Below are 57671 nucleotides of genomic sequence, written 5' to 3' on the forward strand. Positions count from 1 at the left end.
GCGCGGCTGCGGCACCTGGCCGGTATCGATGCCGCGCCCGAAGATGAAATCGCCGCTACCGGTCACCTCCGGGTCATAACCCGAATACCCGGTGAATGTGAACAGGTTCTGGGCCGTCACGTACACACGCAGGCTGGAAATAATGTCGCCTGTCGATGGTTTGATCTTCGCCCCCGGCACGGTATAACCGAGCGTCACATTGCGGAAGCGGGCATACGGGCCGTTTTCGACATACCACGACGAGTTGCGCAGGTTGGCGGCGGTACCGTAGTTCTGTCCGGCGCGGGCGATGTCGGTCATATCGCCCGGGTTTTGCCAGCGGTTTAGTACGGTGGTTTTGGTATTGAAAGGCAATGCGACGCCTTCGAGGTAGTACTTGGTACCGTTAATGATCTGCACGCCGGCCACGCCCTGCAAGGTGGCCATGAAATCGAAGTTCTTGTAATTCAGGTTGATATCCACGCCGTAGGTCAGCTTCGGGATAGGACTGCCAAGGAAAGTCTGGTCGGCGAAGGTAACCTGGCCGTCGCCGTCGATATCTTCGAAAATGCGGTCGCCGGGAAGCAGGCCCGCCTGGTACACCGCATTCGGATCGCCCGATTTCTGGCGCGCCAATGCATTGTATTTCTCGATATCGGCATTGTCGATCGCTACGTGGTCGTATTTATAACCGTAAAATGCGCCGATCGGCTGGCCCACTTCCGTGCGCGACATGGCGGGTACCGAGTAGAATGCGCCCGCGATAATGGGTACCGCGCCCTGCGTTCCCAGCGAAGTTACCTGGTTTTTGTTATAGGCCCCGTTCACATTGATGCTGTACCGCAGGTCTTTGGAAGTGCCGTTATAGCCCAATGTCAGCTCAAAACCCTTGTTAAACGCCGAGGCCGCATTGATCAGCTGGCTCGCCGATGCGCCGCTCACGCCCCCGTAGCCGGTCGAGAGGGCCACCGGTACTTCCACGAGCAGGTCTTTGTTTTTACGGTTATAATAGCCCGCGCTCACGCTGAAACGGTTATGAAAGAACGTCGCGTCCAGGCCGACGTCGATCGTCGAGGTTTCCTCCCATTTCAGATTCGGGGTGGATGGAATGGCCACGGTGGCACCGTTGACGAGGGTTTCGTTCGGGCCGAGCGGGTAAGTGACGCTGTTGCCGGAACCTGTCCAGACCGTCGACTGGTAGGAAAACCCGTTGATATTCGAATTACCGGTTTTTCCCCAGCTCGTACGCAGTTTCAGGTCGGAGATGAAGGGGATATTTTTCATGAACGCTTCGTCGGAAATGCGCCAGCCGAGGCCCGCCGACGGGAAATAGCCTACCCGGTTGTCTTTGGCAAAAAGTGACGTAGCATCGCGTCGGCCGGTGAGCGTCAGGATGTATTTTTCTTTGAAATTGTAGTTCACGCGGGCAAAATAGGAGATGAAGCGCGAGTTGGAATTGGCCGCGCCCGAACTGAAATTCACCGTTTTCGCCACGCCGATCTGGTGGATTTCGGTATTGGCGAAGTTGCTGCCGACGAGGTTTACCGAGCGCGACAAATGCCCGTCGCGGTAGGAGTTACCGGCCGTGATGGTAATGCCGTGGTCTTTGAATTGTTTGTTATAGGTAAAATAGTTTTCCAGAATATAACTCAGGTTATAGCCATACCCCTCCGAGATCTGGCTTTGGGTTACGAGCTGGTTACCGGCATAAGTGGGGTTATAGGAGTAGTTTTGGCTGAAATTGTAGGTCCCCCCGAACTGCGTGCGGAAGCGCAGCCCTTCGATAATGTCGAGCTCGCCGTACAATTGCAGGTAATTGTTCAGGTTGCGGTTCTTGGTGTCGTATAAATTGGGGATAATGAGCGGGTTCTGCGAGTCGTTGCCGTCTTTGGCGCTCGTGGCGATGCCGTAGCCGCCGAGCGTGTTGGTCGGGTCGAGCACCGAAATGTACGGCGGCATGCGGAGGCCATTGAGGATATTGGCCGTGTTGCCGTCCGACAGCTGGTAGCGGATATTGAGCTGCTGGCCCAGTTTAATGCGTTTGCCGATGTATTCTTCGAGATTGAAACGGAAGTTGGCGCGGGTAAAATCCAACGCCTGCACCTGGCTTTCCTGTTTGGTGTAACCGGTTGAAAAACTGTAAGTAACGTGTTCGGTGCCGCCGCCGATGTTAATGTGGTGCTCGGTCATTTTGGCGGTACGGAACATTTCCTTTTGCCAGTCGGTCTGCGTGATGTTGGCTTCCGGGGTAGCAAGGCGCGGCGGGAGGGGCTGGCCGTAATTGGTATACCATTCCTTCACGAGGTCGGTGTATTGCTGTGCATTGAGCATATCGAACTGCTTCCACGGCCGCGAAAGCCCGAAATAGCCATTGTAGGTCACCCGCGGTTTGCCGGTTTTGGGCAACCTCGTCGTCACCACCACCACGCCGTTAGCGCCCTGCGCACCGTAAATGGCCACGGAAGAAGCGTCTTTCAATACGCTGATGTACTCGATATCATAGGGGCTCAGCGAATTGAACATCGTGGCGTCGCTCTGGATACCGTCGATCACGTACAGGGGCGCGGCGCTCGTGAAGGAGCCCGTTCCGCGTACGACGATCTGCGCGCCGGCACCCGGTACCCCGCTGTTGTTCACCACCTGCACCCCCGCGATCTTGCCCTGCAAAAGCTGCGAACTGTTACTCACGCCCACGTCGCCGAAGTTTTTTCTGCTCAGCACGCCGACCGAACCCACCAGGTCCTTCCGCGATTGCTCGCCATACCCGATCACGACCAGCTCCTGCAATGCATTCACATTCTCGCTCATCACAATGTCGATCGTGGAGCGGTTGCCGACCACGACTTCCTGGCTGGCGAAGCCTACGAAGCTGAAAATCAATGCAGCACTCCCGTCTTCCACCATTACCTGGTAGTTCCCGGCAAAGTCGGTGGTGACGCCGCGGTTGGTACCTTTCACGACGATGCTCACACCCGGCAGGCCGTCGCCCTTGCCGTCGAGCACCCTGCCTTTGACCTGTAATGCCGCGAGCTGCGCCACCGTGACGGCAATGCCCGCCTCGGCCGGGGGAGGAGTGCCGGGGAGCGCCTCCTCCTGGGACATCGCATCCGTTTTCGGGGCTTCGAATGCTGTTTTCCTGTTCTGTTTTTTCAAAATGAGATAAGTGCTCTTGCCCGATTTTTTGAACGACAGGTGGCTGGGACTGAGCAGCGATTCGAGCTGCTTTTCGAATTTGACATTTCCCGATTCGGACGGGACGGCGATGGAAATGCCCTGTACGGTGGATTCTTCGAAAACAATGCTGACCTGGTACTTTTTGCCAAGTTCGATGAGGGCGTCTTTCAGCTTTTGGGTTTCGGCGCCGCTCTGCTTCGCCGGATGCAGCCGGGAGGCCTGCACGAACGCGACGTTCTGAGCAAAAGCACTCCGGCCCATCAGCAGCGCCATCAATACCAACCCTGATTTCGAGAGTAATTGATTGGACATAGGTTTAGGGAAGTTTAGGAATAGTCAGTTCAATATGGTCTTCTTTCTGTGTGATTTCGATTTCCATCAGGTCGGAGAGGATCAGCAACAGGTCGTCGGCCTGGGTAGCTTTGTAAATGCCGCCGATCCTGCGCTGGGCGAGTAACGTGTCGGGTATACGCACCCGCACATCGAATTGTTCCTCGATCTGCGCTGCGACGTCCGACAGCAGGGTGTTGTCGAAGTAAAAAGTCTGCTCTTTCCAGGCCGTGTAGGGCCGGGGGTCGGCCGGGGCGGTCATTTTAAATGCCCCGTCGCGGCCCGAAACGAAGAGGCTGCCCGGTTTCATGTACACCTGCTTGCCCTGGGGCAGTTGCAGCTTTACCTTGCCGTTTTTAAGAAAGACCCGCTTGCCGCGTGCCCGGGAGAATGCGACGAACTCGGTACCGAGCACTTCGATCTGGTAGTGATCGCCCATTTTGACGACGAAGCGGTCGTGACCGGCCGTATGCGTTACTTTGAATTCCGCTTCACCGTCCAGGATTACCTCGCGGGTAGAGCCCGAAAACCCGAAACGCGGCACGAGCAGGCTGGAATTGGCATTCAGCAGCACTTCGGTACCTTCGGAGAGCCGGTACGACACTGTGCGGCCCGGGGCCGATTCCAGCGACTTGTACAGGACCTGCTTTTGAAACGCAACTCCGAACACAATCGTGATCATCGCCGCAGCGGCCGTCCATAGCCAGGTATTTCGGCTCACGCGACCGACCGGCTCCCGGCCGATCGGCTGCACGGGTTCATCCCCGATGCCGCTCAGCATAGTTTGAAAATGCGCAAGGGCGTGGTCGGCGTCGGGTGCGAATTGCGGGTGCTCGCTTTCCCATTGGTCGAGGTAGCGATAGTATAATTCCTCGTTTTGAGGCTCGGCAAGCCATTCTTCGATCATTTTACGCTGGATCGAGGTGGTTTTGCCTTCGAAAAAATCGAACAGCAATGCTCGTATAACGGATTCCTTCATGAGTGTGGATTAACAGAAAAATAGCGTGAAGAACAGGACCCAGTGTGCCGAAAGCTCTTTTCGAATCCGGCTTAGCGCCCTGCTGACGAGTGCTTCCACCGCCTTGGCGCTGATATTCATTTCCTCCGCAACCTCGTCGTATTTTTTTCCTTCCACGCGTTTGAGCAGGTAGGCGCGGCGGCATTGTGCGGGCAGGTCGCGCACGATGAGCTCGATCCGCTGGTGCAGTTCGGTATATTGCAGGGCCTCGTCGGGGCTGGGGCTTTCGGAGGCGTGTACCGGCGCGTCGGCGGGAGCGATGAAGCGCATCTGCCATTTGAGGTAATTGTAAGCCCGGTGACGCACGGCCTTATAGAGGTAAGCCCGGTAGGACGTGCTCACATGCAGGAAAGTCTGGTTTTGCCAGAATGTCGTGAAGATCTCGGAAACAATATCCTCCGCCACCGCCCGCGAATGCACGAAGCGGATCGCGTGGTTGCAGAGATTTACATAATACCGCCGGAACAGCAGCTCGCAGCCCTTTTCGGGGTTGGCGCTGAACTGGCTCCTGAGCAGCCATTCATCGTCGGCGACCATGCCCGCCGGTACCGGCCCGTCGGCATGCTCCTGCCCGCGGCCGGGAGAATCTTCGTCAAAATCGTTGAGCGGAAATGCAGTCATCAGTCGGTGAAAAGGGGCTGGCTGTGAATTTACCTCCACCAGACAATTAAAGCCTACTTTTCCCTATGCTGCAAATGAAAAATTGTAAATCTTTTTTTGTGCGGAATAAAATATCGGAAAATATGGTGAATGCGGAATGGTTGATAATGGCGTCGCAAGCAGCGTGCCAGCGACGCCTAATGCCGCGTCACTCGCTCCGCAAGCTCCTTACCGGATCGAGCCGGGCCGCCCTCACACTCTGGAAACCGACCGTCAGCATGGCGATGGCGGTCATGAGGATGCCGGCGGCGGGGAACATCCACCAGGCAATCCGGATTTTGAATTCGAAATGTTCCAGCCAGACGTCCATGGCGTACCAGGCAATGGGGGAGGCGATCAGGAAGGCGATGACGACCAGTTTCAGGAAGTCTTTGGAAAGCAGGCCGATAATGCTCCCTACCGAAGCGCCCAGCACTTTCCGCACGCCGATTTCCTTGGTACGCTGCTCGGCGGTGAAGGTGGCGAGCCCGAAAAGCCCCATGCAGGCGATCAGTACCGCGAAAAACGTGGCGACTTCGATGAGCCGCGCCGTGCGTGTTTCCGACTGGTAAGCCTGCGCAAGCGTTTCGTCGAGAAAACTATATTCAAAAACCTGGTCGGGGAAGGCCGCTGTCCAGGCTTTTTCGATGTGGCTCAATGCGGTCTGCACCGATGCGGCCGTCGGGCGCTCGCTTTGGAGCTTGACGCCTAGCTGAAAATAGTTATCGGGCACAACCTGGATGACCGTCGGGTCTATTTTCTGGTGTAATGAGTTGACATTGAAGTTTTTCACTACGCCTGTAATCGTGGCAAACTGGTCGCCGTCGCCATAGTAAATGCGCTCGCCGACGGCCTGGGCAGGCTGGGTAATGCCGATGCGGCCGAGGAAGATTTCGTTGACCAGTATTTTAGAATGGGTCGTGTCGCTGTCTTTGAGCGGTTCGCCGGCGAGCAGGCGTATGCCGTAGGTGTCCAGGAAATGCGCGTCGCCCATTTTCATCTGCGTTTTCACCTGCACTACTTCCGGCCGCTGGCGGTACTCCATGGATTGCATCCAGTTGCTTTCGGCCGAGGCGCTGTTGAATGAATAACTGGCATCCTTCACCTGCGGCGAGCGGAGCACATTGTCGCGGAGGGCTTGCAGCTTTTCAGGCTTGTTATCGGGCAGGCCCACCGTGATAATGGCCGATTGGTTAAAGCCCAGGTCGGCGTGGCGGAAGAAATCGAGCTGGCGGTTGATGAGCATCGCGCAGCTGATCAGTACGAGCGACACCGTAAATTGCACCACCACCAGTCCCTGCCGCATCGAAAACCATTGACCTGCCTGTACGGCGACATTGTTTTTCAATGCCCATATCGGTGCCATACCCGACAGGCGCAGGGCCGGGTACACACCCGCCAGCAGCGTGGTGACGATCAGCAGAATGACGGAGAACAAAGCGGTTTCCGCCGTAAACAAATCGCTCGCCGTAAGCGGAATGGCCAATGCCGCCGCAAGCGACGGGAGTGCGAGTACACTGAGTATGAGTGCGCCCGCCGCTGCGAGCAGGGTTATAAGCCCGGCCTCCGTCAGAAACTGGTACACAAGCGACTGCCGGTTGCTGCCGATGGCTTTGCGAATGCCCACCTCCTTCGCCCGCTTGAATGCCTGGGCGGTGCTGAGGTTGATGAAATTAAAACAGGCGATCAGCAGAACGAGTGCGCCGATCAGCGAAAGCGTTTTCAGCAAGCTCACATTCGCGCTCCGGCCGCCGAGATTGCCGGAGTAATGGATAGTCGATAAATGGGCGAGTTTGAAGCGCTTGTGGTCGAGCGCTTCTTTACCCATATATTTTTTCACCACCCCCGCGAAACGCCCGATCAGCTGCTCGGGACGGGTTCCTTTTTTGAGCAACACAAATACCTGAAAATTGTCATTCCAGCCATTCCAGCGGTTCTGGTCATAGTCCGGGTTCACGTTTTTGAGGGTCGGGAACGACACGATCATATCAAACGGAAAGCTGCTGGTGGCGGGGTAATCCTCCACCACACCGGCTACGGTCAGGTCCTGCTTGTTGTCCAGGCGGATGTTTTTACCGGTCGCGTCGGTTGTGCCGAAGTATTTTTCCGCATACCGGCGCGTGAGCACGATCGTGTTGGGTTGTGTCAGCGCATCGGCGGGACTGCCGGAAATCCACTGGTAATCAAATGTTTTGAAAATACCGGCATCCGCGTAAACGTAAGATTCCCTGAACCGGTGTTCGCCGACGGCCATCGTACTGCCGCCGATTTTCAGGAGCGGCGCCACGGTTTCGGCCTCGGGCATATCCGTACGCAACGCGTTCGCCATGCCCGTGTACGTGCCGGGGTAGGTCTGGTTTTCCTTGATATTCTCTGTTTCGACGCGATAAATGCGGTCGATGTGCGACTGGTGCAGGTCATAGCTCGTCTCGTGGCGCACGGCAAGGAAGATCAGGATCGCGCACGACATCCCGACGGCCAGGCCGGATATATTGATCAGCGAATGTCCCTTGCTTTTAAAAAGGTTTCTGAATGCGATGGTGAAATGGTTCTGGATCATGGCGGGGGTCAGGGAATGGGGGTTAGGGTATGGGTTAGCCCTTTTACGGCGCGAGAAAGGACGTATCAATTTCAATGCATTCCAGATGTAACGCCGGTTTGCGCGGGCTTTACTACCTGTTTCCAGCCAGTATGCGTACATTTCGAGCAGGTCGCCGGCGAGTTCTTCGGCGGTTTCGGGGTCGCCCAGGAAGGTCAGCAGCCTGCCTGCCCATTTCGGCGGCTGCGGGTCGGGGGCAGAGGTGCGAGGTCCCATTTCAGTTGCCCATTAATTGTAAGGCATTCGGCGACAGCGCATTCCAGAGTTCCTCGCGCACCTGTTTCGCTTCCCGCAATGCTTTTCTTCCGAATGTAGTCACGGCGAAAAACCGTTTACGCCGTCCGCCGCGCTCGGCCGTGGCGCCGCCCATTTGGGAGGATAGGTACCCTTTTTCTTCGAGGCGCTGCAGCGTGGTATGCACCGTGCTGAACCCGACGCTCCGGCCGGTTTTCTTTTCCAGTTCCTGGGCCACCGACACCCCGTAGGCCTCTTCTTCGAGTACCGCCACGGTGAGCAGCACCAGTTCTTCAAATTCTCCTAAAAACGTTCGCTTCATGACATCGGGCTATTTCATACGATAATGCCGATCAAATGCCATGCCAAACCCGGAAAATGTGTCTCAGACTGTTGTTTTGATGTTTTTCAGGAAATGCAGGTCAATAAAAATGTCCGCTTCCGAACGCGCTGCGTGCCAAAGCGGACATGACTTGATGTTGGGGAAACGACTGAGCCGCTACTCGGCCACGACGACCTTGCCCGTATATTTTTCGCTCGCCGTTTCGATTTCAACGACATAAATGCCCGCCCGCACACCTTTCAGCCCAATTTGGTTGCCGGCTGGTTTTTCAAAGCTCTGCACCGTGGTACCGGCCCCGTTTTTCAACCGCACCAAAAGGATTTGCTGCGAAGCCGGCCATGCAATGCTGAATGCTCCGGCCGCGGGATTTGGGAACACTGCTACTGTATTTTCCTTGTCAAATGCGACGGAAACCACTTTGGAATAGGCGAATGTGCCATCGTTGTCCACCATTTTGAGGCGGTATAAATTGGTGCCCGCACGGGGATGGTCGTGGCTGAACTCGTACCGGTTGCCGGGTCCTTTGGCTGCTGTCACGCCGATCTGCTGCCATGATTTTCCGTTGGTACCGTGTTCTATTTCAAAACGTTCCGCATTGGTTTCTTCCGTGGTGGTCCAGCCGAGCAGGGCACGGTTTTCGTTTTTGTACGCCTCGAATTGCGCCACGGTAACCGGCAGCGCAGTGGGTATTCGCAGGGTCAGCAGCGGGTCGCCGAGAATGAGTTCGGCCTCATTGTAACCATTGAAATACCGGTAGGCGCTGCCGATCGGGTAGCCCTTCGCCAGAAATGTGTAAGCGCCCTCCGATTTGTACAGGCGTTCCAGGCCACTTTTGCCGGGTTCGGAGAACAGGCCGATGTTCTGCGAAAATGCATGCACATTCATCACATTCCCTTTTCCGAGGTACAGTCCCGCCAGGAACCCGGGCGCTTTGTAGCCGCCTACCGAGCAGGAATAGAGGTCGATGAGGCGGGTGTTCAGGCTGGGCAGGTTTTGAATGTCCAGCCCGTAGATGCCGAATGAATGGTACTGCGGCGCGCCGTGCAGGGTCAGGGTGAAGATTTCGTAGGAATTGCTGCTCAGCTTGGCAGTGAAGTCGTTTTTCCAAACCGCGTCGTCGCCCGAATAGTCGGGGTCTTTCGTCCGCCCGTACTGCAATGCTTCGCCGGAAAGCCAGTTGCCGCTGCCTACCGCGAGGTCGATAATGCCCTGTTCACCCACAAACCCGTCGGTAGCGAGTATTTTGGGCTCGAAAGTGAACTGTCTGAGCCGGAAATTGTGCAGCTTGTTGAAATAGCTAACGATATAGTCGATTTGCTGATCGGTGCTGTGCAGCACATCGGGCAGGACCATACCCATTGAAAGGGCCGCATTGGATTGCTGGAAAACCGGCTGGCGGGCGTCGTTGGGCCGCACCAGGCAAGGATCCTGGTACATCTGTTTTTTAAAGGCGTCGGTTACCGGGTCGTAATAATAGGTGGGGTAATAGGGATGCGCGTAGTAGGAGAACATTTCCCCGGAATAAATCCAGGCGGCCTGCTCGTTGGCGTCGAGCATTTCGGTAGTGGTTGTCATGGACGCATTGCCGCCGATGAAGAATAGGGTGGAGAGGTTGTCATTCCGGAACCGGTCCTGGATGTCTTGGTAAAGCCGGGCCCTGCTGGCATTGTTGAGTGGCACGTGGTAACGTTCGAAATTAACCAGCGGATTCGAGCGCCGGATATCGTTCTCGTACCGGTCGAGCTCGGCGTTGAGCCGGGCATTGCCTTCATATTCCTGGTTGATGACGAGCAGCACTTTTTCGGCTTTCGGAGTGGGGGCGGGGGCCGTGGTAAATGGTGCCAGGAGAGCGTCCGAGCCGCTGCACCAGTTGCCGTCCAGCCCGAACACGTAGCTGACAAACGAATAATCTTTTCCCGGAAGCAGCCCGCCCATCGTGAAATCCAGCGTGCGGGCCGGCTTGTTGATCATTTTCGCAGTCACATAGGCATGTGCAACCGACTCTTCGTTGCAGAAGGGCGATGCGCAGGCAGGCTTGATCATGAAGAAAAAATACGCAATGGCGTCGATAGGCGTGCCGGGGCCGAAAGTTAAATGAATGTCGATCGCGCTCTCGGGGCGAAGTGCATTCGGGGTAATGCTGCCATGAATGTCGTAAGCGGCCGTGCGCTTGCCCGCGCCCGTTTGAGGTGAGGCTTCTATGCCCAGTTCGCGCCCATTCCAGACGACCTTGTGTGTTCCCTGTGCACACAGGTGCTGCGTGGCGAGGGTAATCAATGCAAAAGCAAGGAGTTGCAGATGTTTTTTCATGACCGGGTTCAGTTTGAGGTTTATGTTGATACAGCCGGCGGCCACGGTAGTGTGGTTGTATCCGGCTTTCGGAATATAAGACCTCTGAACAGTACCCTGGCGTGGCGCTTGGCCGGAAAAAAATAGCAATGATTGGTTAAATAGCGATCATGCCGCACTCTGCCCCTGCGGTACAACGGGCGGGGCTAATGCTTTCAGTACAAGATGCGTCAGCTTCGCGGCTACGCAAACGGCTATCAGGAAGAACAATGCCCAGAAACACGTGTTGCCGAAAAGCAGCAAGTCGTCGATCAGACGGCTGGAACAGCTGATGAGCGTTACCATGAAAATAAAGCCGAAGTAACTGATCGTTTTTGGATTGAATTTTACAAAAACTTCGCGCATGTAGCCGACGATCAGTCCGATAATGAATGCGTACAGGAATCCTCCCCAAAGCCCGAAAAAGTGGTAGGCGAGGTAATTATAGCGGCCGTTGGCACCGGAAAGGCGGCTGTTGGAATAGAAGGCAAACACATCCACGCCGACCGGTTCCGGGGGAATGATCTCGAAGCCGAGGTTCTTCAGAATGGTGCCCCAGCCTGGGTAGAATGCATATTTGAGGAATGAGGTCTCCTGAATGCTGGCCATGACGTCGTCGTAATAGCCGAGCAGGAACACGTCACCGCTGGCCATGAACCGGAGTCCTACCTGCTGCAATGCACTTTCCGGCGATGCGCCCACGGAAACCATGACGACGATCACCGGGAATGACGCCAATGCGAGTATCAACGGCCAGGAGATCTTAACCTGCTTGATATGCCCGTGCAAACTGAGCGGATATGCGGTCAGGAAATACAGTGTAAAGAATACGACAATCGCCGATTTGGAACCACTCGTAGCCAGATCGACCAGCAATACGAAACAGATGAACAGCTCCATCGCATTGAGCCGCTGTTTCAGGAAAAGGATTTTGTAGTAGATCGTCAGTGTCACCAGCGTGCGGAACGACACGAGGAACGCCCGGATGATACCATGCCCGCCGTATGCCGAAACGTGGTTATTTTCCGTATCGAGCAATACGATACCGACTGTTTTGAGGTTGATGATTTCAATCACAAAATACCCCATACACATGATGAAGCAAAAAATATCGAACTCGGTAATGCCTTTTTCGGGTTCGAGGTTGCGTTCGACCTTGCCGCCGATCCGCAGGGCCGGGATTGTTTTGGAAAGGAACAGGCCGGCAATCAGCGCGATTTCCGTGCCGAGGAACGACCAGCCATACACCGGTTTCAGCGACTGGTCGGCGTACAGAAAGTACACGCAGAATGCGCTCCCGCTCAGGTTAAGGACGGTGAGGAACATCGGATCGAAAATGTTCCAGTATATTTTTCTGTACAAAAACAGGTACAGGCAAACGATAGCCGCGTAAATCAGGCCGTATTTGAGCCAGTTGTCGAGAATTGGTCCTACGAAAAATTCAGTTGCCACTTGTGCGTGCTTTGTAGTTGGGCAGGCAATGTTGCCATCGGGAAACTACAAATTTATCAATGTTTAAATGAAAACAGCATTTGAACGCTTTTGATTTGGTAAGCCAGCAGCTCGCGGGTCGACCGGAAAAAGTAATTTGAAACGACCGCGGTGAAGTATTGGGCTATCAATGTCGCGATAGCGGCGCCGATCGCGCCGTACACGGGGATGAGCACTACATTCAGCACGACGTTCAGCGCCAGGCCGATCACGGTTTTGTAAATATTGTATTTCTGCAAATTTTCTATCACCATGTACTGGCTTGCCGCCACGCCCATGAAAATCGGCAATAATGCCCATACGTGGACGATCAACACCTTTTCAGCACCGGCGTACTTTGCCCCGTAAAGCAATGCAATGATTTGCCCGGAAAAAATGCTGACGGGAATGGCAATGGCTAATGCGCCGCGCACCATCCATGCGAACAGTCCCAGCATTTTTCTGAGGTAGCCGGACAACGGATCGTCCTGTTTCGCTTTGACGAGCACCGAAAGGTAACTGCTCGATATGGCCATTGGAATGAAAATAAAAATATCTGTGACCCTCGTGGCGGAACTGAATATCCCGAGCTCTTTTTCGCCGGCGATATTGCCGATCATCAGCTGGTCGATCTTCATATACAGGATCACGGCCACATTGGAGACGATGAAAGGCCACCCCGCCCGCAGCAGCGAAACGATGCGCGATTTCCGGAAGCTCCAAGCGAAGATATTCTGCTCGCGCTGGTAGCTGATGATCAGAAAAACATAGGAAAGGATCATTTCAAATCCGATGGCGGCGGCAAACCATAGCATCGATTTTTCCGAGATCAGCAAATAGAGCTTGATACCCGCGCCGAGGAAATAGGCGATGTTTTTCGCAATCACGGTCCGCCGGCTTTGCAGGCGGGAGCGGAATTCCAGGTCTATGACGTCGAACGGTACGACGAGGAAGTTGGGCGACAGGAATGCGAAAAGATAATAGTAGTTCGTGGGCGCGCCGGATGTGTAAAGAAAAACCAGCGCTACCAGCACGCACAGGGGAATGAACAGCACCCGGGTAACGAATGCCGTTCCGAGTATCTGATTCTTTTCAGACGGCGTATCCAGTATTTCCTTCACCAGAAAACCGTCCATTCCGAGGTTGGCGATGGTGGTGATAATGCTGACGATCGCCAGGGTATAGTTGAGCTCGCCCCATTGCTGCGGGCCGAGGTAGCGGGCAATCCAGATGCCCACGACCAGCCCGATCGCCAGGCGGCTGAACTGATCGAGGGATAGCCAGATGATATTCAGGATAACGGGACTCTTGATTTTCAGCAACAGGTTTCTCATAGATGGCCGTTGGGGGAGTGCTCCGCGTTGCGTTGACATGGTTTCATTTTTTGGCGGCGCCGGGAAGTCTTCTTCTGACGGCATTGACTACTCTGGATTTCAGGGACCTTAGCATGCTTGCCTCTTCCAGTTGAAGGACGTAGTAATCCGCGTCGAGAATGGGTACAAAATAGGGTGGATGGCTGATTTCGCCAAGGGGTTCTACGGGAAGGTTGGCGAATTTGTTGGCTTTGTCGGTCGTGTGCGTCGCGCGTGTGTCGAAACCGATGTTGCTGATAAGGTTGACGTTCGGACAAATGCACAGGCTGTTGTTCCAGAAATTCAGAAAGAGGTACTGGTAGTCCCAGGTGTCGATGGCATTGTCCCTCACAAGTTTCAGCGTCCGGGTCAGCATGTCGGTCACTTTTTTGTTGTCGTAAACATAGCTGAAAAGGCCCTGTTCGACGAAGCCGTCCATCCGGGTGAGGTTTTCATCGTAATTTTCCCATACCCGGCGCCAGGAAGCCCAGCCCCAGATGTGGGTGAATTTGGAGAAGTAATAGGAAGCGTCGCCGAATTTGCGGCCCTGTGCCATGCGGGTGCCGGCAATATGCGCGACGCGGGTATCGTAACGGTATTTTTCGAGCAGGGTGTCGCAAAAGCGGAAGAAATCTTCGCCGGGCAGGCAGTCGTCTTCCAGGACAATGCCTTCGGGTTCGTTTTCGAAGAACCATTTGATGCCTCCGCTCATGCTCATTTTGCAGCCCAGGTTCTCGTTTCGGTACAGGTAATGCACCTCGCAGTCCCAGTCTATTTTGATCACCTTCCGGGTTTCCTCGCACAGCACATTTTCATTCTCGCGGTCGGGCCGGGGGCCGTCGGCTGCAATGTAAAGTTTGCCCGGTTTTCCCTCCCTGATTTTCTCGAAAACACGTTGCGTGGTATCGGGACGGTTGAAAATGTTGAGTAAAACCGGGGAAATAATTTTATACATGATTGTTTGTTACACTAAAAACAAAATCGGCCTGCTTTTCCTACAAGACCGGCAATTTACTAAGCGGGTACCGGACTACCGAATTTCGGAGTTCCTCTTCGATGAGCATATCAAGTACCTGATAAAAATTCAGATTATAGTCCCATCCCAGGTCGTTGGTGGCTTCGGAGTTATCCCCGTAAATATCTTCGATGTCGGTGAGGCGGTTGAGGTCTTCGTCGATAACGATCCGGCTGGTATCCACGCCCAGGTTGTTGAAAACGTGGCGGACGACATCCGCCAGCAGCACACTCGTACCCGAGCAAATGATGTAATCTTTCGCGACGGATTTCTGCAGCATCATCCACATGGCTTCCACGTACTTAGGGGAGTAGCCGAAGTCGCGCTTGACGTTCAGGTTGCCCAGTCGAAGCACCATATCGGGGTCGGTGGTCATTTTAATGGCTTCCACAATCACCTTTTTGACAAAGAAATTGGACGACCTCAGATAGGATTCATGGTTGAAAAGCACGCCGGTGCAGCACTGCAACTTATATGCCTCACGGTAATTGACGATCATCCAGAATGCCGACGCCTTGCTAATGGCGTACGGGCTGAGCGGGTGCATGGGGGAATTTACAGCGACGGGCAATTTGGCCACAGACCCGTACATTTCCGAGCTTGAAGCCTGATAGAAGCGGATCTTGTTGTCGTATAGCCGTATCGCTTCCAGGAAGTTCAGCACCGAAACGAAGTTGAACTTGATCGTCTCGATCGGATATTCGAACGAGAGCCCTACCGAGCTTTGCGCCGCCAGGTTGTAGATTTCGTCGGGTCGGTGTTTTGCCAGCAGGCGGAGTATGGAAGCTTGTTCCCACAGGTCACACAGTTCCAGCGTGACGTCGTTGTGGATTCCGAGGTATTCCAGGCCCGTCAGCTTGCGGTTGAGGTCCCTGACCACACCGATTACCTTGTAACCTTTTGATAGGAGAAGTTGAGCAAGATACGCGCCATCCTGGCCCGATATACCCGTAATGATTGCAACTTTCATAAAGCTGACTGATAGATGTCCAAGGTTTCACGCGCTACTTTCTGCCAGGAGAACCGGCCGGCTTGTGCCAGTCCCTTCTTGCGGTACTCTTCTCTCAAAGCCGGGTCGTAGTAAAACTTCTCACATTTCGCCAGGATATCCGATGGGTCTTCCGGATCTATATATAATGCACCATCCCCGCCAACTTCCGGTAATGAGCTCACATTGCTGAGGATCGTCGGGCAGCCACAGTTGAGCGCCTCGAGTGCCGGAATGCCAAAACCTTCATAAATACTCGGAAACACAAAAAAGGCTGCGTTTTTGTAAAGTGCCGCCAAACGATTGTCGTCGATCGGTACCTGCCTGAGCTGCTCCTTGACGCCGAGCGCGTTGATTTGCTGTAACTCGTGCTCATTGAATACCCCGCCGCCTGCACAGATCAGTTTCAGATTTTTCTCCCGTTTCAGCAGCGGCACAACCGCGTGGAGGAATATCTCGAAGTTTTTATAACCCAGCCGGTTGCCCACAAACAGAATATATTCCCCGTAACTATTTCCCTGCGATGCTGGTTCCGCCGTAAGCGAGTTGGCCAGGTGCGTTACCTGAATGCGCTCCTCGGGAATGCCGTAATAGTCGATAATATCCTTTTTGGTACTGTGCGAAATGGCAATAATGCGTGACGCTTTGTTGAGTAAAAGCTTCCTGTTTGCAATGACCTCATCCATATTGGTAAGAAGTGTTGGATAGCGGTCGGAAAATTTCTCGTGGATCAGATCGTAAAAAGTGACGACAAATGGTTTTTCGGGAAGTTTGGTTTTTAAAAAATAGGTATCGTAATAAGTAGGGTGAAAAATGTCGTATCCGCCCTTCTTGATTGTCTGTTCGGAAAATAGCCTGTTGAGATGCGCTTTCAATCTGCTTCGGCCTTTGAATTTGAATGGAAAAAAAGGGCGCGAATCATACATTTCTTTATCCCTTGTATATTCATTTTCGGAGAAATAAACGCTGGTACGGCACTCGTTGCCAAGGGAAACCAATCCCTTGGAAAGCTCATAAAAGTAGCGGGAAATACCGCCATAATTCTGATTAGTGTAAATCTGATGATCGAAAAGGATTTTCATTGCTATTAATGTAATTTCTGATAAAGTTGAAATCATCCGATAGCAGTGATTTCTGTGGGGTTGTTTTCACAATGACACGGGCGATCTTTGGATGGATGGAAAGCCGGAAAAATAACGGATTCAGCTTGCGCCGGGTAATCAGGTGCAGTGTGTGGCCGTCGGTGTAAAAGTTGCAATCCATACGTTTTGCGAGCGCTCGAAGCGATTCCGCAGAGTACAACGCGATGTGCTGGCCCGTTTCCGGTGTAAAGTACCACCAATCGTCCGGCGACGTCAGTTTCCTATCCGGCGCCAGTTCCGTCGAGAAGAATACCGAATCGGAGAATTGCAGCATTTTCTGCAATTCCTCGGCCGGATGTTCCAGGTGTTCGAAAAGTTCAAACGCCGTCAGGAGTTCGAATTTTCGTACGGGACTGTCGTCCAGGTCGAAGTGGTTGGCAAAGAGGTTTTCGCAATAACTGTCGAACCGGTAAAAGTTAAACCCATTGTCCCGCATCATCCGTACAAGCATTCCGTAGCCACCGCCATAATCCAGAAATGCACCTTTCCGGTCGAAAAAGCAATTGATCAGCGACGAGAGATATCTCGATATAGCGATATTTCTGCCCACAAGACCGATATCCAGTGAGGTAATGGCGGAACTGTACGCCTCCGGCAGCCAGTACGGGGTTTCCGTCTGAATGAAGTTACAGTTCCCGCACCGATAATAATCTATCGGATAGCGCTGTAAAATGGTTGTTTTGTTATTGAACAGGGTCGCGGATTCTCCTCCACAAATCTTACAAAACATGTTTCACAATAGAGTTAGGGGTATCTTTTATACCAAACAACCCTTCGCGCCGTGACCCAAAAACCATGTGCCCTGGACGTAACAAGTTAGTAAATAGAGAATTGGTTGAATGGATATCTGACGAGCCCATACCAATCATTTCTATTACCAATCATGATCAACGTTGCCGCGTTATCCGGATGTTAGAAATAAATGGCGGCAATATATATAGATTATGACAAATCGCGCAACGCCGGTTAATAATTTAAATGTCCGTTAACACGGCTTTTTATTGATTTTGGATAACTCATCTGACACCCTTACAATGTTTTGCAAACGGACGGATCGTCAAAATCAAAAGCCACTTGTAGTAATTATTTGGTGGGCACATTGCGTCATATGCTGTAAGCGCCGGAACGGGCGATTTTACCACCCGCGCGTGGGCCCGGTCCGGCCGGTATCCGGCAAAGGATCAGTCCTTTATTTTTGATGTTTACGGACCAAAAGCCGTCCTTTTTTCTACCGGAAACCGCTCGCGACCGTCCCCGGAACACCTGCCGTAAATCCGGTGCCGTAGTTTTTGGAATCGGCTCGCCATCCTGAAAAATCGACACCTTGTCGGGATTTCTGTACAGCGCTTTAACTCTTATATATATACGTTTAGTGCATGATTTTAAGGTTTTCGGTATAATTTCCACACAATTAGCCCGATTTATTAAATCTATTATAGAGCGAAATTCAAACTTCTACGGCGTTGTTTACAATTAATTTTACCTGATTTTTGAAGCGCAATATTTACAATCAAACCCGCCTTTAAGACAATTCATTTAAAAATGCATGAATGAAATCCATGCTGTTGGCTTACAGCTATTTTTGATTTCTTTTTAAACAAATACCGGAATGGAAATCAACACCTTTTATTGAAGCGCAATGCGTCCATCCCCCACTTGCAGCGCGCGGTCAAGCTTGTAAAAGGTTTGCCGCCCGTCGTTTTCAACATCTAGCAGCCCGAGATCATACGAGCCCGGCGCGAGGTCGTCGTGGCGGATCAATGTATTGAAACCCGGCTTGTAATAGGGACTGCCGGTGAAAAACCGCTTGCGCCCTTCGGTCTTAGGGTTCGCGCACATGAGATGAAAGCGGTTTCGCTCCTTATCGCGGAGCACAAGGAAGCGGTCGGCGAGGATGTGCTTCGGCTGCGGGGCACTCATGCTGGTCAGAAAAAAGAGGTTAAGGGTTTCACTGCCCCGCCGCTCAGGCCGGGCGACAGTCCACGTTTCGACCTCCATCTGGTAGTTGCCGGCAGCCGTCGCATTAGCCCGAAAGAGCGAGTCGAGCCGGGCCTGATGCGTTACCGCGGGCGGCAGGTGGAAGAAGCCTTTCTGGTAGGCGGGGGTCAGGTAAAAATCCGCATTCTTCAAAAGGCTCTTTTCAACCGAGTACATATCGCGGTTGGTGGGCCAGTTGTACAGGTCGGCGAGGTAAGTGGCTTTCTTGGTCGCCACCACGCCGGTAAAGCGGTAATGCGAGTAAGTCCAGTAGATCACGCTGAGTCCCGTTACGGCGATCAGCACGCTTTTCCGTTTAAAAAAGGCCGTATATTCCACGAGCAGAATGTAGAATATGACTGTCGACAGCGCGGCGTAAATCTGGAAACGGCTGGCAATGGTGCTTTCGGTCCAGGAGCGGAATACCGCCACCACCAGGCTCGTGATCACGATGAATGCGAAAAAGGTGAGCAGCTCTACCGTTCCGGGTCTGGTGAGGGCTTTTTTGTCAAAATAAATACGCGCCACCCGCACGACGAGGTAAGTCATGAATGCCAGGATCACAATGCCCCACACGACGGAAAACAGCTTGGGATTTTCCCAAAGCGACATTTCCGAACCGATAAACCCGAAAAAAGAGGAAAAAAACGACGCGGCGCTCTTGGGCAGGTTCACCGCCTGCCCCGATTCGTAATCCGCCAGGTACAGTACCAGGCAGATCACCGTGAACACGCAGGTTTTGATGGCGTTGCGGAAGTCTTTGAAACAGAGGAAATAAAATACAATAGCGGGAAAAGACAGGATACCGTTCCCGTGTGTGAACGTGGCGAGGAAGCAGCAGAGCATGGCGACGTAAAATGCGGCAGGCTTGCGGCTGGACACGAGTAAAATGGCCGTGACGGTGAATGCGGTCAGGAAAGAGTGCTGCATGCCGTTCAATGCCCAGCCCGACACGTCGTGAAACAACGGGTGGAAAAACAGGAACGGGGCCGGCAGGAAATAATACACCGGCAGCCGCATTTTACGGAACTGGATCCACACGAAACCGAATATGTAGATCACGTTGATCAGCACGAGGACAATGTAGAACCGGAAGTTCAAATGCCCCGTGAGCTTGTAGTTCAGCAGCGCAATGAGCCGCGGTACCACGGCCTTATGGTCGTTGAATGTCCGGAAGAGTTCCGTAACCAGTTCACCCAGAGATGTTTGTTTCTGCGTAATGGCATCGATGAACTGAATCAGCAAAAAATCGTCCTGAAATGGGAAATTGACTGAGAAAAAATAGTGATACAGGAAGTAGGCAAAAATAACCAGACCGATCACCGCAACCGACAGAATTCGTAAAATCATAGTTTCAAAACTAACAGATTCTGCCGGATATTGATGTAAATACTGCTAATCTTCCGATCAAACGTATTGTTGGCGCATTTGCCCCCCGGAAGCGACGGATTTGCACCGCTTCTTTGGGCATAGACTTTTCTAAACTTGTATGGTCAAGCAATACAGGCGAATACATTAATCTGAAAGATCATGAGGAGGATTATCACAAACGAATTTATGTCTTTGGATGGCGTTATCCAAGGTCCGGGAGGCCCGGAAGAGGACACTACCGGCGGCTTCGAACTCGGCGGCTGGTCGGCGACGCAATGGGACGATTCCATGCAGCAATTTCTCAACGAGGTGATGCAGCAGGATTACGACCTGCTGCTCGGGCGGTTTACGTACCACATTTGGGAGCCTTACTGGCCGAAACAAACAGGACCGATCGCGGAGAAATTTAACCGCATTAAAAAGTACGTCGCTACGCGGACGCTGCGAGAGGCACATTGGGAAGGCACCGTGCTGCTGAACGACAATGCGATCGAACAGGTCAAAGCATTGAAAGCCGGAGACGGTCCCGACCTGCAAATGTGGGGCAGCGCCGATTTCATCCAGTCGCTCCGAAGGTATGGGCTGATCGACCAGATGAACATCATGATTTTTCCGGTGGTGCTCGGCAGGGGTAAGCGGCTCTTTGCGGAAGGTACCGTGCCCGGCAACTTCAAAATGACGCGGCATATCGTATCGACTACGGGCGTGGTCATCGCTACCTACGAGCCGGATGGCGAAGTACCGATCGGGCGGGCAGGTGGAGGTTAATGCCGGATCACCGCTAAATAAGTAATTTTCACCGGGCGATAATCGCTGAATGGTTCTTCCTAACTTCATCGAGAATCCGTTTGACCTTCTTAACCGCCCATATCATGCAATGCCTGAGCTGTCTTTTGCTGCTTGCTGCGGGCCACGGAATGCTTTCGGCCGCTTCATGGCCGGAAGCAGGCTACCGGGTGAATGGCCGGTTTTACGCACAGTTGCCCGACACGCTGCAAATCCCCGCGCCGGTCAAAGAGCTTTCCCTGGAAATGCCCCTGCATGCCGGCCGCGGCGTCACCTACGCATTCAGGATGGCGCCGATCGATACGGGCTGGATACCTGTCACTTACCCTGCCATTCGTTATGAAACCCTGAAAAAGGGACTCTATTCGCTTCAATTCCGGGTTTTGGATGCGAGCGGGAAAGTGCTGGACACGCGCGTTTTCGTGATTCGTAAAGAGGCGGCTTTCTGGCATGCCTGGTGGTTCATCCCGCTGCTGACGGTGTATGTACTTGTGGTGGTGGGCGTGGGCATTTACATTTTCAGCCTCTACAATATCCGACAGAAACTCAAATTACAATACCTCCGGAACCAGATCGCATCGGACTTGCACGACGAGGTGGGTTCCAATCTCAACAGCATTGCACTGTTCGTGGAGCTGCTGCGCAAAAATGCCTCGCCGGAAACGTTACCCATTCTCGACCGGATCATCAGCAACTCGCGGGAGTCCGTCGAGCTCATGCAGGACACGGTATGGGCCATTAACCCGCGGAACGACTCCTTTCAGAAGCTGGTCGATAAAATGCATTCTTTCGTCACCCAGGCGCTTGCCGCACGCGGGATTGTGCTGGAATTTCAGTCGGATACCGACCTGGGCGACCTGACATTGAGCATGGAGCAACGCAAAAACATTTACCTGATATTCAAGGAAACGGTGAACAATGCCGTCAAGCACGCCGGGGCGACGCGGGTAATTGTCGGCCTCAAACGCCTTGATGACGCTTTCTTTATGAAAATAGAGGACGACGGAAAGGGTTTCGACACGACGCGGGAGTACGAAGGGAACGGCATTTTCAACCTTCGGAAGCGCGCGGAAGAGTCGGGGCTCGACTTGCTGGTGCATTCGCGGCCGGGCAATGGCACCCGTGTGGAGGTGCTTTGCCATCCCTAAAATTGGGGATTTTTCCTGCATTGAAATAACCTGAATTTTGGAACTACCACTCACCCCGCACCGCCGATGATTAAAGTACTGCTATTCGAAGACAACAAGAATTTCCGCGAGGGGCTGGTGCTGTACCTGTCGGCGACGGAAGATATCTGGCTGGCCGGCAGCTTCCCCGACGCCCGCGATGCGGTGCATTTTGTGAAAAAACACAAGCCCGACGTAGTGCTGATGGACATTCAGATGCCGAAGAAGTCGGGTATCGAGGCGCTCGTCGAAATACGGCAGGCGCAGCCGGGCGTTAAGGTGCTCATCCAGACGGTTTTCGAAGATGACGAGAAGATTTTCCAGGCGATATGCTCGGGGGCTTCGGGATATATCGTGAAAAGTCCGAACCCGGAGGTTTACGTGCAGGCCCTCCGCGAGGTGTATGCGGGCGGTGCGCATATGTCGCCGGCGATTTCGCGCAAGGTGCTCGCGATGTTCCAGCATCAGTTTGTGAAGTCGGAGCAGACATTTGTGGACCTGACCAACCGCGAACGGGAGATCCTCGGCTGGATGGTGAAAGGGCAGAGCTACAAGATGATCGCCGCCCAATGCGGGATTTCGTTCAGCACCGTAGCTACCCACGTGAACCATATTTATGAAAAGCTGCATGTGAACTCGGCACCGGAAGCGGTGGTGAAAGCATTGGAAATGAAATTGGTATAACTCTCCGTCACTAACCCGAAAATGCCCATGAGTAACGCTCCCGTTTTCCAGATCCTCGGTAAATCCTGCTGGGCGGCATCGCTCGAAATGTTTACCGACGGCCGGCTGTCGCAATGCGACCTGCTCGCGGCGGACCACGTTCTATACCAGCAAGGACCAGCCCCTGCGTTCTGCTCAGCCAGCTGGCGGGCCGATGACATGGGTGGTTACAGGGGGAGGACGGCAACATTTGGAGCCGTAAATGATCTGCTGGACCAGGCGGCAGGTGGGCCGATCCCATCGGATTCCACCAGGAGAAAGCCGTCTTTCGCCCTGCTGAGAGGGAATCTCGGGACATCGGCCATCACGCTCTATTCCTGGAAAACCGCCAGCGACCTGCATTATGTGGTGTTGAAAAAGGCTATCGAGCAGCGGCTTACGACTGCGGATGTGATCCAATGGATAAAAGTATGGGACCCATTTCCGGTGATGAAAGGCAGGGTTTATTATCTCAATATTGCGGAGTTTTCGCTTGACCGGTGGTTTAAAGGCATCATTTACCATGCATCCGCCCGTGTCGCGGACGCGGCGGATACGCCGGGGCTCACGGACAACGACGCAAGGCGCCTCGTCCAAAAATATATCGATGCCCTGCCGGCCAGGCTGGATGCCGATTTTCGGCAGGTAACGCGCATTGCGGCATCACATCAGATATTGAACTACGATTTCAATGTGACGAATACCAATGTGGAAATCCTGATCAACAGCCGGTACCGCTTTTTCAGCAATGTGCTCGTGTTGGACAAGAATATGAAAATGTATCTCACCGGCTCGGGCAGCGAGTACACCGCTTTTTTCCTGAACAATAACGGAACATATTACATTTCCGCCCTAGAAAACGGCCTGAGATACCTGCCCGTACTAGGTAATGATATGGCCAATGTGATCGACCTGGCAGCCGTGGAGGCGCCGAGAGCCGTGCGTGCTCAGGCGATGGGTAAGCTATACGTAAAAGATCCCGCCGGGCCCGATGAGTTGGAGAAGGAATTTATCAGTTATTTTGATAAAATACCCAAAACAGCGCTGATTTGCCGGTTTTACGACATTGGGCAGCAGTACATTTTCTTCCTGCGGGACGGCCGCGTACGGGTTTATGACCCATCCGGATCATTTGCCTACATCCTGCCCAAAGACGTTAAAAAACCGGTGCATTTGCCGCTGAGTGAGTTTATTAATGCATTAACCCGATTCTATCAGATCACAAACAAAAAGTAGACATGGAAGAAGACGAAATTGAACCGGCCATTGACCGTGTAGCACGATTTAACAGATTAAGAAGTGTTCAGAATGCGGAAAGACAATACCTCGGCTTTCGGTTTTCGATCGACGAACTGCTGCAACTTGTCAACCAGCTGACGGGCAAGCGCGCATTGCTCGTGGACGAGGATGATCTGCCCGGCGCCCGGCGGTCGCTGGAAGGCGCCGAGCTGAGGGTTGTAACGGGCGGGAAATCGGTGGGTAATCCCTACGCGCTCAGCGTATTGAAAGACTATCGCAATGAGCCGGGCACCGTCAATACGAATGAAGACGAAGACAGCGAGTTCAATAACACACATTATCCCATGGCCACGGGCATTGCATTCATCGTAGGGAAGGAGCGGCCCGCGATGGCGCTCACGGTGGATGATTTTCCGCTCGTAGGCAGGAACATCCCGGGCGGAAACCCCCATGAATTTTTTCCTGTATGGGATTTCATGACCGTTCAGGGCCAGTATGGTTACTCATTCTCCGACGGCGGCGGCGGCACGGGCTCCAAAACACCGCCTCCCGGCTCATAACGTATGCTGCGATGCTTTCTGAACTGTTTTTATACCGGTTTTCGGGCTGGCTGCTAACGGCAGTGTGGCTTTTCCTGTCCGTCCAGGCGTTGCGGAACCGCGGCGCCTGGACCGGGAAGTACCGTTATTTCCTCGTTTTCCTGCTTTCGATCGCCTTCATCGAGCTGGTAGCCGCCATTACGGCGCCGCTGCTGAGCAATAACCTTTTTCTGGATTACCCTTACATTACCATCGAGTTTGTCATGCTCGGGCTGTTCCTGGCGCGCATTATCGATATCGGGTTTATTTCAAAACTGGTGTACGGGGCTTCAATCGTCTTCGTGCTGTTCCAGATCGCGAATGCGTTCTGGCTGCAAGGGCTGGAAAGCTACAACAGCTACGGGGACTATGTCAACAATGCCTATTTGTTTATGCTCTCGGTGTGGGCGCTTACCGTGCTGTACCGGCAGAACCTGGGACGCAGCATCCTCGCCGTACGGGACTCCTGGTTCGTATTGGGCATCCTGAGCATTTATCTGCTGATCGCCGTCGTGGATTTTCTGTACGATATGGCATTGCCCTACCGGAACGACCATTTCCTGTATGTCGTACTCATTTCCGGTAATCTTGTCAAATCGGCCCTGCTGCTGCTCTACTACAAAGGAATCCGCATGATGCCGCGTACGTCATAATGTTTTTTCGAGTATCCTATTTCAATTTTTTGCATCTATTAGCACCCATGAACGCACGCTCCCCGGAGCGTGTTTTTTTATATCGACCATGCGTAATATCCATAAAATTGTCGATACCGCTTCACTGGCATTTGGGGGAAATTTGAAATGTCATCACACCCGGTGACTGTTCGTTCCATTCACCCAAATCCTATGCATTATGGCAAAGCAAAGTGAATTCGAAGCAGTGCAGGAAGCCTACTTTACAGGCATCCAACTGGTACAGCTGGCCAAGTTCAGCGATTCGAAAGAATCGGCCCAGTTATTGGCCAAACACGGTATGGCGCTTATTTCAAAGTCGCAGGGTACCATTCAGGACAAGTATTTCGATGAATACTGCGGCACGCGTCCGTGGCGCTGGCCGCGCAAGTGGCCGTTCCCCTGGCCGTTTCCATGGCCATGGTGGAGGTTTTTCGATCCCGGCTTCATCGATCCCGTACCCGATCCGCTCCACGAGGCATTGCTGAGCGACCTGCATCTGCTCGTCAGTATCGAGGATATGCGCACCACCTTGCACGGCAACGCCGCGCTGGAAGCGGTGAAAGGTATTTCGGAACAACTGCGGGGAGGTCTCCGGTAAATGCCCATGATCCTCGAAATCCATTTTCAGGAAGGGTTCTCACACGATGAGGTGCAACTGCTCGTTGACGGCGCCGTTGCCGACCAGGCCACCCTGACTACCAGGCTGCAAACCGGGCTGGCGGCCATCAGGAAGCTGACTGTGAGCCCCGGCGCGAAGGTGCACATTGTGCTGCCCGGCCACGGTATCAAAGAAACGGTCCCGGCCGACGGCGCCCATCGTTATGTCCAGGTCAACTTTGAAAATGGCAACCTTGTGACCACCCCTACGAACCAAATACCCGGTTACCTGTAACAGGCCGATTTGTTCCCGACAATTTATCGATTCTAAACACAATGATCATGGCCAAGAAAAACAACACGCCGGAAATGCCGGCGACAACCCCCGTCATGCCCGACGAGCAACATCCCGATTACCAGGCATATACATACGGCGACGACGATGCCGAAGCGGCAGCACAAGCCGGCGGCGCCGGACCGGGCATCCCGGGCGTGCCCCAGATACCGATTCCGATGGAGCCGTTTCCCGACCTGCCGTTTCCCAACCTTCCCAATCTCCCGCTGAAAATATGCTCGGCCGTGAGCGGGCGGTACAAATTGAGGAACGTGCTCCCGACAGGCCCTAACGGCCCGATAGGCGTGCCGATATTCAACCTGACGAGCATTACCGTGCGGGTGGATGTGGACCGGTTTTATCCGCAGAAACGTATATCCGTGCAAGTGAGCCGCGTATTGCCCCGGTCGACGGCGCACATCATTGCGGACGTCACTTCCGACAAATGTACAGGATTGAACCGCAGGAGAATTGAAGCGGTGATTTCTTACCGCGAGGGAAATAACGCACTAATTCCGGGGGAACGGCTGCTTTTTGAAGCCAGCCGGGGCCTTGGCGCGGGGTATTCCAATTATAAACTGACTGTTTTCGGTAGCGCCACGCCCACCAAAACCTATGTCCTGGATTTCGTAAGCCAGTATTTCGACGACGTCGAATTCGAGGTCGACAAAGTAGCCAATGCCGACGACCCGACGACGGAGTACCAGACGCACAGCCACCCCAACCACCCCGCCAGCCTGCCGAACGAGACCATTTCGTTTGAAACCGTCTACAAACGGGCGGGTTTCAATGCGACCATGTCGCCCAACCGCAGCGAAATACCCATTTCAGGCGCAGGCGCGAATGGAACGTGGAGCGACAGCGAAATGCACAATGCGATGGTAACCTACTGGTCGCGGTTCTCGAACCTGCCGCAATGGGCGCTGTGGGTACTGTTTGCCCGCCAGCACGACGAAGGTTACAGCCTCGGCGGCATCATGTTCGACGACATCGGCCCGAATCACCGCCAGGGGACCTCCATTTTTACGGAGAGTTTCATCAAAGACGTTACGCCGGGCGATACGAATCCCGACGCATGGCGGAAACGGATGGTATTCTGGACGGCAGTCCACGAAATGGGCCACGCATTTAACCTTGCGCATAGCTGGCAGAAAGCCATGTCGACCCCGGACGGCGGGCACCCGTGGCTGCCATTGGTAAACCAGCCCGAGGCGCGCAGCTTCATGAACTATCCGTTCTTTGTGAGCGGCAAGGAGCGGGCATTCTTTTCGAATTTCGAATTCCGCTTTACCAATGAAGAGCTGCTATTCATGCGCCACGCGCCGCGCCGGTTTGTGCAAATGGGTAATGAGAACTGGTTCAGCAACCACGGGTTCGAAGAGCCGAGACAGGACATGTTCTCGGGCCGTTTCAAACTCGAAGTGCGGCCTAACCGGGAGAACAATACCTATTCCTTCCTGGAACCGGTGAGCATCGAGCTCAAACTGACCAATACCAGCGGGTTACCATTGGCGCTGGACGAGCATTTGCTGCAAGACGGCGGGCATATCATCCTGTTTGTCCAGAAAGACAGTGGTACGGTTAAAAAATGGCAGCCGATGATTGTCCGCTGCCACGACGAGCACAAGAAAATGCTCGCAGACGGGGAATCCATTTACGGCACGCACATTGTGAGCGCTTCCACCTCCGGCTGGCTGATCGACGAGCCTGGTTTTTACAACATCCAGGCCGGCGTCGATATGGTGGACGAGGTGCTGCTGAGCAATGTGCTGCGGGTTTTCGTTGCGCCGTCGACGAACCCCGAAGAGAACAAGCTGGCACCGGATTATTTCACCGAGGACGTGAGCCGTGCCTTGGTATTCGACGGGGCGCCCGCGCTCTACAAGGCAATGGATACCTTGCAGGAGGTAACGGAAAGGCTCCCCGGCACGGCGGCATCGCTGCACGCCACCAAAGCCGTGGCTGCCCCGTTGCTGAAACCTTACAAGAAGCTCGAACAAAAAGACGGCTCGCTGGTGGTAGAAGCCAGCAAGCCGGACATCGATAAAGCGGCGCAGCTGCAAACCGCCGCGCTGATGAGCTCGCCCGACAAGGCCGCCGACACATTCGGGCACATCGATTATTTTAAATCCATGGAAAAGCTGGCCGACGCGTTGAACGACTCCGGCCAGAAAGCCGAGGCCAAAAAGGTCATGTCCAGCTCCATTGCCACGATGAAATCCCGCGATGTACTTAGCGAGGTGATCCAACAGGCTGAGAACAAGGCGAAGGCGCTTTGACGATAGCAATGGTCGCGGGCGGGCGGTGTTACCTTTTCACCACCCGCTCCGCCACCATTTCTCCATTCCCCAGCATTACCCGCACGATGTACAGCCCGGCAGGCAAGCCTTTGGCATCGATCGTGTTCCTGTTTTTAGCCTGGTGCACCACCACGCCGCCTGCGTTCACCACCTCTATTTCGCTTCCCTGCGGCATACCGCTGATCGTAATGAGGTCGTCCACAGGGTTGGGACTGATGGTAATCATCTGGTTGGACTGCATTTTTACGTAAATAACCCTTGAATAGGCAAATGCCGCGCTGCCATTTTCAGCCGCACGGTCCACCTGTTTCAAACGGTAATATACAATCCCCGCCAGCTGCGCGGGTGTATCTGTAAACGCATATTCCTTCATACCCCCGGTCTCGCGCACGGGTGCGGATACCCGCCCGACGGTGCGGAACGCCTTGCCGTCCGGCGACGATTCCAGTTCGAAATAGTCATGCCCCGTTTCCCAGGCCGTGGCCCAGCTTAATGCAACGCGGTTTTGTTCCGTCGGCTCGGCGCTGAACCGCACGAGCTGCACAGGCAGGCCGGAAGCGACGGTCGCGACGCCCGGTACGCGGTTGGCGCTCGGGCATTCCAGCCGGTGGCAGGCGGCGTAAAAGGTCGTCGATTCGTTCAAAACAGGTGTAACGAAGCTATTGCCGACTGTCAGGTAATTACCGTTCACCGGGGCGTCGTACCAAAGGATTACCCCGATACAATGAGAGGCCGTAAGCGTGGCCGTGGTGCCTTTCGGGATCGTTTGCCCGACGACGAACGGATCGAGGCCCTTGCTGTTGATCAGCCCCGGCCGCAGGAGCTCGATGGCGCTGCGCATGCGTGCGCGCTGGTCGCTGGTAAACTGCGTCTGGCAGGTCTCTCCATTATAACCCATGTAATTTTTCAACACCGTGCCGAAAGGCTGATTGCCATTGCAGGGATTGAGCGGGTTAGTCTCCGAATAGCAAACGTAATTGGAAAGCTTGTTGACGGGCTCCGTATCGCAAATGCCGTCCCCGTCCTCGGCGCAATTGTTATTGACCGGGCATTCGAGCATATCGAGGTCGCCCATGCCGATGCCCCGCGCGAAGGTGTGCCACAGGTTCATGCCATGTCCCAGTTCGTGCGGTAACACTTTGGAATTGAAATAGGCGGACATGGTCATCGTGCCGTCGGTGGCAGAGTAGCCGCCCGTCGGGAAATGCGCAAACGCGGCAGCCTGGTCCATGTAGTTCACGACCCAGATGTTGTAATATTCGAGATTACTCCAATAGCTGAGCGGGTACACCTGATCATACGGCAGGCCGGGGCCGGTCGGTTCGGTGACGCCGAAGGTGGTATAGGCAGGGTTATTGGGGTAAATACGGTTGATACCGTTCGTAGGGCTGCAATCCGGGGCCCGTACGGCGAGTTGAAACTGGATCTTCGTGTCCACACCGTCGGATTCGGGCAGCTGGTTACGGAATGCTTTGTTCAATGCCGCAATGCCGTCGATCACCTGCTGGTCGGTGAGCAGGGAGCGGTCCTGCGGCTCGATGATGTGCACCACCACCGGAATGTTGTAGATAACGTCCTCCGCGGCCGTACGCTGCGCTTTGGCACTCGCCATGTAGGTTTTCAAACGTTTTTGTACGTCGTCGTAAATCTGTTTCCTGGATTTTGAGAGTAATAGCTTCTGATGTCGCTCAGAGGTCATGCACGTTGAGGGAACGGCTTTTTGTGCATGCGAAACGGTGGCGGGTAGCCATAGCGCGGCAATTAAAACAATGCAGCACGCCACGGCCGGAGAAATTCCGGTAAAATTTTTCATGGTACAGATGCTTAGGGTTCACTGGGCAATGCACTATGAAATAAATATAACTATATTAAAATGAAGTATAATTATTTCTGTCAAAACAAGACAGCCGGCTCGCGGGCCGGCTGTTTGCATGATTGGTTGGATCGTTTTTGAACTACGTCAATAACTTAAAACCCAGGGTTATTTGGCAGCAGATTCGGGTTCACGTCCGACTCCTGTCTCGGCACCGGGAAAAGCAGCTGCTTCTCGCTGAATGTGGCGCCGAAAACCGTTTTGTGGCCTACGAAATCGTCCCAGTTGCCCGTCACGTCGTTATGGACTTTCCGGGTACGGACCATGTCGAACCACATTTTGTTTTCAAAACAAAGCTCGAAATAGCGTTGCAGCCACACTTCCCGCTCGAACGCGGCCTGGTTCAGGCCCGAGACCGGGGCTAGTGTAGCACGTGCACGGATCGCATTCACGTATTCCACGGCCTTCGCATTCGGCGCGCCCTCCGCGCGGTTGGACGCCTCCGCGTACATCAGGTATACGTCCGCGAGTCGGTACAGCGTGAAATTGAGGTCTGATTTAATTGAATTCGTCACCGCATTCGCATCGAACCATTTGTAAATGTAGGTATTCTTGAATGTCACGGGCTGGCCGGTTTTGATGCTAGGGGCCGTTGTGTAGAAGAACTGCTTTTCCGCTACCCGCTTGTCGCCCGCCGGGAACGACTTGATGAACTGCGGTGTCGGGTACACCGATCCGTACTCGTCCGCATACTTCGAGATACCCGAATAGTTCGGGATCGTCAGCGGCGTAAGCGGGTTGGTGAGTGGTACGCTCGCCGCATATTGTACCTGGAAAATGAATTCTCCCAGGTTCTTGTTCGCCGGGTTGATCATATCCGTGTAGTTTTTGAACAGCGAATAGCCGCCTTTCTGGATCACATTCAGCGAGCGCTTGGCCGACTCCGCATAATACTGCTGGCCGCCGTTGATCGCCGCGCCCGCGTAAGTAAGGTACACGTCCGCGAGCAGCGATTCCACCGCCGACATCGATACCATCCCCGTCGTATTCGACCACGGCAGGGTGGAAGTTTCCGCCGCCAGCAGGTCGGGGATGATGATTTTGTCGTAAATGTCCTTCGCAGGCGTGCGCGGCACATTCAGGTCGAGGCTGGTAGGTGTGGCCGTCACGGCAGGCACCGCGCCATACATCCGCACGAGGTAGAAATAGTAGAGCGCGCGCAGGGTATGCACCTCGGCGAGCATATTGTTCTTCTGTTCGTCGGTAAGCCCCACGGCGCTGATGCCCGGAATGCTTTGCAGCGCCAGGTTACAGGCGCCCACGCCCAGGTACATTTGCTGCCACCACGTATCGAAATAGAACGAAGTATTGGTATAGCCCAGGTTCTGGTAATTTACAAAACCCGTCTGGCCGAGGTCGCTGTTGGCCTTGCCGGTCATGAATTCGAGCAAATTATAGGTATTGCCGCCGTACGACGACGGCTGCCCGGCCAGCAGGCCCTGCAAGTTCACGTACGCGGAATTGGCATAAGCGCGGGCCACCTTGCTGCTCGACGCCTCCGATTCAGGCGTGAGAAAGCCGGTAGGCGTTTCTTCGAGAAAATCGGAACAGCCGCCGATGGTCAGCAATGAAGCTGCCAGCAATATATTTTTCAGCACTTTCATATCTGTTGTGGTTGCGGTTTAAAAAGTAAGTGTCAGGCCCAGGTTCCACACGCGCGGGCGTGGGTTGGAGAAGAAATCCAGGTTTTGCGAGAATGCCGTATTGGCACCATAGCCCGAGTTGAAAGTATCCACTTCCGGATCGTAGCCGCTGTATTTCGTGATCACAAACAGGTTTTGAACACTCGCGTAAATGCGCAGCCGATCCATTTTCAGGCGGTCGAGCACGTCGTTGTCGAACGTATAGCCGAGCATGAAGTTTTGTCCGCGGATAAATGAGCCGTTTTCCACCCACCAGGTATCGAAGTGCGAATCCTGAGCGAATTTGTAGTTACGCACCTGTGAAATCATCGTATTCTGGTGGTCGGGCGTCCAGGCGTCGAGCACCGTAGCGAGGCTGTTGGCGATCGTCTGGCGGTCTTCTACCGAATGCTTGAAGGTCGCGGCGGTGTTCAGGCCTTCCACGAAGCGGATGTTGAACGAGAAATCGAAGCCCTTGTATTTCATGGTACTGTTGATGCTTCCCGTCCATTTCGGCGTCGTGCGGCCGATAATGCTGTAATAATTGCTGCCGTCGGCATTGTAGATGTACTTCCTGTCGCCTGGTTTCAGGTTATGCTCGGCGGCCAGGGCAGCCTCGTCGGAGCTGTAAGTGCCGATGCGCGTCATGCCGTACAGCGAGCCGATCGGTTCGCCCACGCGCAGGATGTTCGTTTGTCCCAAAAAGTTGGGCCCCGGGAAAATGTCGGCATTACCGCGGTTCAGTTTCAGGATCTTGTTCGCATTGGTAGCCAAAATGAAGTTCGTCGTCCACGAGAAGTTACGCGTTTCGATATTGGTGGTATTCAAGCTCACCTCGAAACCGGAGTTCCGCACCGAGCCGACATTCTGGTACACGTTCGCGTTCACTTCTCCGGCCGACCACGGAATGGGCGCTTGAAGCAGCAGGTCTTTCGTCACGCGGTTGTAATAATCCACCGTCAGGTCGATTTTCTGGCCAAGCCCCAGTTCCACGCCCGCATCGAACTGCAACGATTTCTCCCATTTCAGATTAGGGTTACCCAGGTAGCTCGGCAGCAATGTCGATTGCAAGGCACCGTTCAGCACCGTGCTCGTCGCGTTGGTCGTTCCCGGCTGGATCTGCGCAATGGATTGGTACTGACCGATTTCCTGGTTCCCGGAAAGCCCGTAGCTCGCCCGCAATTTCAGGTTGGTAATCGTTTTGCTGCCTTTCAGGAAGCCCTCTTCCGATACGCGCCAGGCGGCACCCACCGACGGGAAGAATGCGTATTTGTTGTTCTTGCCGAATTTCGACGAACCATCGTAACGGCCCGTTGCCGTGAAGAGGTATTTCTCGTCCAGGTTATAGGTCGCCCTGGCAAAATACGAGTTCATCGCCCATTTGTAATCCGACGACGTCGAAGAGCTCCTGACCGAACCCGAACCGAGTGTATGCCATTGGAAAATGTCGTCGATAAAGTTTTGTGTTTCAACAAAATCTGTTTCCTGGTTGTACTGCTGCCACGATGCCCCGAGCAATGCCGTAAACCGGTGGCGCTGGTTCACCGTCTTGTTCCAGGTCAAATAGTTTTCCGACTGCCAGTAGGTGTTCAGGTAGCCCCGGATGTTGGCCACACCACCCTGGTCGGCCGACATGTGCGCCAGGTTTTGGGAAGAAAAATAGTTGTTCTTCTGCGATTGCAGGTTGAACCCGAGGTCGGTCTTGAAATCGAGGTCCTTTGCGATGTGGAACAACAGATAGGTGTTTCCGAGCGATTGCAGCGTATTATTGATCGTGTACCGGTTGTTGGCGATGTTTACCGGGTTGGGGCCCCCTTCCAGCCCGGCAATGTCGTTGTTGCCGGCCCAGGTGCCGTCGGGGTATTTAACGGGCAGGATCGGCACTTCTTCCGACACCATGCGCGGCACATTAAGCCCACCGTTACCGTCCGATACCAGGCGCTGCCGGCTGCTGATGAGCGAAAGGCTTCCGCCGGTTTTCAGCCAGCGGTTAATGTCCGTATCCACGGTAAAGCGGAGGTTATAGCGTTTGAATGCCGACGTGGCCATCAGACCGTTCTGGTTGAGATAACCCAGCGAGAGGCTGAACAATGTTTTGTCGCTCCCGCCCTGGAAATTCAATTGATGGTTGTTGGAAAATGCAGGTTTGTATACCTCTTTTTCCCAGTTGGTATTGTAAAGCGGCTTGTCGTTCGCATCGAAAAGCAGCGGGAAATTGGTATGATTGAGCTGAGCGGGAGGCGTCCACACGCCGCCTGCCGGGTCGAATTTGGTACCGTTGGCGTAAGCCTCGTTGTAGACCTTGACGAATTGGTCGGAATTGAGTGTTTTCACATGGCGGTACAGCTCGCTCACGTTCACATTGCCGTCATAGGAAACTTTCATCCCGCCCACACGGCCGCGTTTGGTGGTGATCATGATCACGCCGTTGGCGCCGCGTGCGCCGTAAATGGCTGTCGACGAGGCGTCTTTGAGTACTTCCAGCGAGGCGATGTCGTTCGGGTTAATGGAGTTGCCATCCACGCCGATCACGCCGTCGACGACGTAGAGCGGGTCGATGTTGGAGTTGATGGAACCGATCCCGCGCACGCGCACCTTCGCGGCCGCACCCGGCGCATTGCTGTTCACGCTCACTTCCACACCTGCGATCTTGCCTTGCAGGGCCTGGGAAACATTCGGAACAGGCTTGTCCATGAGCTGCTCGCCCTTAATGGTCGCCACGGCGCCGGTCAGGTCCGATTTGCGGACGGTACCGTACCCGATCACGACCACTTCGTTGAGCGCCTTGGAATCGGACACCAGACCCACCTCGATGGCCGACTGGTTACCGACCGTGATTTCCTGGCTGGTAAAGCCTACAAAGCTGAATACCAGTACGCTGGATTCGTTGGGGACATTGATTTCGAAATTTCCGGAAGCGTCTGTCGAAGTACCGACGCCCGTTCCTTTAATGAGCACGTTAACGCCGGGCAGCGGGGAAGAATCTTTGGAGTCCAGCACCTTGCCGGTAATCTTCTTGTCGGCGGAAAAAGCGGGCGGGCCTGCAATCGAATGCAGCGAAAGGAGCAGGAGCAGCAGGTTTAGCAGGGCTATTTTTATCGTCCCGACCGGCATGGTAATGGCCGGCCTGGGCAGGCGGCATTGTACATCACTTTTCATACAGGGATTAGTTAGTGTTTATCAAGCGTTTTTAGTCAAAAAAAATGCGGCAGTCCGTAGGGCCGGACGGGGAGCGGATGGGATTCATAATGGATAATCAGGTTTAGTAATAATTCCGGTTTCAATCGATTTCGGGCATAGCAAAACCGTCACCTCTTGCCGTGCGGCAGGCGTTCTTAACGGTTTTTGTCAGGGTGAGGGGGGGATTGTAATATTTTTAAAAAATATAGTCCAAAAGAGGGCAGGGCACATTTAAACGCCGTTAAAATGGCCTTAAATTAGAATTAAAATGCAACGCGGCTGGACAAAACGGTGGTAACGGTGGCGGTGCCGGGAAGGCGGGAATGGCCTGAGCGACAGGCGATGCGCGCGGGGGCTTTAACAAAAAAGGTCCGGAGAGCGCTCTCCGGACCTGGCATTACAAATCTTGCTGGTTCAACTTAATTCCAGGCGTTGGCGATATCCTTCGCGACGTTCGGGTTATAGTTCTTTTCGACGTCGGGGATCGGGAACAGCACGTTTTTATCCTGGAATGGCTGCTTACCATCGCCGGGCTCGGCCGCGCGCTGCGCATTGATCGTCGCCTTCGCAATACCCCAGCGGATGAGGTCGAAATAGCGGGTTTGCTCGCCGCAGAGTTCCACCTGGCGTTCGCGCATGATGAGCTTCATCGCGTCGGCCTGGGCACCCAGGGCAGTGTATGCTACCGCGCCGGAGCGTTTGCGGACCTGGTTAATGAGCGCCAGCGGATCGGCGCCGGTTTTTCCTTGCTGGATCTGTGCTTCGGCGAGCATCAGCAGCACGTCGGCATATCGGATCACCTGGCCGTTGATCGAGCTCGCCGGGCCGCCGTAAGACGCTACCTCATTATAGTACTGGTATTTTTTCCAAACATAATACCCCTGCGGATCATCCGCCTTAAAGGGAAAGTCGATCGCTCCGCCGGTGCATTTCTGGCAGTATTGCGTATCGCCGCCGCTTTCCTTGTTACCGTAGAAGGTAAACTTCGCTCGCGGGTCCACGTAGGCCGCGCCCGTGGTAGGGTGCGCGTACTGGAACGATTTTACCGTGGTAGTAGGCACATACACATTGAACCAGTCCTTGAAACCGTATTCCTGGGCGCGGTCGGAGTGGGTAGCCTTGCCGCCCCAGGTTTCCTGTCCGCCGAAAACGTAATATTGATTACCGATGCCCCAGTCCGTCCATTTGGCATTCATGATCTGGAAAATGTTCTCCGGGCTGCTCTGGTTGGTGGAGCTGAACAGGTTTTCGTAAGACGGGTCGAGCGAGTAGGTGAAAGGCGCGCTGGTGAGCTGCGCGAGCGTGGTCTCGGCCTGCGCCCATTTCTTTTGGTACAGATACGATTTGCCCAGCAATGCCACGGCGGCGCCTTTGGTAGCCCGCCCGAGGCCCGTAGCCGCGTCGTAGGTCACGGGCAGGTCGGCGGCGGCCAGTTTCAGGTCATTTTCGACGTTGGCCCAGATGGCTTCCGCTGAGGCGCGGGAAGGGTAGTTGTTCGCCACGGTGCTGTCGTAGGCGGTGATGAGCGGGGCTTTGCCCCACAGGTTCACAATATTAAAATAGGCGTACGACCGCAGGAAGCGTGCTTCTGCAATATATTGCTTCGCCAGCTGCTGGTCGGCGGCCGACGCCGGGTTCCATACGCCGGCCCGGTCGATCACCACATTGGAGCGGAGAATAAGCCGGTAAAGGCTGTTCCAGAGCTGCCCGATCTGTGCCTGGCTCGTACCGAACGAGTAGTCGGCCAGCTGGGCCATGTCGCCCTGGAGGTTGGTCGTTTTTTTGGCTTCATATCCGAGCAGGTCGAAAATGAAGTAATACTCGCGTGACCAGAGGCCATTATGCAGCAGCGTGGCGTAGGTCGCGACCACCGCCTGGTTGAGCCCTTCGGCAGAGGTAAAATAAGTTTTGTAATCGTAGGCGCTCTGGCTTTCCAGTTCCAGTTTGGATTCGTCGCAGGATGCGAGCTGGAAAGCGGCGATGATGCCCGTCAGATAAAATATGATCTTTTTCATGTTCAATGCTCGATAAGATTTTCCCTTAACCATTAAAACCCAAGCTGTAAGCCGCAAAGCAATGTCCGGGGCTGGGGCAGCTGCTGGCGGTCGTCGATGCCGCGCGAGAAGATGTAGCTGCCGCCGTTCTGGGTGCTGACCTCGGGGTCGTAACCTTTGTATTTGGTGAAAGTAAGCAGGTTCTGTGCCGCAACGTACACGCGGATGTTGCTGAATACCTTGCCGTTACCGATTCCTGTGATGACGTTGTGCGGCAGGGTGTAGCCCAGTGTCAGGTTACGCACGCGCAGGTAGGCACCACTTTCGAGCCACCAGTCGGAGGGGCGCAGGTTGCCGTCGCCTGTCGCGCTCTGGCCGGCGCGGGGCAGTTCGGCCACGTCACCGGGCTTACGCCATCTTTTCAGGATTTCCGTGGACGCATTATGCCCGGTAGATTCATTGTCGGTCACAAATTTGAATGCATTCAGAATCTTCAAACCCGCTACGCCGGACATGACCACGTTCAGATCGAAGCCTTTGTAATTCGCGCCCGCACTGAAACCGTACACGATTTTCGGGATCGGGTTGCCGAGGATTTTCTGGTCAAGGGCTGTTACCTTCCCGTCGCCGTCGAGGTCTTTGAAAATGAAATCCCCCGGCAACAGGCCGGCCTGGTATTTGGTGGCGGCATCGCCTGCCTGCTCGGCCGCTTTGGCATTCAATGCGTCGATTTCCGCCTGGTCTTTCGCCACGTGATCTACCATATACCCGAAGAATGAACCGATCGCCGAACCGGCGGCCGTGTAGGTGAATGTAGGCAGGTTGCTGAATGCCCCGGCCTGGATCGGTGCGGCGAATTCGCTTCCGAGCGAGTTCACGATGTTTTTGTTGTAGGCCAAATTCGCGCTGACATTATACTGGAAACCGCCTCGCGCCTGGTCGCGGTAACCAACCGAGAATTCTACGCCCTTGTTCTGCGCACTGGCCGCATTGGCATATTTGCTGGGCTGCCCGCCGCTGCCCGACGCCCCGGTACTCCCCGAAACCGGCACGCTCACGAGCAGGCCGGAGCTTTTGCGGTTGTACCAATCTACGGTCACACTCACGCGGTTGCTAAGGAACCCGAGGTCAAGGCCGATATCGGTCTGGTCGGTCGATTCCCATTTGATATCGGGGTTAGATAATGTATTAATGGTTGTTCCGGGGTTAAAACCTTCGTTAGTCCCCAGCGAGTACACGAGATTACCGTTCGGGCTGCCGCTGTAAGTGAGCACGGACGTCACGCCGGTGGTCGGGATGGTGTTGTTGCCCGTGCGGCCGAGCCCGAGGCGCAGCTTGCCGTCGCTGAGGAAGTTCAGGTTGTTTTTGACAAACTCCTCATCCACAAAACGCCACGCAAGGCCCAGCCCGTAGAAATTCCCGAAGCGGTTATTGGCCCCGAAGTTCGAAGCACCGTCGCGGCGGAAGCTCCCGGTAAGGATGTACTTGTCGTTGAATGTGTATCCCAAACGGGCGAAGTACGAGATGACCGACGAGCGCGCATAGCCGTAATTGGAACCCGTAACCGCCTGCGACTGCGCAACGCTGATGTTCTGGATCGCGTCGTTGGGGATTTTGGTACCGGTCGCATTCAGGCCGGACGAATTGCCCGGATCGAGGTAGCTGTTACCGAGCGTGGCCGAAATGCTGTGCCTGCCGAATACCTTGTTATAGGAAAAGTAGTTTTCGAGGGTATAAAACGAATAGTTGCTGAAACCCAACGTAGCCTGCTGCGGGTTGGTCAGGTTGTTGCCTGCCGTATAGCCATATTGGTAGCTGCGGCTTTTACCCCCGCCGATCTCCGCCGAAAACTGCGTGCGAAAGCGCAGGCCTGCGATAATATCCACTTCGGCAAATACCTGCGGGAAGAATACGAAGCCTGTATTCACCGGGTGGTTCAGGTTAATGGCCGCGAGCGGGTTGTTACCATTGCTGAAATCGTCGACATTGGTCGTATTCGAGTAGCCGCCGGGGATATTCGGGTCGTAAATGGGCTTGTAGGGCGCATAGTATACGGCGTCGGAAATGCTGGCCAGCTGGCCATCGTCCTTCGTGTACCGGATGTTCAGGCTTTGTCCCAAATGAAAGCGGCCGAGGGTTTCGTCCAGGGCAAACCGTGCATTGAGCCGGCTGTTGGAGAAGTTCCTGACGATGGCCTGTTGTTTGATATAGCCCAAAGAAAAATTATACGCTACTTTGTCGCTTCCGCCACTGATATTCAGGTCGTTCTGCGATACGAGGCCGGAGCGGAAAATCTTCTTCTGCCAATCGGTCCGATCGGTGGTGGTTTCCGCCGTGTTGAATTTCGCAGGCAATGCCGAATTGGTCGTCGCTGCGAAATCTTTCAGCAGGTCTACGTACTGGGACGCATTGAGCAGGTCCAGCGTTTTCCAGGCTTTGGCTACGCCCCATTGGGTATTGAAATTGATGCGCGGCGCGCCCGATTTGCCCCGGCGCGTGGTGATGATCACCACGCCATTGGCCGCAGCCGATCCGTAAATGGCTGTTGATGAAGCGTCTTTCAGAATGGTGATGTTTTCGATGTCCTGCGTCGCGAGGGTGTTGAACATCGTTTTGCTGCCCTGGATACCGTCTATCACGTACAACGGGTCGACCCCGGTAAACGAGCCGGTACCACGGATGAGGATCTGGGCGTCGGAGCCTGGTGTTCCGTTCGATTGCAGCACCTGCACCCCGGCCGATTTACCGATCAGCAGCTGCGACGGGTTGGTTGCCGTGGTAGCCCCGGCGTCTTTGGACGATACAATATCCACCGAGCCCACCACATCCTGCTTGCGCGAGCTGCCGTAGCCGATGACGACCACTTCGTTGAGCGACTTGTCGTCGGGCGCCATCGAGAGGTTGATCACCGCCCGGTCGCCCGCCGCGATTTCCTGGGTTTTATACCCGACAAAACTGAAAATCAGCACCGGCTCCACCGTGTTCACTTCCAGCTCGAAATTACCGGATGCGTCCGTGAGGGTGCCCAGTTGGGTGCCTTTCAGGCGTACGCTCACGCCCGGTAGCCCGTCGCCGTTTTCGTCGCTCACCTTGCCTTTCACGCTTTGCGCCAGCAGGTCCCGAACCTGCACCGTCAGCTGCCCGGACCCTTTTGTTTGTAGTTCCTTGCTGGCTTTCAGTAGGATACGGCCCGATGGTGTCACCTGGTAGGATATTTGAAGCGGCGCAAGCAGCGCTTGCAGCGCCGTGGCCAGCTTCTGGTTCACAACGTGGATGGCTACCGCGCGTTCTGCGCGTATCGCCTTGTTGCTGTATACGAATTTCACGTTGGCTTTTTGCTCCAACTGGTCGAGCACGGTTGCCAGTTCGGCTTTATCCGCGTGGAGGGTCACGTTTCGTTCCAGCACTTCCTGCGCCTTGCTCACGTGGGAGGCGTAGGTCAGACCGGAAAAAACAACTGAAAAGATCAGCTGGGTTAACGAAATTTTCATGAGCAAGCGGAGCGATGCCCGATTTTTTCGGTATCGGTTTTTTTTCATAGTTTAGACAGGTTTTTTATAACTAATGAATGTCCCGCTGCCGCATCTTGGCGGATTCCCGGCAGCAGGAAAGTACTTGCCGGCAGGATCGCATTCTGCCGGTTTTTTATTGATTGGGATAGGTTTAATGCATGGTTGGGCTGTTTAGGTTAAACATGATTTCAAATGCAGCCGGCCGCCGACACGAGAATGCGCGTGCCCTGGACCTGGTAGGAGCCGTCGTTGGACTGACAAATGAGGTCGAGCTGCTCGAAGAGCGCCATACCCGACAGGTCGCCGGTGAATGTGCACCGGTTCACGGCCTCGCCCGACACGACGATATCTACACCATAAGCGGCTTCCAGCCGGTTGAAAATATCGGGTAATGCGACGTTTTTGTAAATCGCCGCGTGCTGTTCGACGGGCGGAGTGAGCAGCAGGGGTTCGTCTACGAGGCTGGTCATCAAATGCCCGCTTTCTTCGAAATAGGTTACGCGCTGATTAGGCGTCAGGATCACACCCTTATTGAACTGGTGCTTGCCCAGAACTACCGGTTCCGAAGTTTCAATGCGCTCATTTTCAAATACCGAAACCTTCCCGCATACCACTTCCACCTGCATCTGGTGCTGCTCGCCGCCCTCTTTGACCCAGAAACTGGTGCCAAGCACGCGCGTAACGAGCTTGCCGCTGTACACGAAAAAGGGTCGGCGGCTGTCTTTGGTGATCTGGAAAAAAGCGTCGCCTTCGAGCTGCACCTCACGCTTGCCGGCCAGGAACCGGCGGGGGTATACGAGCCGGGCACCGGGGGCGAGCGTTACCTGGCTGCTGTCGCCGAGACTGATCCGCATAGGCCTGGTACTGGTGTTTTCCGAGGAAATGACGCCTTCAGGGCTGGTTTCCACGAACAATGCTTTTTTTGCGACCGGGTCTGAAGAGGTTTTTTTGCCAAAGAAATAGAACAGGCCGAAGGTCAGGAGCGCCACCGCGGCCGCGGATGCATACAGGCGTACCGTGCTGCGCGACAACAGACGGTGTGCTGGCGCCTGCGCCCTGCGGTTGTGCTGAATGGCCGTCCACATTCTGCTTTTCAGTAATGATTTTTCTTCTTCCGTCAGGTCCGACTGGGGCATGCTGCTCCGGACCTGGTCATACCATGCATGGATGCGTTGCTGCTCTTCCGGCGAACATTGTCCGTTCCGGTATTTCAAAAGCAGGTTTTCGATTTCGTTTAGGTTCACTGGTTCGGGGTTGTGTTGGCACAGGCTATACGGCCTGCTTCAACCCCTAAACCGTACAGTGGCCGTCATATCCCTGAATGATTTTAAAATAAATTCGAAAATTTATATGAAATGAGATAATTGGGCCGGAAGTTCTTCTAAAAATGCAAGGGGGAGCGCGTCAGGAGAAGATGCTGAGCAGGAGAACCAGCAGCGTCTCGTTGATGTACTCGCGCACGGCCTTAGAGGCTTTGCTAAGGTGGTATTCGACGGTTTTGTCCGACAGGTTCATGAAGTCGGCAATCTGCCCGACGGTCCAGCTTTCGATACGGCTGAGTTTGAATATCTCGCGGGTTTTTGGGGAAAATGGTTTCAGGCCCTCGTCGATGCTGTGCAGCAGCTCGTTATAAGCCACCTCATCATCGGTACACCGCTCCGATTGGCTAGCAAAAGCCTGATAGTGGGCGAGGTACCGACTTCTGGGCCCGGCTTTGCGGATATGGTCGATCACTTCGAACCGTACTGCGGAAAAAAGGTAAAAATTCAGGGTATTGGTCCGGAGGTTGCGGCGCTCGTTCCAGAGGCGCGTGAAAATGTCCTGCACGATCTCCTCGGCAATGTGCCGCTGGCCCAGTTTGTGAAATGCCGCCTTGTACAGCGGGTACCAGTACTGATCGTAGATCGCCGTAAAAGCCCAGTCATGCCCTTCGCACAAAGCTTCCAGGAGCTGCTGGTCAGAGACATGCGGGCGGTCCGGCATCACGTTCAAGAGGTGTCAAGTTTACATTTTTGGCAAAGTTATATTTTTTAGGTCAATATTTATATTTGAACCAGGGACGGAACCAGCACATTTTCGGGAAAATTACCTGCCGACTTGCCTTTTACTCATTTGTGATCTCCGAAGACACATTTACGGCAGGGTGAACTTTTAAATATGTCGTCGTCGTGATGATTAAAAAAGTTATATTGGCAGATTTTAGAGAAGGAGAAGTCCGGAAAGCCGCAAGTCACATACTTATATCATGTTTTTACAAAAGATTAAATCCAGAGAGTCAGGGGTGGTGCTGTACGGCATTACGCCGCCCAAAGCCGGTACGCCGCCCGAGCGCGTGGCGGAAATCGCCGGGAAAACGATCGAACGCCTTTCGACCCTGGATATAGATGCGCTCGTTGTTTACGATGTGCAGGACGAATCGGCCCGCACGAAGGAGGAGCGGCCGTTTCCGTTTATCAATGCCCTCGATCCGCTGACATTTGCGAAGGAGCATCTCGGGGCATTGCGCATTCCCAAAATCGTTTATCGCCCGGCCGGTAAATTTTCCGCGGACGAACTGTCCGACTGGCTCGATGAAATGCACGCGCACCAATGCTACCCGGTATTCGTGGGTGTTCCCGCGCCCGATTTCCCCGTGAAAACGAGCCTGCCCGAAGCGTATAAAATCTGGGAAAAGCGCCGTGATACTTCCGTGGTAGGCGCAGTAACTATTCCAGAAAGACATAAGGTGCTGAACGACGAGGATGTACGGATGCTTGACAAGATCAACAGCGGCGTGTCCTATTTCATCTCTCAATGCGTGTTCAACCTCGATTATGCCAAACGCGTGATCGAAGATTTCGCCCGCAGCTGCGAGCGCGAGCAGATAGCCCCGCCCGCGATCATTTTCACGATTACCGCCTGCGGATCCGCCAAAACGCTGGATTTCATGGAATGGCTGGGCATTCACGTGCCCGAACAGGTGAAGGAAGAGCTGAAAGGCGCCGACGATATGCTGGAAAAATCGGTGGGCATATGCCTGGAAATCGCCTCGGAACTGACGGCATTCTGCATGGAGCGCAATATTCCGTTCGGCTTTAATATCGAAAGCGTCGCTATTCGTAAAGCGGAGATCGAAGCATCTATTGAAATGACGCGGAAGATCGATCAGATGCTGAGAGAGAAGGGGTTGAGAAAATCGCCGGCAGCGGCGGTGGCCGAGCCAGCGGATAGCTGATAAAAGCCTGGTGCTAATCCTTCATTACCTGCTCCTCATATTCCGTACGGGGCTTGCCGGTAGCGTTGGGACGGCCTTTGCCGGTCTCGATAAATAGCCGGAGGCTGTCGGTGAGGTAGTTTGTCCAGGCGCCTTCGCATATTTCGTAACATTCATTGGCGGGCGTGAGTCCGTGCTGGGTGAATGTTACTTCGGTTTTGCCATCGCTTTGTGCTATTTCAAAAACAATCGTGTCGCCGATCCATTCGCTTTGGTCTTCGGTAAATTTGAAATAATTGTCCAGCACGCGCCAAACCACCTTTTTGTCCGGGACCATTTCCGTGATTTCCATGGTGCAGCGGTGCACGTCCTGAAAATGGTAGTGCCATACCGCACCTTCCCGGTCGGTTTCGCCTTCTACTTCTTCCGACCACCAGCCGCTCACCTGGTTGATCGCCCTGAATGCTTCTGCGGGCGATTTGCCGACCGTAAAGGACACGCTGAAATCCGATGCATTGTTCATAGCCATTGATTTTTTGATTAGGAATAATGCAAAGGTAGTGGCCATATCACCATGCGGGACGGTGCAAAATGGACAACCTGCCGGGTTGATCCGGACAAATCGTTGTGGTAGTTTTGTGAAAACCTGCGATTTATGAAACAAGTGACGATCGTTGTTCCGAAAGGGAACATCAACCTCAGCAGCATTACAGGGAGTTTCGAAATCCTTACCCGCGCAGATCAGTACTGGCAGAAAAAAGGCAACAAGCCGCTCATGCAGGTACACATTGCGGGTTTTATCGACGATCTGAAACTCGGTACCGGCTATTTTTCGCTGACCCCCGCGAACCTCCGCGATATCGCTAAAACCGACCTGATCATTATCCCGTCGCTTTCCTACGATTTCGACCAGGTTTTGCAAGATAACCAGGAGCTTGTCGGCTGGATCAGGGAGCAGTACAAGGGCGGCGCGGAGGTAGCGAGCATCTGCACGGGCGCATTCCTGCTGGCTGCGACGGGCCTGCTCAACGACCGCGTTTGTTCCACGCACTGGAATGCCGCGAATGATTTCCGGCGCCTTTTTCCGAATGTCAACTTGCAGGTAGACAGGCTCATTGCCGCCGAGCCGGGCCTTTACACCAACGGCGGCGCTTATTCCTTTCTGAACCTCATCCTGTTTCTCGTTGAAAAGTATTTCGATCGGGAGGTTGCCGTGTTGTGCGCCAAAATTTTCCAGATCGACATCGAACGGTCCACGCAATCGGTTTTCCTCATTTTTCAGGGCCAGAAAAACCACGGGGACGAACTGATCCGAAAGGCGCAAACCTATCTCGAAGAAAATCTGACGGGTAAAATTTCGTTCGAAAAGCTGGCCGACGATCTCGCCATCAGCCGTCGCAATTTCGATCGGCGTTTTTCCAAAGCCACCGGTAATTCGCCGGTAGAATACCTGCAACGGATGAAAGTGGAGCTGGCGAAAAGCATCCTGGAAAAAGGGCGGAAAAGTATTTTCGAAGTGATGAACGAAGTTGGCTACTCCGATGAAAAGGCCTTTCGGGAAGTTTTTAAGAAGATCTCAGGCGTGTCGCCGCTGGAATACCGTGCCAAATACAGCGGGCGCGGCGTAATTGCCATTTAAAATACGGCCCTGCAAATGTGCATTGGCAGGGCCGTATTACTTTATACCACCGGATCCCAGCCTTTCGCGTACTCGCGCGACCAGAGCTTTTCGGCTTCCTTATCCCCGATAATATGCCCGTTTTTCGGGTCGATTTTCAGGTCGCGGCCGACGCGCCAGGCGATATTGCCGAGCTGCATCGCCACCACGCTCTTGAAGCCCAGTTCGACGTCGCAGTTGGGTTTGCGGTTATTGCGGATCGCGTCGAGGAAATCGGCCACGTGGAGGTTGTCCATGCCGAGGCTCGGGCTGGCGAGGTTGCGGCCTTGCATACCGGCGTCTTCGGTAGGGGAGTTCACTTCCTTAATGAGCTTGCCGTCGAGGTCGTACACCTTGTAGCTGTCGCCGCCGGTATCTAGGCTCCCGTTTTCACCGTAGAAAATGATCCCGCGGTCCTGGCCTTCTATTTTACGGCCATTGGAGCTCCGCGATTCCCAGATCAGCGAAACGCGGCCGGGGTAATCCATCGCGATCACCTGCGTGTCGGGCGTTTCCCAATCGTCTTTGAACTCGTACCGCCCGCCGATGGAACTCACACGGGTAGGAAAGTCGACGCCCAGGCCCCAGCGTGCCACATCCACCTCGTGCGTGCCGTTGTTGAGCGCTTCGCCGGTACCCCAGTGCCAGAACCAGTGCCAATCGTAATGGATCAGGCCCTCTTTATAGGGCATGCGGGGCGCAGGGCCCTGCCACAGTTCATAGTCGAGCCAGGAAGGCACGGTGCCGGGTTTGAGGTAAGTGGCCTTTCTTTTATTGGTATACCAGGTTTTGGCCAGGTACACGCGGCCAATAATGCCCTGGTGCAATTGCTTGATGCCTTCCGTGAGCACGGGCGCGGACCTGCGCTGCGCGCCCATTTGCACTACGCGCTTGTACTTGCGCGCCGCCTCGATCGCCAGCTCGCCCTCGCGGGGATTGTGGCTCAATGGCTTCTCCACGTACACGTGCTTGCCCGCCTGGCAGCCCATAATGGTCAGCGGCGCGTGCCAGTGGTCGGGTGTTGCCGTGTAAATAGCGTCGATGGATTTGTCTTCGAGTACCCTGCGAAGGTCCTTTTCAGATTTGGGTGTCAATTTTTGCTTGGCATCCATCACGGCCTGGATAGCTTTCGGAATGGCCCGCTCGTCCACATCGCACACGATACCTACCTCTGCATTCTTCTGCCCGGCAAATGTGCCGCTCATGCTTCTGCCGCGGCTGTTGACACCGATCGTCGCGACGCGGATGAGGTCGTTGGCACCGATAATGCGGTTATAGCTTTTCGCACTGAAACCCATAGCCGTACCGCCGATGGCAATGCCCAGCGAACCTGCGGCAGTGGTTTTTAGAAATTCACGTCTGTTTGCCATGACTTATAATGCTTTGATTTTAATGTTTTTGAATGAAACCTCTGCCCCGTGCTCCTGCAACAGGATGTGGCCCTTATCCACCGACCCGAATGCCGGCACCGCCTTGCTGAACTTACTAAGTGCCACAGCATCGGTATATACCTTTCCGGTACGGGTAAATTCGAGGATCTTGACGCCGTTCAGGTAGTGCTGCACGTTTTTGCCCTTGGCGACAATGCGCAGGGTGTTCCACCGGCCCGGCGCATTCACCTTCTTTCTGGATTCGTCGGGCTGCATCACGTCGTAGAAAGACCCGGTAAGGTGGTTGGCCTTCTTGTTGTCCTCGGCGAGCTTGTCGTCCAGGATCTGGTATTCGAAACCCAGGTTGCCGCCCTGGTCATATTTGGTGAAAAAGTATTTCAGCCCGCTGTTGCCTTCCGGGGCGATGTTGAAATCGGCTTTCAGGTCGAAGTCGGCGAATTCGCCGATGCTGACGATATCGCCGCCCTTTCCGTCCTTTTTCGTTGAGAGCGTGCCGTTTTTGACTTCCCAACCGGCCGGTACGGGTTTGCCGGCGGCAGTTTCCCAGCCTTTGGTGGAAGTGCCGTCGAAGAGCAGCACCCAGCCTTCTTTCTTTTCTTTCGGAGTGAGCGTGTTGTCCTTTTGGGCGAAAGCGGCCGGGACGAGCATCCAGGCCAGCATTCCGCCCGCCAGCACGCGTAGCATTTTGGATTGCATGGACATTAGTAACCAGGGTTTTGTTTAATTTTTTCGGGATTGGACTGGATCACCTGCAACGGGATCGGGAATAGCAGCATATTGTCGCTCCATGTGGCCGGGTTGAAGCCGTTCTGTTCCTTCTGTTCCTGGCTCATGACGGCCTTCGCGCGCTCGGTGCGCACGAGGTCGAACCAGCGATGGTTTTCGAATGCCAGCTCCACGCGGCGCTCTTTCTCGATCGCCAGCAGAAAGTCGGCGTCGGAGGTGAATGCAGCGTAGTCGGGCAATGCACCTGCTCCGGCACCTGCACTGCTGCGGGCGCGCTGGCGGATCTTGTTCAGGTAGAGGAGGGCCGTGGATTGCTGCTTGCCCTGGCGCACGAGCGCTTCGGCGTACAGCAGGTAAATGTCGGCCAGGCGCAGTTCGGGCCAGTTGTTATCATTGTCGGGCGTAACCGAAAACGACACGTCGTAATACTTTTTGACAAACTTCTCATTGACCTGCTGCCCGCCGGGATCGGAGACATAGCCGTCGGCCATGGAAATGGCTTTGCGCGGGTCGCCTTTCTCGTAAGCCGCCGACATGGAAGGGGTAGGGGCATTGAAGCCCGATTTATCACCGACGGGGATCACTTCCTTGTTTGAGAAACGGGGCGCGAAATCGTTGCTCCACGGGCTGCCTGTCACGATCGGTGCCGGTCCGCCTTTTTTATATTGTACTTCAAAAAGGGATTCGGCACTGTTCTCGTTTTTAACATCGAATACCGCCCTGTAATCGCTCAAAAGTGAATATTGCGGGTTATTGATCACTTCCAGCGCCTTGGCTTCGGCCAATGCGTAATGCGATGCGCCTTTTTTGAGCGGGTAGCCCGCCATGAACATATATACTTTCGAAAGCAGGCCTTTTGCGCCGCCCAGGGTCACACGTCCGCGGTCGCCCGTCGCGTAGGTGGCGGGCAGGTTGGCCTCGGCAAATTTCAGGTCTTCGACGATGAAATTGTAAATCTCTTCCACCGGTGCCCGGCCCAGGGTATAGGCTTCCTGCACGGAAATCTGCTTGTCGACCTTCGGAACGTCCCCGTAAATCCGCACGAGCCAGAAATACACCAATGCACGCAGGAAACGCGCTTCTGCTTTGTATTGGTTTTTCAGCTTCTCGTCGCGGAAAGTCACGTCGTCGATCTTGTCGAGTACGATGTTGCTGCGCAAAATGGTGACGTAGCTGCGGTTCCAGAGGTTGAGAATGTTCTGGTTATCCGACAGCAGCACGTCCCCGAAGTTGTCGATCGACGTCATGTCCTTCGAACTGCCCGGCACCCACGAGAATGTCGTATTGTCGGAGCGGATCTCGCCCGTGTAAATATAGAGCTGATTGTATAAATCGCGCAGGGACGAGTAGGGCGACATGACCGCCTGGTTCATGTCCTGCTCGGTTTTGTAAAAGTTACCCGCATTCATATCGGAAATAGGTTGCAGGTCGATGAAGCTTTCCTTGCACGACAGCGACGCCGCGACGAGGAAGGCAGCTAAAATATATCTTTTCATACGAATGAATTTTACCGGAAAATGATCAGAATGTTACATTGAGGCCCGCTATGACGGTTCGTGCGGCCGGGTAGCCCAGGTAATCGCCGCCGCGCGAGAGGCCATTGCCTTCGCTGCTCGTTTCGGGGTCGAAGCCGGGGTATTTGGTGAAAGTGTACAGGTTCTGGCCCGTCACATACACGCGCAGCGAGCGCACCTTGATCTTTTGCAGCATTTCACCGTCGAAATTATAGCCCAGTGACACATTGCGGATGCGCAGGAACGATCCATTCTCTACCCAGTAGCTCGAAGGCTCTTTCTGCAAGCCTTTCGGGTCGCGGTTGGCGCGCAGGATATCGCCCGAACCCGGCTCGTCTTCCGACCGCCAGCGGTCTTTCAGCTTCGCGCGGCCATTACGGTCGCCGTGGTAAATACCGATCATCCGGTTGAAAAAGCTGAACAGTTTGGCGCCTTGCGAGCCGGTGAGCTGCACATTCAGGTCGAAGCGCTTGTAGGAAAAGTCGTTTCCGAAGCCGTAGATAAACTTCGGCTGGTTGCTGCCGAGGAATGTCTTGTCGGCGGCGGTGATCTGGCCGTCTTTGTTCACGTCCACATAGCGCGGGTCGCCGGGGCGGTCGTTGGCGAGGTGCGGCGCGGCATCGAGTTCCGCCTGGTTTCTGAACACACCGTCGTATTGGTAACCGAAATAGGTGGCGATAGGCTGGCCCACCGTCGTAATGAAGGTGTTGTTGGCATTAGGCGCGCCGGCGTAAATTGGCCGGGCGTCGGGGCCGAGTGCCAGCACTTTGTTCCTGTTGAAGGAAATATTGAAATCCGTCGACCATTTGAATGCGCCCACCGTGTTGCGCGTGCGGACGAGGTATTCCATCCCCTTGTTCTGTACTTTTCCGATATTTTGGAGCTGTGTCGCATAGCCGCTGATGGTCGGTACGGGTACATCCAGGAGCAAATCCACGGATTTACTATTGTAAAAATCAGCTTCCAGGCGTATACGGTCACGGAAGAGGCCCAGTTCGAGGCCCAGGTTCCATTGCATGGTTTTCTCCCATCCGAGGAAGGGGTTAGGATAATTCAAAGGGTTCACCGCATTCACGAGGGTGTTGTTCAGCGGATAGTAGTTCACGCCGGTCCGTGCGATGGCGTCGTAGTTACCGATTTTGTTGTTACCCACCAAACCCCAGCTTCCGCGGATTTTGAGGTCCGAAATCTGACTTACATTCTGCATGAATGCCTCGTTGCTCACGCGCCAGCCCACCGACGCCGAAGGGAATGTGCCCCATTTGTTCTCCGAGCCGAAGCGGGACGAGCCGTCGCGGCGGATACTGGCCGAGAACAGGTATTTATCGTCGTAAGAATAGGTAAGGCGGCTCAGGTAGGAGATGAGCGAGTTGCGGTATTCGGTGCTGGTACCACCCACGATCTGCCCGGCGCTTAATGTGCGTACCGCGTCGTTCGGGAAGTTCTGCGCACGCAGCTGATTATATTCGCCGAACGATTTCTGGGCCGTATAGCCTGCGAGCAGATTGACATTATGCTTTTCGGAAAATGTTTTCGACCAGGTCAAGGTGTGCTCGTTCAGCCAGTTTCCGCCCAGCCAGGTTTCGCTGCGGCCGTTCGCAATGCGCGGCGCGCGGGAGCCGTCGGTATCGACAAATGATGGCTGGTAATATTTCAACCGGCGGTTTTCCAGGTTGGCATTCAGGCTGACGCGGTATTTTAGTCCCGGAATGAGCTCATATTCAGCATATACCGAGCCGATTACGGCGTTCTTTTTTGTGAAATTCGTTACGTTTTCGGCAATGCTCACCGGGTTGGCCACGTCGCCCGCCCAGATTTCCGGGTTGCGTACCTGGGAGCCGTACGTGCCGTCCGCATTGCGGAGCGGGTAAATCGGCGGCAGGTACAGTGCGTAGGCGAGCGGACTGTCCTTGCCGTTGGCGAGGTCGTTATTTTCGGAGTAATAGGAGCTTACTGCCACGCCCAGTTCCAGCTTTTTGGTCACATTGGTCGTGATATTCGCCCGGAGGTTATAGCGTTTGAAATCGGTGTTGATCAGAATGCCCTGCTGGTTGGTATAACTTCCCGACACGGCATAGCGCACTTTCTCCGATCCGCCGTTCACCGACAGCTCGTGTTTCTGGGTCGATGCATTGCGGAAAATTTCGTCCTGCCAGTTGACATCCGGGAATTTGGACGGGTCGTTAAATGCTTCCGGTATAATGTAAAAGTTGGAATTTGTGTATTTGGACCGCATTTCGTTGCTGTCGTGGATCGTGTGCGCCGGGTCGCCGGGCATCGGCGTGCGGTCGAGCCAGGCCTGGTTGTGACCGTCCTTGAAAAACTCGATATACTCTTTGGTATTCATCATATCGATCTTCCGCGCCACCTGCTGCATGCCGAAAAAGGTATTGAAAGAAACCGTCGGAGCACCCGCGCTGCCTTTTTTCGTTGTGATGATGACAACGCCGTTGGCACCTCTGGAACCGTAAATGGCCGTCGAGGAAGCATCTTTCAGTACCTGGATGCTTTCGATATCGGAGCTGTTCACGAGCGAGAACGCGCTGCTGTCGATCGGGTAGCCGTCGATCACGTACAGTGGCGAGCTGCTGGCCGAAATGGAACCCGTACCGCGGATGCGGATGCTCAGGCCTTCGCCGCCCGGCGCGCCGTTGGTTTGCTGTACCTGCACGCCTGCCATCTGGCCAACCAATGCTTCCCCATAGGAGACGGAAGCCTTGCTTTTCAGCTTATCCGCGGATATAGTAGCCACGGCGCCCGTCAGGTCGCCTTTTTTCAATGCACCGTAACCGATCACCACTACCTCGTTCAGTGCCTTGCTATCCACTTTCATCGCCACGTCGATCACGCTCTGGTTACCCACCGTAATCTCCTGAGATACGTACCCGACAAATGACAACACGAGCACCGACTGTGCCCCGCTCACCTCGATCGAGAACTTGCCTTCGATATCCGTCACCGTGCCCCGCTGCGTACCTTTTTCCACCACGCTCACACCGGGCAGGCCGGCCCCTTTTTCATCGGTAACCCGCCCCGTTACCGCCGCCTCCGCTTTTCGGGCCGTTTCCGACCCGGACACGTTTCCCGATTGCAGCAGGATTTGCCCGCCTACGAGCCGGTAGGAAATATTATGCGGCCGCAGCACGAGGTTCAGCACTTCGGAAAGCTTCCGGTCGGTAACGGAAATGCTCACTTTGCGCTCGGCCTGGATCGTGTTGGAACTGTACACGAACTTGACGCTCGCCATGTTTTCGATCCGGTCGAGCACTTTGCTGAGCTCCTGGTTGTCGGCTTTGATCGAAATGGAATGGTCGAGCAGGTCCTGCGTGCGTACCTCGCGCGCGAAACCGATCGTTACGGCCAGCCCGATCAGCAGGGATTGGAGTAGGGTTATCCTCATAATATGTCGCAGCAGAGGATGTCTGAGTATTGGTTTTTTCATTAAGTTTGAATGTTTTGTTAAGGTTTTCAGAAAAGTTTGGCAAAACCCCTCCCGTTCATCTTCGCAGATGAGGACCCGGCCAGGTTCAGAGAGGGTATGGGAGTCGAAAGTGGTGTCAACACATTCGGCTCTTTTTCTTTTTCAGGGGGTGTGGGTCAATGCATAGGCGGTGTCAAAAAGGTTAAAGGGTTTAGGTTCTGCGTATGAAATCGTTCAGGAATAGTGTTTCGGTTTTAGTTTAATGCTTTTTAGCGGCAGCCCTTGCCGTCCAGGAATATCTTCGTGCCTTTAATGCTATACGTCGCATTCACCGACGCCGCGATCAGTGCGAGCTGTGTGAACAGGGGTTGACTGTTAATATCGGCTGTGAAAAGGCAGTTTTTCAGCCGCTCGTTGGCCAGCACAATGTCGATCCCATAGGCTTGTTCCAGCGTTTGCGCAACCGTGCTCAGGCGGGCGTCGTCGAACACGAATGCATTTTTATAAACCTCATCCGCGATCGGCGTTTTCACGAGCACGGCGGTAAACTGTTTCGTATCCGGCGTGTATTTCACGCGCTGGTTTCGGCCCAGTACCACGCCGCCCGTCAGGTTGCCGGCACGGGCTTCTTTTTCCTTATCCTTTTGGAATACAGATACTTTTCCGGTTACGACCGATACTTCCACAGCCTTGTCGGCTTCCGTGCGGTTGACCCAGAAACTCGTTCCGAGCACTTTCGTCGTGACCTCGCCCGTATACACGAGGAATGGCTTGCGCTCATCCCGGGCGACTTCGAAAAATGCCTTGCCTTTCAAATATATTTCACGCTTATCGCTTTGAAAATCAGTTGGGTATTCGATGGTGCTTTGCGGTTGCAGGCTTACGCGCGAGCCGTCGGGCAGCAATACCCACATGGGCGCTGCGGTGGAATTGGTTTTAGCAACGAGGTTAGCGAGCGTCTCACCGGCCGCCAGCTTCCCCGGGCGACCGTTTTGCCGGCTAACCCATTGATAGCCCCCGAATGCCGCCAGCATAAGCACCACGGCCGCCGCCCAGCGCCATTTGATGAAGAAATGCAGCGGCTTGCTTTCTGCCATCGGCATTTCCGTCGTTTTCAGCACGATTTTGGTATCCAAACCGGACCGTGAACGGATCGCATTCCATAACCTGGCCTCAGTCAGCTCCGAAGTCGCGCCGGCGAGGTCCTCCGCGTCGACGTCAATCAATGCGAACCACTGGTCCACCAGTCGGGCTTCCCTTTCCGTGCATTCACCGGAGCGGTAACGGGTCAGTAACTGATGAAAATGACGTTTGTTCATATCGGTTGAGTGGTTTAGGTAGAAGACTGAAAAAGCGGCCTGTACCGCAAAATGGAGAAGAAAATATTTGAATATTTATATTAAATGAGCCGATTTTGCCCAAACATTCTTTAAAATTTACCAGATACCAATATGGCCGCCACCGGGAGGATGAAATCTTTGAGCAGTTTTTTGAGCGTGCGCAATGCTTGTGTAATGTGGTATTCCACGGTACGCTCTGGCATACGGAGCAGGGACGCAATCTGCCTCACCGTATTGCCTTCGAACCGGTTCAGGACGAATATCCGGCGTGTTTTTTCGGGTAGCTGCCCCACGGCCTGCTGCATGGCCTGTTCGAGCTCGTCGAGGAAAAGCGGATAATCAGGCTCGCTGGGCGAATCCACATCGTCGAGGGCGGTAAATGCCTTTTCCTTGAAATGATCGATAATGCGGTTGCGAACGGCGGTGAAAAGGTAGCTTTGAAGGTTGCCTACTTGCAGCGATACCCTTTTTTCCCAAAGCACGACAAAAAGCGCCTGGACGATCTCTTCGGCGGCGTCGGTATCGCGCGTTTTGGTGTAGGCAAAATCGTACAAACGCTGCCAGTACCGGCGGTAAATCTCCTCGAAAGCGTGGGGATCGTCACTTCCGAGGCGGTCCAGGAGTTGTGCATCGTCCGGAAGTAAGGGTTGCATGGGTAATGGTACTGGAATGGTTCGGTTTCGGCTCCGGTCGTTTTCCGACCGCTTGCGCTTAATAAGTGCGTTTGCAAAAATTCATACTTGCAGCGCCTTTCAATAGACGGTGAAACCGGAGACTTGCCCACTGTCGTTTGGCATATTTTTCCTGCATTCAGCAATGACAAGCCACTGTGGCCGTGTTGTTTTTTCATGTAAACAAACGAATGGAGTATGAGATCGTATCGTAAAATGTTGGCCGGGCTGCTGTTAGGCATGGTGGCCTGTTCCTGGGCGGCGGGCCAGGAGGCACCCGCCGAATTACCTTCTGCTGAAATTTCCGACATGAATGGGAAAATTGTCAACACGGCCAGCATCGCCCATCCGGGCGCCAACCTGCTTATCCTGACCTGGGAATCGGAATCGAAAGGTGCTGTGCTGGCCCTGGACGCGATGACGCTGCTGAAAGACACGATCGCGAACAAGACCAAAACGAAGGTGATCATGATCAATTTCGATCCGGCCGCCGATGCTAAAAAAGTGGAAGCCATGCGGAAGGAACACCAATGGACCTTCGAAAATTATCTCGATCCGAATGGTGAATTCAAGCGGGCGGCGGCCATTTCTTACCTGCCGGTCATTCTGGTGGTCGACCAGAACAACAAGATCGTGTACCGTAAAGCGGCATTTTACCTGGGCGACGAGCAAGTTATCCTGCAAGAGCTGCAAAAGCTGAACCCGCGTTAAAGAAGATATGGCCGGTCGGGGAAAACTGAAAGGGGGGCAAAAAGCGTTATCCTGATCTTAACCAATTTCCCCGACCGCCCGGCCCCGCGCCGGCTTCATACGCAGGATTCATGACACAACTGTTACGCATTTCGGCCTCATTAAAACACGCGAAAAGAATTCTGATCGCGATGTTGCTGATAATTAGTGCTTTGGGTCACGTTGTTGCGCAGCGGGCTTTGAAAATTACCGATTCGGAGGACCAGCACATTTTCACGGGACCGGAAATCCAGTCGTTGGAAGACAAGGCCGGTACCTATTCGCTGAGCGATGTGCTGTCGCCGGCATTGAATGCACGCTTTCGAAGCAACGCCACGAACACGCCGCAGAATTATAACCTGAAATCGACCTATTGGTTCAGGATTAAAATCAGGCACGATCCCGACAGCCGCAAAAACTGGATACTGGAATTTTTCGATCAGACGATCGACGACATTACCGCGTATCTGCCCGATGAAAACGGCCGGTACGTCGAACACCGCATGGGCGATCAGCTGCCGTTTAAAAACCGGGAGTACTCGCACAAAAACTTTGAGCTGAACATTGCCAATGCTTCGGCCTACGACGGCACCTACTATTTCCGTGTGAAGTCGCACCAGACGGCCGACGCGATCATCGTCCTCAGGTCGGTAAACCGCTTCATTCAATATGCGCTGGACGAGTACTTTATTTTCGGCATATTTTACGGTATGGTACTGGTTTTCAGCTTCTACAACCTGATGATGTACCTGGCTGTGCGGCAGGTGCAGTACTTGTATTACGTACTTTACAACCTCTGTGTGGGCTTGTTCGAAATGTGCGTGGATGGCATTGCGTACCAATACCTGTGGCCCAACGCGCCCGAATGGAACCAGTACGCCTACGGCATTGCCTTGTACGGTATCAGCATTTTCGCCCTGCAATTCACTCGTACGCTGCTTTACACGCATAAAAAGGCCCCGCGTCTCGACCGTTTCATTATTTTGGTCATGGTATTGCGGACGGTCTTTTTCGCGGTATGCTTCGCGGTGGATACCAATTGGTTCAGCTACAAATTCGTGGAACTGGTGCCGCTCGCCGTCGCTTTTTACACCGGGATTTACATTTACCGGCAGGGTTACCATCCGGCGCGCTTCTTCGTATTGGGCTATGCGTTCCTTTCCATCGGGTTTATTCACAAATTGCTGCTCATGCTGCACGTGGAAGGCCTCAACTTCGGCGTGATCACTTATTATAGTCTCAGCATTTGCTTTGTTATTGAAATGATATTCCTCTCTTTCGCGATCGGCGACAAGGTGCGCGTGCTTAAAAAGCGCAAGGAAAGGGCGCAGCGGCAGATGATCCAGCAAATGAAGCAGAACGAGGCATTGAAAGATTCGCTGAACAGCAGGCTGGAAGCCGAGGTGGAAGAACGGACCCGCGAGGTAGTGGAGCAGTCGGCGATCATCGAAGCGCAGAACCAGGAGCTGACGCAGGTGAATACACTGTTGCAGCAGCAGAAGGAGGAAATCCTGCAAATGAACCTGCTGCTCGAAAAGGATAACGAGGTATTGCATACGAATGTCGTTAAGGTGACGCAGGCGCGGGTTATGTCGGCGGAGGTGGATTTCGAGGAGTTCAGCAAAATTTACCCGGATAACGACAGCTGTTTCAAATTCCTGGCGGGTATGAAATGGGGCAACGACACCGCCGCCGACCACTATGAATGCCGCAAGTGCGGCCACGACCATTACTTCCACGGGCATGCGCCGTACAGCCGGCGCTGCGCCAAATGCGATTACGACGAGTCGGTGATTTCGCATACCATTTTCCAGAATACCCGCATTCCCATCAACAAGGCCTTTTACATGGTTTTTCTCATGTACACGACCAAAGGGAAAATCTCTTCCCACAAGCTATCCGAAATCCTCTCGATCCGCCAGGGTACATGCTGGGCCTATGCCAGCCGGATCAAGAAAGTGATGCAGGACCGGCGCAAGGAAATAGCCGCTTCCAAAACGGGAGAGGGATGGAGCCTGCTGGTACTGGACCACGCCCTCGAAACGGCCTGACGACTCCCCCCGCTCCGCTGCACTGCATTTTCCATGATTGCCCCCAACGGCATTGGTGGGCGATGGGTGCAATTTTTTTATAAAAAAATCAACGGCTTGCAGGCGTATCACCATCCGGGGAGCAGGGCAGCCGAAGCGGGCTCGCAGATGCTGAAAATCAGGTTACTTCACGATCTGAAACCGCGGTGCCGAAGCGTATCATAATTAGTGTAAGTATCTAAAATACAGGTATTTATATAAAATTTCGGCTATTGACTTTCTCAAACTATCCCTAAATTTGCTGCATGGAATTGTCCAAGAAATTATCAGATTAATTACCAATAATTCATTAACATCCTATGGGAAAGAGAATTACGATGTTCATTGCCATGATTCTGGCGGCAGTCACCCTGGCGAATGCGCAGGAGATTGTTGTGAAGGGGGTGATCAGGGATCAGCAAAACCAGACATTGCCGGGGGCAA

Annotated in this window: 41 protein-coding genes (2 of these 41 running past the window's edge); 14 read left to right on the forward strand and 27 right to left on the reverse strand. The window is 54.1% G+C overall.

Annotated features, from left to right (window positions below):
• The 13 genes from H144_RS31850 to H144_RS0114305 form a co-directional block, all read right to left on the reverse strand.
• Positions 1–3465, reverse strand: the 5' portion of a protein-coding gene (locus H144_RS31850; protein ID WP_084599956.1) for a SusC/RagA family TonB-linked outer membrane protein. Its footprint begins 33 nt before the window's first position; 3465 of the gene's 3498 nt are visible here — the first part of the coding sequence; the start codon lies at positions 3463–3465; its stop codon lies off the left edge, out of view.
• A gap of 4 nt (positions 3466–3469) precedes the next feature.
• Positions 3470–4462 (reverse strand): FecR family protein, encoded by a 993-nt coding sequence (locus tag H144_RS0114250; protein WP_019942750.1) that lies wholly within the window; start codon positions 4460–4462, stop codon positions 3470–3472.
• A 9-nt stretch (positions 4463–4471) separates the two neighbouring features.
• On the reverse strand, positions 4472–5122 hold the full coding sequence (locus H144_RS0114255) for an RNA polymerase sigma-70 factor (protein WP_019942751.1): 651 nt from the start codon (positions 5120–5122) through the stop codon (positions 4472–4474).
• Between the two features lie 187 nt (positions 5123–5309).
• Entirely contained in the window at positions 5310–7955 is a 2646-nt protein-coding gene (locus H144_RS0114260; RefSeq protein ID WP_019942752.1) for an ABC transporter permease, read from the reverse strand.
• Between the two features lies 1 nt (position 7956).
• Entirely contained in the window at positions 7957–8295 is a 339-nt protein-coding gene (locus H144_RS0114265; RefSeq protein ID WP_019942753.1) for a PadR family transcriptional regulator, read from the reverse strand.
• A gap of 177 nt (positions 8296–8472) precedes the next feature.
• Positions 8473–10626, reverse strand: coding sequence for a T9SS type A sorting domain-containing protein (locus H144_RS33285; protein ID WP_157504718.1), 2154 nt, complete (start codon positions 10624–10626; stop codon positions 8473–8475).
• A 147-nt stretch (positions 10627–10773) separates the two neighbouring features.
• On the reverse strand, positions 10774–12096 hold the full coding sequence (locus tag H144_RS0114275) for a hypothetical protein (protein WP_019942755.1): 1323 nt from the start codon (positions 12094–12096) through the stop codon (positions 10774–10776).
• A gap of 56 nt (positions 12097–12152) precedes the next feature.
• The gene (locus tag H144_RS0114280) at positions 12153–13448 is read right to left on the reverse strand and encodes a flippase (RefSeq protein WP_063826403.1); all 1296 of its coding nucleotides are present in this window, start codon (positions 13446–13448) and stop codon (positions 12153–12155) included.
• Positions 13449–13491: 43 nt separating this feature from the next.
• The gene (locus H144_RS0114285) at positions 13492–14421 is read right to left on the reverse strand and encodes a hypothetical protein (RefSeq protein ID WP_019942757.1); all 930 of its coding nucleotides are present in this window, start codon (positions 14419–14421) and stop codon (positions 13492–13494) included.
• A gap of 40 nt (positions 14422–14461) precedes the next feature.
• A complete protein-coding gene (locus H144_RS0114290; protein WP_019942758.1) occupies positions 14462–15451 on the reverse strand; it encodes a GDP-mannose 4,6-dehydratase in 990 nt (329 codons plus the stop codon).
• A complete protein-coding gene (locus tag H144_RS0114295; RefSeq protein ID WP_019942759.1) occupies positions 15448–16551 on the reverse strand; it encodes a glycosyltransferase family 4 protein in 1104 nt (367 codons plus the stop codon). Before H144_RS0114295 ends, H144_RS0114290 begins: the two co-directional genes overlap by 4 nt.
• Positions 16517–17341 carry a class I SAM-dependent methyltransferase gene (locus H144_RS31860; protein ID WP_019942760.1) on the reverse strand — a complete coding sequence of 275 codons (825 nt, stop codon included), beginning with the start codon at positions 17339–17341 and terminating at the stop codon, positions 16517–16519. The genes H144_RS0114295 and H144_RS31860 overlap by 35 nt, the downstream gene beginning before the upstream one ends.
• 896 nt (positions 17342–18237) lie before the next feature.
• Positions 18238–19938 (reverse strand): hypothetical protein, encoded by a 1701-nt coding sequence (locus tag H144_RS0114305; protein ID WP_019942761.1) that lies wholly within the window; start codon positions 19936–19938, stop codon positions 18238–18240.
• Positions 19939–20118: 180 nt separating this feature from the next.
• On the opposite strand from H144_RS0114305, the gene H144_RS0114310 reads away from it, so the two are divergent.
• The 9 genes from H144_RS0114310 (at position 20119) to H144_RS0114350 (ending at position 28314) form a co-directional block, all read left to right on the forward strand.
• Entirely contained in the window at positions 20119–20727 is a 609-nt protein-coding gene (locus tag H144_RS0114310) for a dihydrofolate reductase family protein (RefSeq protein WP_019942762.1), read from the forward strand.
• A gap of 104 nt (positions 20728–20831) precedes the next feature.
• Positions 20832–21893, forward strand: coding sequence for a sensor histidine kinase (locus tag H144_RS0114315; protein WP_084599957.1), 1062 nt, complete (start codon positions 20832–20834; stop codon positions 21891–21893).
• 66 nt (positions 21894–21959) lie between these two features.
• Entirely contained in the window at positions 21960–22595 is a 636-nt protein-coding gene (locus H144_RS0114320) for a response regulator transcription factor (protein WP_019942764.1), read from the forward strand.
• Positions 22596–22622: 27 nt separating this feature from the next.
• Positions 22623–23849: a hypothetical protein gene (locus tag H144_RS0114325; RefSeq protein ID WP_019942765.1), complete on the forward strand. Its 1227-nt coding sequence runs from the start codon at positions 22623–22625 to the stop codon at positions 23847–23849.
• A gap of 2 nt (positions 23850–23851) precedes the next feature.
• Positions 23852–24412, forward strand: coding sequence for a hypothetical protein (locus tag H144_RS0114330; protein WP_019942766.1), 561 nt, complete (start codon positions 23852–23854; stop codon positions 24410–24412).
• Between the two features lie 11 nt (positions 24413–24423).
• Entirely contained in the window at positions 24424–25083 is a 660-nt protein-coding gene (locus tag H144_RS0114335) for a hypothetical protein (protein ID WP_026350692.1), read from the forward strand.
• Positions 25084–25282: 199 nt separating this feature from the next.
• Positions 25283–25702, forward strand: a complete 420-nt coding sequence (locus tag H144_RS0114340) for a hypothetical protein (RefSeq protein ID WP_019942768.1) — start codon at positions 25283–25285, stop codon at positions 25700–25702.
• A gap of 6 nt (positions 25703–25708) precedes the next feature.
• Entirely contained in the window at positions 25709–25996 is a 288-nt protein-coding gene (locus H144_RS0114345; protein WP_157504720.1) for a hypothetical protein, read from the forward strand.
• A 47-nt stretch (positions 25997–26043) separates the two neighbouring features.
• On the forward strand, positions 26044–28314 hold the full coding sequence (locus tag H144_RS0114350) for a hypothetical protein (RefSeq protein ID WP_157504722.1): 2271 nt from the start codon (positions 26044–26046) through the stop codon (positions 28312–28314).
• A 28-nt stretch (positions 28315–28342) separates the two neighbouring features.
• Here the strand turns inward: H144_RS0114350 and H144_RS0114355 are convergent, their stop codons facing one another.
• The 7 genes from H144_RS0114355 to H144_RS0114390 all read right to left on the reverse strand — a co-directional run bounded on the left by H144_RS0114355 (position 28343) and on the right by H144_RS0114390 (position 42499).
• Complete coding sequence (locus tag H144_RS0114355; protein WP_033402690.1) at positions 28343–30148, reverse strand: M43 family zinc metalloprotease; 1806 nt, start codon at positions 30146–30148, stop codon at positions 28343–28345.
• A 155-nt stretch (positions 30149–30303) separates the two neighbouring features.
• Positions 30304–31812 carry a RagB/SusD family nutrient uptake outer membrane protein gene (locus H144_RS0114365; RefSeq protein ID WP_019942773.1) on the reverse strand — a complete coding sequence of 503 codons (1509 nt, stop codon included), beginning with the start codon at positions 31810–31812 and terminating at the stop codon, positions 30304–30306.
• Positions 31813–31830: 18 nt separating this feature from the next.
• Positions 31831–34989 (reverse strand): SusC/RagA family TonB-linked outer membrane protein, encoded by a 3159-nt coding sequence (locus H144_RS0114370; RefSeq protein ID WP_229207904.1) that lies wholly within the window; start codon positions 34987–34989, stop codon positions 31831–31833.
• A gap of 440 nt (positions 34990–35429) precedes the next feature.
• Positions 35430–37025, reverse strand: a complete 1596-nt coding sequence (locus H144_RS0114375) for a RagB/SusD family nutrient uptake outer membrane protein (protein ID WP_019942775.1) — start codon at positions 37023–37025, stop codon at positions 35430–35432.
• A 32-nt stretch (positions 37026–37057) separates the two neighbouring features.
• The gene (locus H144_RS0114380) at positions 37058–40495 is read right to left on the reverse strand and encodes a SusC/RagA family TonB-linked outer membrane protein (RefSeq protein ID WP_229207905.1); all 3438 of its coding nucleotides are present in this window, start codon (positions 40493–40495) and stop codon (positions 37058–37060) included.
• A 209-nt stretch (positions 40496–40704) separates the two neighbouring features.
• A complete protein-coding gene (locus H144_RS0114385) occupies positions 40705–41760 on the reverse strand; it encodes a FecR family protein (RefSeq protein ID WP_019942777.1) in 1056 nt (351 codons plus the stop codon).
• Positions 41761–41920: 160 nt separating this feature from the next.
• Entirely contained in the window at positions 41921–42499 is a 579-nt protein-coding gene (locus tag H144_RS0114390; protein ID WP_019942778.1) for an RNA polymerase sigma factor, read from the reverse strand.
• Between the two features lie 262 nt (positions 42500–42761).
• Between H144_RS0114390 and H144_RS0114395 the strand changes: the two genes are divergently transcribed.
• Positions 42762–43730: a methylenetetrahydrofolate reductase gene (locus tag H144_RS0114395; protein WP_026350693.1), complete on the forward strand. Its 969-nt coding sequence runs from the start codon at positions 42762–42764 to the stop codon at positions 43728–43730.
• Positions 43731–43743: 13 nt separating this feature from the next.
• On the opposite strand, the gene H144_RS0114400 is transcribed toward H144_RS0114395, so the two are convergent.
• Positions 43744–44232 carry an SRPBCC family protein gene (locus H144_RS0114400; RefSeq protein WP_033402814.1) on the reverse strand — a complete coding sequence of 163 codons (489 nt, stop codon included), beginning with the start codon at positions 44230–44232 and terminating at the stop codon, positions 43744–43746.
• Positions 44233–44364: 132 nt separating this feature from the next.
• Here H144_RS0114400 and H144_RS0114405 point away from each other — a divergent pair, with 132 nt between their 5' ends.
• Positions 44365–45348: a GlxA family transcriptional regulator gene (locus H144_RS0114405; protein ID WP_019942781.1), complete on the forward strand. Its 984-nt coding sequence runs from the start codon at positions 44365–44367 to the stop codon at positions 45346–45348.
• A 41-nt stretch (positions 45349–45389) separates the two neighbouring features.
• On the opposite strand, the gene H144_RS0114410 is transcribed toward H144_RS0114405, so the two are convergent.
• The 6 genes from H144_RS0114410 to H144_RS0114435 all read right to left on the reverse strand — a co-directional run bounded on the left by H144_RS0114410 (position 45390) and on the right by H144_RS0114435 (position 54411).
• The gene (locus tag H144_RS0114410) at positions 45390–46736 is read right to left on the reverse strand and encodes a Gfo/Idh/MocA family protein (RefSeq protein ID WP_019942782.1); all 1347 of its coding nucleotides are present in this window, start codon (positions 46734–46736) and stop codon (positions 45390–45392) included.
• 3 nt (positions 46737–46739) lie between these two features.
• Positions 46740–47459, reverse strand: coding sequence for a 3-keto-disaccharide hydrolase (locus tag H144_RS0114415; RefSeq protein WP_019942783.1), 720 nt, complete (start codon positions 47457–47459; stop codon positions 46740–46742).
• Positions 47459–48979 carry a RagB/SusD family nutrient uptake outer membrane protein gene (locus H144_RS0114420; RefSeq protein WP_019942784.1) on the reverse strand — a complete coding sequence of 507 codons (1521 nt, stop codon included), beginning with the start codon at positions 48977–48979 and terminating at the stop codon, positions 47459–47461. The genes H144_RS0114415 and H144_RS0114420 overlap by 1 nt, the downstream gene beginning before the upstream one ends.
• A gap of 25 nt (positions 48980–49004) precedes the next feature.
• On the reverse strand, positions 49005–52397 hold the full coding sequence (locus H144_RS0114425) for a TonB-dependent receptor (protein WP_019942785.1): 3393 nt from the start codon (positions 52395–52397) through the stop codon (positions 49005–49007).
• A gap of 290 nt (positions 52398–52687) precedes the next feature.
• On the reverse strand, positions 52688–53737 hold the full coding sequence (locus H144_RS33290; RefSeq protein WP_019942786.1) for a FecR family protein: 1050 nt from the start codon (positions 53735–53737) through the stop codon (positions 52688–52690).
• A gap of 110 nt (positions 53738–53847) precedes the next feature.
• Positions 53848–54411 (reverse strand): RNA polymerase sigma-70 factor, encoded by a 564-nt coding sequence (locus H144_RS0114435; protein WP_019942787.1) that lies wholly within the window; start codon positions 54409–54411, stop codon positions 53848–53850.
• A gap of 216 nt (positions 54412–54627) precedes the next feature.
• Here H144_RS0114435 and H144_RS0114440 point away from each other — a divergent pair, with 216 nt between their 5' ends.
• The 3 genes from H144_RS0114440 to H144_RS0114455 form a co-directional block, all read left to right on the forward strand.
• The gene (locus H144_RS0114440) at positions 54628–55140 is read left to right on the forward strand and encodes a TlpA family protein disulfide reductase (protein WP_019942788.1); all 513 of its coding nucleotides are present in this window, start codon (positions 54628–54630) and stop codon (positions 55138–55140) included.
• Between the two features lie 110 nt (positions 55141–55250).
• The gene (locus tag H144_RS0114445) at positions 55251–57209 is read left to right on the forward strand and encodes a 7TM diverse intracellular signaling domain-containing protein (RefSeq protein ID WP_229207906.1); all 1959 of its coding nucleotides are present in this window, start codon (positions 55251–55253) and stop codon (positions 57207–57209) included.
• 338 nt (positions 57210–57547) lie between these two features.
• Positions 57548–57671, forward strand: partial view of a SusC/RagA family TonB-linked outer membrane protein gene (locus H144_RS0114455; protein ID WP_229207907.1) — the 5' end (the start) only. The gene runs 2843 nt beyond the window's last position; 124 of the gene's 2967 nt are visible here — the first part of the coding sequence; the start codon lies at positions 57548–57550; its stop codon lies beyond the right edge, outside the window.

Source organism: Dyadobacter beijingensis DSM 21582 (assembly GCF_000382205.1).
Lineage (GTDB): Bacteria > Bacteroidota > Bacteroidia > Cytophagales > Spirosomataceae > Dyadobacter > Dyadobacter beijingensis.

Bases quoted from the DNA above. Each gene is read 5' to 3' on its own strand.
- H144_RS0114280 (WP_063826403.1), bottom strand. From the start codon at position 13,448: ATGAGAAACCTGTTGCTGAAAATCAAGAGTCCCGTTATCCTGAATATC.
- H144_RS0114395 (WP_026350693.1), top strand. From the start codon at position 42,762: ATGTTTTTACAAAAGATTAAATCCAGAGAGTCAGGGGTGGTGCTGTAC.
- H144_RS0114415 (WP_019942783.1), bottom strand. From the start codon at position 47,459: ATGTCCATGCAATCCAAAATGCTACGCGTGCTGGCGGGCGGAATGCTG.
- H144_RS0114400 (WP_033402814.1), bottom strand. From the start codon at position 44,232: ATGAACAATGCATCGGATTTCAGCGTGTCCTTTACGGTCGGCAAATCG.
- H144_RS0114290 (WP_019942758.1), bottom strand. From the start codon at position 15,451: ATGAAAGTTGCAATCATTACGGGTATATCGGGCCAGGATGGCGCGTAT.
- H144_RS0114335 (WP_026350692.1), top strand. From the start codon at position 24,424: ATGCTTTCTGAACTGTTTTTATACCGGTTTTCGGGCTGGCTGCTAACG.
- H144_RS0114370 (WP_229207904.1), bottom strand. From the start codon at position 34,989: ATGAAAAGTGATGTACAATGCCGCCTGCCCAGGCCGGCCATTACCATG.
- H144_RS0114405 (WP_019942781.1), top strand. From the start codon at position 44,365: ATGAAACAAGTGACGATCGTTGTTCCGAAAGGGAACATCAACCTCAGC.
- H144_RS0114325 (WP_019942765.1), top strand. From the start codon at position 22,623: ATGAGTAACGCTCCCGTTTTCCAGATCCTCGGTAAATCCTGCTGGGCG.
- H144_RS0114380 (WP_229207905.1), bottom strand. From the start codon at position 40,495: ATGAAAATTTCGTTAACCCAGCTGATCTTTTCAGTTGTTTTTTCCGGT.
- H144_RS0114320 (WP_019942764.1), top strand. From the start codon at position 21,960: ATGATTAAAGTACTGCTATTCGAAGACAACAAGAATTTCCGCGAGGGG.
- H144_RS0114365 (WP_019942773.1), bottom strand. From the start codon at position 31,812: ATGAAAGTGCTGAAAAATATATTGCTGGCAGCTTCATTGCTGACCATC.
- H144_RS0114330 (WP_019942766.1), top strand. From the start codon at position 23,852: ATGGAAGAAGACGAAATTGAACCGGCCATTGACCGTGTAGCACGATTT.
- H144_RS33290 (WP_019942786.1), bottom strand. From the start codon at position 53,737: ATGAACAAACGTCATTTTCATCAGTTACTGACCCGTTACCGCTCCGGT.
- H144_RS0114310 (WP_019942762.1), top strand. From the start codon at position 20,119: ATGAGGAGGATTATCACAAACGAATTTATGTCTTTGGATGGCGTTATC.
- H144_RS0114265 (WP_019942753.1), bottom strand. From the start codon at position 8,295: ATGAAGCGAACGTTTTTAGGAGAATTTGAAGAACTGGTGCTGCTCACC.
- H144_RS0114295 (WP_019942759.1), bottom strand. From the start codon at position 16,551: ATGAAAATCCTTTTCGATCATCAGATTTACACTAATCAGAATTATGGC.
- H144_RS0114445 (WP_229207906.1), top strand. From the start codon at position 55,251: ATGACACAACTGTTACGCATTTCGGCCTCATTAAAACACGCGAAAAGA.
- H144_RS0114355 (WP_033402690.1), bottom strand. From the start codon at position 30,148: ATGAAAAATTTTACCGGAATTTCTCCGGCCGTGGCGTGCTGCATTGTT.
- H144_RS0114410 (WP_019942782.1), bottom strand. From the start codon at position 46,736: ATGGCAAACAGACGTGAATTTCTAAAAACCACTGCCGCAGGTTCGCTG.
- H144_RS0114375 (WP_019942775.1), bottom strand. From the start codon at position 37,025: ATGAAAAAGATCATATTTTATCTGACGGGCATCATCGCCGCTTTCCAG.
- H144_RS0114345 (WP_157504720.1), top strand. From the start codon at position 25,709: ATGATCCTCGAAATCCATTTTCAGGAAGGGTTCTCACACGATGAGGTG.
- H144_RS31860 (WP_019942760.1), bottom strand. From the start codon at position 17,341: ATGTTTTGTAAGATTTGTGGAGGAGAATCCGCGACCCTGTTCAATAAC.
- H144_RS0114390 (WP_019942778.1), bottom strand. From the start codon at position 42,499: ATGCCGGACCGCCCGCATGTCTCTGACCAGCAGCTCCTGGAAGCTTTG.
- H144_RS33285 (WP_157504718.1), bottom strand. From the start codon at position 10,626: ATGAAAAAACATCTGCAACTCCTTGCTTTTGCATTGATTACCCTCGCC.
- H144_RS0114250 (WP_019942750.1), bottom strand. From the start codon at position 4,462: ATGAAGGAATCCGTTATACGAGCATTGCTGTTCGATTTTTTCGAAGGC.
- H144_RS0114425 (WP_019942785.1), bottom strand. From the start codon at position 52,397: ATGAGGATAACCCTACTCCAATCCCTGCTGATCGGGCTGGCCGTAACG.
- H144_RS0114435 (WP_019942787.1), bottom strand. From the start codon at position 54,411: ATGCAACCCTTACTTCCGGACGATGCACAACTCCTGGACCGCCTCGGA.
- H144_RS0114255 (WP_019942751.1), bottom strand. From the start codon at position 5,122: ATGACTGCATTTCCGCTCAACGATTTTGACGAAGATTCTCCCGGCCGC.
- H144_RS0114350 (WP_157504722.1), top strand. From the start codon at position 26,044: ATGGCCAAGAAAAACAACACGCCGGAAATGCCGGCGACAACCCCCGTC.
- H144_RS0114340 (WP_019942768.1), top strand. From the start codon at position 25,283: ATGGCAAAGCAAAGTGAATTCGAAGCAGTGCAGGAAGCCTACTTTACA.
- H144_RS0114260 (WP_019942752.1), bottom strand. From the start codon at position 7,955: ATGGGACCTCGCACCTCTGCCCCCGACCCGCAGCCGCCGAAATGGGCA.
- H144_RS0114285 (WP_019942757.1), bottom strand. From the start codon at position 14,421: ATGTATAAAATTATTTCCCCGGTTTTACTCAACATTTTCAACCGTCCC.
- H144_RS0114305 (WP_019942761.1), bottom strand. From the start codon at position 19,938: ATGATTTTACGAATTCTGTCGGTTGCGGTGATCGGTCTGGTTATTTTT.
- H144_RS0114440 (WP_019942788.1), top strand. From the start codon at position 54,628: ATGAGATCGTATCGTAAAATGTTGGCCGGGCTGCTGTTAGGCATGGTG.
- H144_RS0114420 (WP_019942784.1), bottom strand. From the start codon at position 48,979: ATGAAAAGATATATTTTAGCTGCCTTCCTCGTCGCGGCGTCGCTGTCG.
- H144_RS0114315 (WP_084599957.1), top strand. From the start codon at position 20,832: ATGCAATGCCTGAGCTGTCTTTTGCTGCTTGCTGCGGGCCACGGAATG.